This window comes from Psychrobacter sp. PP-21, from assembly GCF_033790785.1.
Classification (GTDB): Bacteria; Pseudomonadota; Gammaproteobacteria; order Pseudomonadales; family Moraxellaceae; genus Psychrobacter.
The window spans coordinates 1-57,671 of record NZ_JAMYEB010000012.1; the positions used below are offsets into that span (position 1 = coordinate 1).

The window sequence follows — 57,671 nt, forward strand, 5'->3', positions numbered from 1 at the left end:
AATACCGCACGCTTTATCATATCAGTATGGACTTTGGTATTCATGAGTCTTCTGCTAGCCGTATCATTCGTAAAGTAGAAGACACACTGATTGACTCTGGCAAGTTTGAATTGCCTAAAAAGCTGCCCAGTCGTGTCGATGAGGACATCAATTGGTCAGTCGTCATTGTCGACGCCACCGAAACCCCAATTGAGCGTCCAAAAAAAACCAAAGCGACTACTACAGCGGCAAGAAAAAACAACACACCTTAAAAGCGCAGGTTATCGTCCATTGGCAAACCGGCTTGATACTTGATGTGCAAACCTGTAAAGGGTCAATCCACGATTTTAAGCTGTATAAAGATACTTGTCCTGATTGGTTGCCTGAGAATACTAACTATCTAGCAGACAGTGGTTATCAAGGGTTAGCAAAGCTACATAACCAAACCTTCACCCCTTTTAAAAAGCCACGTGGTGGTCAGTTACTGGAGATATGCAAACAGGCCAATCACTATCTGGCAAAGTTCCGTATTGTGGTTGAGCACAAAATAGGCTTAATCAAGTTGTTTAAAATCGTGGCTTATAAATATCGCAACCGTCGTCAGCGCTATGATCTTAGAATGAAGCTGTTTGCTGGTATCATTAATTCCGAGCTTAACCTATGACTTTTGCAAGAGGTCTATTATAAAGACCATGACTTACTCACTAGATTTCCGCAAACAAGTACTAAAAAGCTTAGACGAGGGTATGACCTTTGCCGAGGCAGCTAAATTCTATAACCTCAGCCCAACCACCATACAAAACTGGAAGAGACGTGTTCATAGTAAAACAACCAGGCAAACCAAACCCTATAAAATACCAGATGACGTGCTACTCAATGATGTCAAAGAACATCCTGATGATTATCAGTACGAGCGAGCACGTCGTTTAAACTGTAGTAAAACAGGCATTTATCATGCCCTAAAGCGCCTAGGCATCAGTCAAAAAAAAGACCTTAGAACATCCAAAAGCTTGTCCGATCAAAAGAGCGGCGTATCAGGGAAAGCTTAATAGCTTTATGCAGCAAGGCTATCCTATTGTCTATATGGATGAAAGTGGCTTTGAGGCTGAAACCATTCGTTCTCATGGTTACGCGCCTATTGGTAAGCCTTGTATCGATAGCTACAACTGGCAAGGTAAAAAGCGAACCAACGTTATCGGTGCTCTATATGAAAAGATGCTGTTTGCCCTAGATTACTTTGAGACAAACATCAACAGCATCGTCTTCTATCACTGGTGCAAACACAAACTAATCCCAAGTCTTAAAACAAAATGCGTGATTGTGATGGATAACGCCAAATTTCATAAGAGCAAACGCATTCAAAAGCTACTAAACAGGCACGGGCATCGTATTCTTTGGTTGCCGCCGTACAGCCCAGACCTAAACCCTATCGAAAAGAAATGGGCTCAGGTGAAGTTTCTACGCCAAGGCTGGATGGAAAACGACTTATCCAAATTGTTTTATGATGTTTGTCCAAGCTATAACACTTTTACTTTGAACTGACTATACCATTCCCATCTTTCAGTACTTTTTTTGCTATTCACTGAAGAGGTACGTTTGCCACAGAACCTATTATAGTCAATCCCACCAAGAAATGTTACGATAATTCTAAATTCTAGCTCGCTAATCACCATGACATACCCCATTATCCTTCGTAAAAAGGTACTACAGTCTCTTGAACAAGGCATGAGCGTGCGCACTGCAGCAAAGCTTTATGATATGAGTCCCACCACCATTATTAACTGGAAAAAAGACATCAGTATCAAGCCCATCGTCAGAGCACCGCGCAAAATATCTACCGAAGCACTAAAACAAGACATTACTGACTATCCTGACGCTTACTACTATGAAAGAGCTGCTCGTTTGGGCTGTAGTAAATCTGGTGTAGAAGCCGCCATGAAGCGGCTGGGCTATACTCGCAAAAAAAAGTCTTAAACACCCAAAATCAAGTTGGCTTAAGCGTATTACCATATCTAACTAGATAAAGTGTTTCAGTCATCTTATACCCCTACACCTTTTTTACCGTGACAACGTGACAACCCTTACGTCCTATAGCATTCAGAGCAATAACTATCCGTGACAGTATTTTGATCATACAGGTCAAAAATTAGCTTATAGACCTTTCAATATATGACTTGTCGCTCTGTCACTTCGCTCAGATAAGTATCATCAGTAAATATCCTAAATATTTCAAAACCCCTGATGAGCTATAATACTCATTTGTCATCGCCAGATTCTTGTTAGACCGTCTTCGTTTTTTCTGAACTACTCTAACCTCGTAACCATGAAAATTCTTACGAGTACCGACACGTATTGCGCTATCTAATCCTAGCCCTTTTTTAATATCGCGTACTGCTTGCTCACTATGCGCCCTAATCTGCCAATGACTAGCGTCGATCAACTGACAACCTACTGTTACGAACAGATGTAGCATCTCAAGCTGACTCTTCTTAATCCCAAAATGGATTGATGAAGTACTAAAGTTCTGTTTAACTGCAAATATATCTATAAATAATTTTAGCTCATCAGGTGTATCAATTGACAGCTGATATACACGCTCAAGCATCTTAACTAAAATGGCTTGATTCTTATGCCCAGTAGGTGCTCCTAAAATCAATCTATCATCGGTAAATAGCTGGTAAGCATTATCGTAAACTTGTCTGGCATCACTGATAGCGATACCATGCCGAAGTGCGACCTCTGCCAACTGCCCTGCTCGTTTATCAACATTTACTGTCTGTAGTTCCTCTAATAACGCAATTACATCGTATATTTTTGGATGAATAAATATAGACTGTCGTACTTCTTCTGGTTTTGACTGTGGGGCTTGCTGGCAAGCTTCATTGTTCAATGTATCATTATCAATAAATAATGGTCTTTTACCAGCAACCTTATTGATTAAATAACCACGCATCTTATCAAGACGAACCTGTTTAGTGCTTGCATCATACGCCATGCCATCTTGTCTATTTATCGTTTGATAACCAATACCTGTCAGCATCTCAAATACAGTTATAGGCATACTAATTTTAGCTTGACTCATCTGCCAACCTGCCAGCAGATGCGCGGTATGAATATAATGCTCAAACGTAGTATCTGGCGTTAGATGCCCTGCAAGACTAGCCAGCCCAAACCAAATGCCCTGCTCTTTATTATTACCAAGTATTGCCTTAATGATATTGTCGCCATGCTTTTTATCATAGTCTGTCATCACCTGAGCCAGTGGCGAGCTACTCAACACCAATGTCAGCTGACTAAGTGCCGTATGCCGTAAGCTATGAAAGGTAAAGTCATGGGTAAGCAGCAGTCTATCCCATATTATTTTCATCATATTACTAAAAAATACAGACGGCAATGGCTGGTCGCCTGAGCCTTGTGAAAACAAGTATCGTCGCTTTAACCTGTACTGGTGATGATAATGCGCAATGAATTGCTTTAGCTCATCTGCTTTTAGTAGACTGTCTATCGGTATCACTCTTTTGGCGCTGGAACTCTTTAGTCTGCGATAGCGGTTAGGTTTGAGAATAATTTTAGGGTATTCAATCATCTGTCCATTAAGATTACCGATATCAGCAATTTCGGTAACTTTAATACCTATTATTTTGTTAATTCGCATACCAGTGCGATAAACAAGTGCTAAAACAATCAAACAAAGTTGCTTTTGCTCAACTTCTAACTTCGATGATTGGATGTATCTTTTCATTGCGCGATATACATGTGGTGACACCATTTCGGCTTTAACCACTTGTCGGTTGTTACCCCAAGGGAAGTATACGTAAGGTGCATCAAAGTGAGTACGTTGATGATCGTGAAAGGCTTTTAGACGTCCATAAGTAAATTTCTGACTGTCTTTTAAACGATCAAGATAAGATATCGGTTGGCCAGTAGCATTTTTATCATCATCTATATCACTAGACGTATCATCTTCAAACTCCGATGACTTACATAATATAGACGTCTTACGACCATCTTTAATTTTACTTTGAATAATCTGCTCATAGATATCCTCAAAGTCGTCGCCTTCCCACTGACCAATATTCTCATCCATCGTCAGCAGCAACCAATCGCGACCAATGCAGCCGATATATTTACTGATGGTATTTAATCTAATGCTATGATCATCCAGTAGCGATAACGCCCAGCTAAGTAAGCGTTGCGCGTTAGGCTGGCTAGCATCTGTCTTTAATGTTGTGATAGTAGAAGTAGCAGCGCTTCTGGTAAGTTTGAGCGTATCTTGCACTTCTTTAATTAGATTTTTGCTAAAGCTTGGATAAGCTATAGCATTTCGCTTGTTCTGTGATTTGTCTACCGCCTGATAACTGGCATCAAACAACTCAGACCATGTAAGCGGCTCAGGGTTTGGATTGATAACTTCTTGGTTATAGCGACTCAGCTTATCAGTCGGTAGCCCAGTGGTTTTAAGATCGCCTTGTTTAACAATAGAAAGCGCCCCATCAATTAAGCTACCTTCCATCTGCCGCCAGTGATAGTTGGCATGTTTAATAAGCATTGAGTGCTGCGGACGCTCAATATCTTTATTGGTGAGTTTAAGCGTCTTTGAGATATCATTAATGATAGTGTTAAATGGTTTTATTTTTGTCTTACTCAAGTCCTTGTCTTTTAGCGCATATAAAAAACACAAACTCATATCGTCGGGTACGTAGTCGATAAAGCGCTGCAAGTCGTCACTACTATCCAGTGCGCAGCCATAGTTATAATCAGGCACGCTAAGCGGTATTACGGCTAATTGCTCTGCTTTATTTTTACCATCAGTTGCTGGCAGACTAATCTGATAAGCACGGCGCTCACTAAACAGCCAATCATATAGCGCTCTTAATATGTCAATATCATTAACACCGCCATACATGATGCTGCAATAAATCAGACCCTCAACTAAATCGTTGATTGAGAATCGCCGTTTACGTTGCCAGATATCTATCATAGTTGCACTGCTATCTGCTACAGCGCGTCCATTCACAAACCAGTCATAGTTAGTAGTCAGGCGCTCACGAGTTGCCAGTATCGGCACCACAGGCTCATTGAGGTATAGCTGATGTGCTTTATTATAATCACGAACAAATTCTAAAAATCCGCGCCGCGCTAATTGAAAGTTTTGCGCAGTATCAAACTCCTTTTCTAATCGCTCGTTAATCGCCTCATAATGATGCTGCAGCTCACAAGGTGATTGCATGGGATTTTGATTAACATAGTCTGCAATCAGCACTTTAGCTGCGCGTTTAATGCTTTTTTTAGCGCCATCTCTGTTGAGCTGCCGCAGTTTGTGAGCACTAATGTTATCCATATAAGCGAACCTCAATTTGTTTTAGGCAAAGATCATTGGCAATCGCATCTAGATGAGGGCTGAGCTGGTGCAATTGATTAATAGAGCTTGATGACATGGGGTGCGTAAATTCTTGATCGGGATGCTCATGACCGTAAAGCGTACAAATTAGATAATCAGACACACGTCCTGTGAGCATGGATCGCAACTGATGACGCAGCCAATTATCCTGATGACTAAAAAAGTCTTGTAGCTCATATCGAACGCGGCTTGGCGTGATACCGATAAAGCCTTTTGGATTTTTTTGGTAAATTTGAATAAGCGATTGCTCTGATTGCAGAATAGCATCAAGGGGATAAGGTGTTTCGGGGCAAATTGGATTATAGATAGCGGCAAATTGCTTAATATAATCAATGTAGTTTTGTATAGCAGCGGCTAAAAACTGACTTAACGGAATGAGCCTGCCGTCAGACTGACCGTGACGCTCTTCTTTATCAGATACCCATAGTAGACGACGTTTAAAATCAAGCTGATTGAGTAATCCTGGCGCATGTTTAACCGGACGAATACCGGTTTGAATCATAATAGTGTGCCACAGCCAAACGCTATAGCTATTAAACTGCGCAATATAGCGCTCGATACTATGATTGAGCCGTTCATTATAGCTCTCAGCGCTCATAGCCAACTGTTCAAAGAACTGCTGGCACGTAGAGGTTTCAAGCACCATATCGCTGCCAACATGGCTTTTATGACCATTCATGGACACGCTGCACTCATCTATCAATGACGCCTTTTTCTCGTCATCACAGTATGCGCTTAGCAGTGCTACTGCTTTTATATAGGTTTGCTCTAGATCAGCAGTTTTGATGCTGGTGTAATACAGCGGCGAGCTGTGCCTTACATCAACGCCTGTGAGGATGTCAGCATGTAGTGGCTTACTAAGGCCATTTTTAATCACTACAAACAATCCAGACTCGATATATTGAGCACTCAAAGCTGGCAGGTTGAGCTGATTCTTAACCTCGTTGATAGCTAGTTTGACATCATCAAGTGAAACAGCGACTTTGTCCTCTAACATGATCTGTAGCACTTCAGGTAGTGCTCGCTTGAATACGCTACCATAGCTTTGCCTGTGAGCAAGTAAATGGCTTCTGGTATTGGTTGTCACATCAATCGTGATAGCAATATTACTGACTTTACGGGTACGGTCATAAACAAAATACTGACGCTGACTGCGATTGCATTGCCAATCAGTAATCACACTATCGATACTAATACCGCTTAATAGTGAAAGCAGCAGTACAGCATAACCAGTCTGATACTCTGTATTATCGCTAAGGAAGTGATGCCAAAGTACAGAGAATAGCATCTGGTAGCCAGTGATACTCAATTGGCGATGGTTGGTTGGGAAGTGAAACTGATTGCGGCTGGCATGCTGATAGCTGCTTTTGAGCTTCCATTGCTGTAGCTCAGAGGATTTGGCGATTTGTTTGATGGGTTTAAAATTATTGTCCAGCAGTGGCGGTGTGTTATCATCGGCAATATTCTCAGCAGTTGCCACGTTAGTTGACTTGCGTGATTGTTTCGTACTAAACAATTTTTTCTGTAACGGCTCACCATCAATAACCGTCGTAGTATTAACAACACTTTGAGCTTTTTTTAAACGTTTGGCGCTCTTATCATAAGTTTTACCGATAAAAGCTTTATTGTTTATGACTACCTCATAAGCCAGCCTGATTTGACCAACTTTACTGGCAAGATACTGATTAGCAGCTTTACCCGTTGCCTCTTCTTGTTTGACGCTTATCTCATACTTTCTGATAGAAGATAAGCATGAGGATAGGTTATCGCACTGATCATGAATTCTAATTAACTCGTTGAGGATATCGCGCTGTGGATCAGCAGGCCTTAATGCCATACGAATACGAACGCCTAGTTTATCAATTTTAGCAAAATGCTTATCTTGCCTAGCTGCAATCATAAACATGATTTTGAGATAGCCACTCATAAACTGCCATGCGTCACTACCATTATCAACCGCACCATACGCCTGATAAAATGCGATCAGCATGTATGTAACTGCCCACTCTTCAGTTTTACCCTTTCCTACAACCTGTAGGATTATTTCAGTACAATCGATGCACTGAAAATTAGTAGCAGCAGCACATGATATCGAACACAGTAGATCAATTTTATTATCTGGCACCAGACTGATAATATCAATAACCAATGCTTGCATTTGCACATAATGCGGCGAACCTACAGGAACGAGCTTATCTAATACTCGCCTATCAGTCACATCAACAAATGCTTTAGTATCAGCCATGTACACTACCCATCCAGTTCATATTTTTAGGTAGACCTAATAAAGTCTCATCACATGCTACCTTACACTGCTGATACTCATAGCTGCTTCGACTGATACCTGCAAACTGACAGTAATTGCTAACAGTTAATCGGTGCACGCCCATCAGCTCACACACAAGCTGCTTTGGCGCACTTTGATATATGGCTTGAAATAAGGCTGGATGGTTCACGCCAGCAAATCTAGATAGATTGAGAACCTCGCACCACGCCAACCGCTTAATATCATGACGACTTTCAAGCGCAATCAGACAAGGCTGACGCCAGCTATTTTCAAACCTCATTACCTCATCGATTCGTGCAAAGTTATTGAAGAACTGATAATTGTCTTTATCGAGCACACATAACCGTAATACTGGTCGATAATAATCATCTAAGCCTGCCAGCTGTGGTCGACGCAGAGGCAGTCTATGCTGCTGCCAAACCATAAAAGCAGTGTTTGCATCAGGGTGAATGGTGAGATTTTCTGAGCTCAAAGCTAACTTCTTTTGAGTTGAGCGAAGGGTCTTATTTTTCACTATATACTGCTCTAAGAATCATTATTTAATTAATAGTACGTTATAACATAACATTATGCAAGTGGATGATTTAATTATATTTATTAAAAAATATATTGGCTGTAAATGAGTGAAAAGTCATTAAAAAATCTCTCACAAATAATAGCTAAACCATTATCTATGAGAGCTATGAATACTTCTGATCGGGTAGTAATATCGTTATTTTTTAGAGTTTAGAATGAATATATAGATTCAACTACATTATTTATAAAACCTAATTTTTACTGTCTTCATCAGGTATGTATTTTAATATCTCACATGGTGTCACCTCTAATACTTCACACAATTTGCTTAGCGTATCGAACTCTATACGAGTCGTCTCATCGTTATAAATCCTATGAAGTGTTGATTTACTAATGTCTGTCATCCTTACTAGATCGGCCACCCGTAGTCGTCTTTCTGCTAAAAGTACAGGGAGATTACAAGAAATCACAATAAAATCCTTATTGGTAAGTAAAAAATACTTGCCAGTGACTACTTTTCTGCTAGAATAATACTCGTTGGCAATAACTAAGTTTCCGTCAAAAACTATTTTATGCTGACTAACGCTTTATTATGTCATATACCTATCTTGCTGCTCAATAGCTGGCTAATGATGATAGGTGTGACTGGTTCAATAGATATCATTACTATAAGACGGGTCTAATAGATATGATTATCATAAAAAGGTAATGCTAATCGTAAGTATCAGGTCATTAAAAAGGAGTACGTTGTGGGCATCAGCATTGAATGGAGTATGACACAAAACGCTTGGGACAAACGGGTCTGTGAGGATTATTGGGCCTATGATCATAAAATCAGCTATGTGGATTATGTTAGTTTACTTTGTCAAAAGTATAGCATTAGTACCCATACATTATTTGAAACCGTAAGCCAATGCTACGCTTGCTTAGATGATGTGTGTTGTGAATATTGCGGAAACGCCTGTCCTATTGAAGTACCTGCCGATATTGCTTATATGCGGGCAAAAGAGAGTTGGTTTTGTGCAGTATGTGAGCATGCTATGTGGCGCGGAGACTCTATTAGCAAATAGAACTAGCCTCAATCGATAGTAGCAGCCAAAGCCATACGTTTATTACGTGTGGCTTTGTTTTTCTTCAGCATAAACCGCCTTTAAACGAAAACAGTCAGGCTCTTCAGTCATACTTGAGCTGAGATAAGTAAATGCATTATCCTTAGACAACAACTCCTCAATAGCATCTGATATATAAGCAAAGGCTTCCAGTGGAAGACTTTGCACGCTCTGCGTCCCAATAAGCACCCCTTTAGTATTACGAGCGTTGGTAAGTAGACCAATCATCTTATATGTAGCTGTTTTTATCATATCTGATTCAGGCTCACCTGTGGCAATTGCTTGGACAAACTGAAATGAATAACCACGCTTGAACAAGCTTTCGATATCTATAACGTCTATACCGATAAGCGTACTGGCTGAATTAACATCAAGCAGTCTAATGACATCGTTTACTTCATCTAGCTGACATCTAATAACCCCTTCTATGATATCTAAGCGTTCATACTCATGATCATCTGTTTGTAAGCCTACTAAAATATCAGCCTCTGCTTTCTCTTTTAGCTTTAGCAATGCCAGCTCATTCCAACCATCACTGAGGATAAAACATGCGATAACAGATGGCGAATAATGGCCTTTATTTGGTCGATATAAAGCGATACATGGAATGTCATCTACTTTCGATTTATCGAGCTGATATTTCATCATTAGACCCTTTATTACTTTAAATATTATGACACTGCGACTATCACTCGTTTTTATTTTTATACTGATTTACGGCATGGTTAATGAATTTTTGCACTTCATTCATTAGCCTATCTACCTGTTGCAGATCTATCGAACTTTTACCATCAAATATATCTGTGTCTAATACAGCAAAGGTCATATGCCTACCTGAACCAAAGCGCTTTGGCTTAGTCACTTTTAAATCAAAATCAGAAGCTTCTATCTTAAATAGTTTATAGAACTCATTCCTAATCTTACTTCGTCTTTCCTTATCAGGAACAGACATTTTAAAGCAGATTTTCTCTTGCTCGATTTGCAAGTAAATATCTATATTATTCTCTACTCTATGACCCAGACCCCAAAAGCCCATAAAGCCGCCCGAAGGATTAGCAACATAACCCCAATTGCCTTCTCCTAGGTAAGACTGCAAATGTTGAAAAAAGCCAATCCAAGCCCGTTTTTTCCATTCGTTAACAGGTTTTGACTTAAAGCTTTGCACCGCTTCTTCAATAGACTGCAGATGGTTATGATAATCGCTATATATATCACTCTCTTGCAGTGCCGCATTTCGTTCACTATTAAAGAGGTCTAATAAATCTCGTCTAGTTACTGGATAAAAGCCGTCCTTTAGCACAGCTTTGTAGTTGCTTTGATCATGCGTTTGTAAATAAATAGGAATGATTTTATCCTCTGTAAAGGTTTGAGCGTGTCCATTGAGCATAAACTGCTTGTATCGAATCAATTGATCTGAATGCTGCAAACTGCCTACTTTATCTTCAATTAATACGCAGTAAGTGTCGTTTATGATACAAAGGACATCAATGTTATTCACTTGACGCTTCACTACTATTTTATCAATACGACTCGGTAGCGAGTTACCCGCTTTTTTAAAGAATAACGCCAATACACTGGTTGCTAATCTGTTTAGCGCTCTATGCTTATCGTTTCCTGTCTGATAGTCTTGGTCTGCCCAAGAAAGAAGCCAACAGATAAAAGCGTCTTGTGATAATTCAGAGGTGGCAAATTTAAATAAGTTAGGTGTGGTCATTCTAGCTCCTTGATTAAATTAAAAAATATATTTGTGTTTGAGTGATTTTGGTAAAACTCTTGATCAACTATTTTGTATATAACTTCATCCCACTTTCTAGACGCTTTAAAATAACCGCTTTTAACTGAGCAGGCTCAATCACCACTGCCAATTGCGACATGCTCACTAACCAATCTTGCAGACGAGTCGTATTAGCAACCGTAGCGCTGACTTGACGCCAAGTGTCATCGATAATCGTAATCTTCTGATCTATCGCTAGTGGACGCTCATAAAGATGCTGACAGGCATACCTTTGCACCTTTAAAATCAGTTTAATTTGGGTATCGTCGGTCGGCTCTAACCTACCCAGTTTATGCAAACTCTTTAACGAAAAAGCATCTCGCCCTACCCAGTCAGATATCGGCTTATCTATGACGACTGCCTCGGTAATACGATTGACCGAAAAATTGCGATGCGCTTTTAACAACTCCTTGTCGTCGATATGATCATCAGCAGCATTAAAGCCTGTAAGATAGATCATATTGTCAATAAAGATCAGTCCTTTAGGATAAATAGCGCGCTGTGTTGACTGATCATCCCACTTCTTTTGATAGCGTATTTGTAATTGACGATTCTGTAGCAAAGCCTGATGAATACTTCCAAACACCTCACTATCAAGCGTTGGTGCTTGTACGATACTAGGCAGGGTAATGAGATGATCTTGCCACTGCCCTAGCTTACTTTGATTGAAGCTGGTCTTATCTTGTCGGTGTAATTGACTAAGCTTATCGCTAATACTTTGCTTGAAAGACGTTGGTAAATAGTTTGCGGTATATTTATCAAGCATCTGCCAAAAGAACACCGTTTGCTCATTAATGACATCGATACTAAAACTTGGCTCAATATAAAACCTTGCCGTTTGTCCGCTAATATTCTGTCCCCAAGCTGGCAGACGCATTAAAGCATCGCTGTGAAAGATGTCATTAAATATTTGATTGAGACTACTCAAATCGTTCTCTAGATTTTTACGCTCGTTTGCGTAGTGTTCAGGATTATCGTCATAAACACTCATTAGCTCTGTGAGTGATATTGCCTTTTCTTTACTACGTGGCAAGCGCTGATATAGCATAAACAGACGTGCGGATTTGTTATAGCTGGCAATTGGGTGTGTGGGCATATTGGCTACTCTATAGATTATCGAATTTATCAAACTGTCATCTTAAAAGTGAACAGTCATAAAAGAAGTTAACCAAACCGCACTACAATCGCAGTACCATTGTCATAAGCATTGCCATCTGAGTCATACACTTGATTCCTAAGCGACTGTAGCCACTCCTGTAAATCCGTTTGATTATCGATACGCGCCCATTCATTACTTGGCACTAAGTCATGAACACCGTCAGTACAGACAATGAGACTATTGCCTGATTGTACCGTGATGTTTTGCCTTATACTTTTAGGTGGCTCGCTGCTTGGGTCATCACTATCTACTGCTAAAGCAAAGCATTCAGTAATGCTATATAAGCTGCCTGCCATACCTGTGCGATTGTACTCCGTAAACTCTACTTGGCGATCTTCATCTTTCGCTTGCTCATCTACCAGCTCGTTTAGCAAATTATGATCACGAGTTAAGCACTGCCATTCATTCATATCTTTGCCAAGCAAATATACACGGCTATCGCCGACATGAGTTATATCTATATTTATCGACTTATCATCGTTTAGCGTGCCGATGATCATTGCAAGGGTTGCCGCAGCGCCATAGCGTTTAGGCGTATGCTTAGTTTGACTTAATTGCGTATATATACGATCTGATGTCATATTATGGACGTTTACTTGATTATCATCCCATAGCGCTCTAATTGCTTTGACCAATGCCTTTGAGCAGTGCTGTGACTGGTTAGAGCTGGCAACGCCATCCGATACGGCAAGGCAAAATGGAGCAACAACTTGGGTCGCTGGCATCACTCCTAAATCCTCTTGATACCAGTGATCTAAGAAGAAAAATGCGTCTTGTTGTAGTCCGTTGCTGGCATTGCCTTTAAAGGTAATGGCGCAGGCATGGGCTATTGTTTCAATAAGAGGTTTATCCTCATCACTCAAAGTCGCTGTCATATTCATTCGCTCATTATTTATTATAATTAGGATAAGTATAATAGATTACCTAGTAATTTTTTTTCTAGGTTATACGATATTTTGAGTTGGTAGTAATGACGATTGACTGAAACCTTCTAAAGGTTTACCAATCCAAGTTTAAAAAGATTAGCGCTATTGCTAGTAGATCACAAAGGCAATATTTAAATCATATGAATCGTTATATTTTCCTTACTTATCAGGTGACTATTCTGTCCTTTTTTAGGGTATCGCATTATCAGTATTCATAGAATAGAGTGATATGCGCCTAGTGCGATTTAGCAGAAAAAACCCTGCTAGGCTATAACAGTAAACGCTCAGCAGGGTTTCGTCAGTTTTACAAAATTCTTAGGTGGCATGAGTAATATCGGGGTTTGCTTTCTCAAAAACCTGATAGCTATCATAAAGGTAATGATGATACCGTTTCAAAAAATTTATTTACTAAATGTCCTTAGCCAATCATCCAATCCCTCGATATCAAATGCTTGTGCGCCGTAACCCATATCAAGCAATTCATCAGGTAGATATTCATCAAACTTTTCGATCATTTTGTTAGGAACAGTTTTAGCAAGTTCAGTGGCAGTCGGTACTGGGCGCTGGGCGATCTTCTGTAAAAACGCATAGACTTGAGCAGAACTGGTTTTGAGTACGCAAATAACCCCAGCGTAACTCTCAACCGTAAATCCATGTTGTAACAGTAGCGCTACCAACGTATTAACCACGCTATCGCCGCGCCACATAAATATATAGCAACTGCCGTCTTTATTGACGAGTGATTGATGACTTAAGTCATATCTTTCAAACGTTTTGATACTGTCTAAAAACAACTGCTTTGCGACTGTATCGGCAAAGTCTATGTACTCACTACCAACTTGAATTCGGTAGTCTTTTTTGTTCAATATACCAATCATCTCTTGGCGAACTTTGTCATGTATGGACATACTGCTATCACCAAATGTTGGTGGCTTACCGCCGCCTTTGACTTTGATGACATCAACGATTTTTTTCTCAACATCAACGTCTTTGACCTGCCAGCGCTTACCGCCAAAAATAATATATTGGTCGGGCAATATCATGGTGTCAATGGGCAGTGTTCCCAGCGTCTTATTGCCAGCCACGATACGGTACTCTTCTGGAGTCTTAAACACGGCATAAAAAGTATAATGACTGACTATACGCTCACCCATCACGCCTAGTACGAGTTGATTGTTGCCCAATTGGGTCAGCAGTTGCGCTGCCCCCATTTGAATGAGCAACAATTTAAAGTGCGCAGGTTTCACCTTTTGAAAAGGACCTTGGTTGCACAGGAGCACGTATATTTGATCAGCACGAATGCCGCCCCATTGTCCAACTAGGGCAAGTACTTGATGCAATAATGTTGAAAAATGATATAAAGACGTGTTGGCAGGCTCAAACCACTTGTCGGTAATGAGTAGCCTTATCATCGCGAGAGATTGAATCAATTCAAGCCGCAAGTCATCGATTAGGCTACTGTCTTTATTGATTTCATGCTCGGTAATCAGCATTCTAAGTACCGCTGATCCGCCGCGTCTGCCTGAGCGTCCAAGTCGCTGGCGAAGGCTTGCAACCGAATGTGGGGCGGTGACTTGAATGACGGTGTCAACCTTACCAATATCAATACCAAGCTCTAAAGTCATGGTGCAAACGGCAGTGGTTGGCAGCGCCTCTTTTTGTAATCGACTCTCTAAGCTTTCTCTTAGCTCTTTTGAGAGCGAGCCGTGATGCGGAAAGAACTCATTAGGCACGGTGTGGTATTCACACAGATCACTCAGTCCTGCGGCAATCAGCTCGGTACGCGCGCGACTGTTAGCAAATACCAAATGATTGCCGCCGCGGCACAATCGATAGAGATCAGCGCAGACTTTTGTCTCAGCAGTGTCAAGAACATCGATACCTTCAAAGACGTGATATTCAGAATCCGCCTGTTCTTGATTCGTGTTAAGTGTTAATTGGCTGGGCTGAACATAGCCCTTTACCTGAACTTTGACACTAGCGCGGGCATTACTGTCTTCTATGATGGTGCAAGGCAGCGACTGGTTGGGTCTGAGTGACCGCGGTACGCTTTGCAGTTCTCCTAAGGTGGCACTCAATGCCACTCGTGGGATGGGCGAGGTGATACGATCGGTCACATGTTCAAGCCTTGTCAATAACGACAATAAGTGCTGACCGCGCGCGCCTCCCAAAAAAGCATGAAACTCATCAATCACAATATATTGTAAGTTGCTAAATGCTTGTTTGACCCAGTCCATATCACGCACAAGCAGCGACTCAAGCGATTCAGGCGTGATCAAAATAATACCGGATGGTGATTTTTTCTGTTGTCTCTTTTGACCTAAAGAGCTGTCACCATGCCAAGGCGTCACTTGCAAATCAAGCAGCTCAGCCAAGCTTTCAAGCCTGCGATACTGATCGTTAATTAATGCTTTGAGTGGGCTGATATATAAGATACCGACGCCATTATCGCGCTTATCTGAGCGCATAAGCGCACTACAGGCAGGCAAGAAAAACGCTTCCGTTTTGCCCGCTGCCGTTGCCGCACTGATCAATACATCTGTATCACCTGATAAAATGGGCACTATCGCTTGGGCTTGAACGTCACGTAACCCTTGCCAGCCTTGATTAAATATCCAGCGCTGTACCTGATGATCAAGCTGAAAATGCGCGTCTCTCAAAAGTTATTTCTCTTATTGTTATGAGTATTATCGAAAGCTTATAGTTTAAAATCAGCCAATTCATCCTCTGCATCCACCCCGCTCATATCGATATCCATATCAGACGGATGTTCTGGATCAATGGCGACCGCGCTTATGAGCTGATCCCAAGATACGTCTGGATTTTGATCAATGACGGCAAGCATATCCAAAAACGCCTTAATTGTATTGCGAGGTGTTCTGAAATAAGCGTCACCAATGGTTTGGCTACAATGCTGCAAAAAAGCTTGCAAGGACTCATCTGGTACTAAGTATTTGGTTTCATCGCCACCTGCATAAACGTGACGCAGATTTTTGAGCAAGATATATAACTCTTCTGGCGTAAGGCTCGCTAAGTGCAGCGCAGGGGACGTGTAATCAATCACGCCTGCCCGTTTGGCAAAGCTATTGTCTGCAAGCCGTGTTTGTAGCGCGTCATAGCTGTAGAGTCCTTTACGCGGATCAAGTAAAAATTCCGGCGTACCGCCCAGTAAAAAGCCCAAATGGGCGGCTGATCCTTGCAAGCAGTCGTTTAAAATACGTAGGATTTGCTCATAATTGGCTTGACGGGCTTGAGTGCTATTGAGTTTATATAAGTTGACCATCTCATCTAGATTGACTAATAAGCCTTGATAACCCGCTTGACGTACAAACAGACTCATAATCTTTAGCGCGTCATAAAATGAGGCGTCAGAGATGATCGTACGCACGCCCAGATCGCGTCTGGCATCGGTTTTGGTTGAGTACTCTGCCCGTAACCAACGAATGGCATTGGCTTTTAGCGCATCATCGCCTGATTCGTGACCTTGCCAATACGCTTCGATCACTTTAGCAAAGTCATAACCGCCCACCAGTTCTGTCAGCTCAGCCAACTTATCTTGAATCACCTCACCAATGGTTTCATCCGTGCTATCAGCGCGTTTGCGAGCTTCGGTAATAAAGCGCTCGACAACGCTTGCAAGCGCATTGCCGTCTGGTTTATTACGCGTCGATAGGTTACGCATGAGCTCAGAATATAAGTATCTTGCTTGCCCGCTTGATGCTTGAATGCGTCTTTCAGGTGATAAGTCAGCGTTTACTGTGACCAGCTTACGCTCAAGCGCAATCGCTCTTACCACACTCAAAAAAAAGGTTTTGCCTGACCCATACTCACCAATAACCAATCGAAAGGCGGAACCACCATCCGCCACGCGATCAATATCATCGATCAGCGCTTTGAGCTCATGAATACGCCCTACTTGAATATGCTGAATACCGACCTTTGGGGTCACCCCAGCCTTTAGCGATTGAATGATGGCATCGCGCTCTTTGGTTCTGATTTTTTTGCTTGTCATGGCTTATCCTTACGCTGTCATTACATTGTTATTATCGTTATTGTCAGAATTATCGTGACTGTCTGTCAGACCAGTGTTTTTAATTCATCGACGATTTCAAAATCAATTACAAGGTTATCATCATCGTCTAACACAGGCGCATCAACATTATCAAAAGCCCAGTCATTAATAGTCTCAATAGCCCCATTAATCATAAGGTTTAGTGACTCACACAAGACTTCAGCCTCTTCACGCTGCCAAACCTCTTTGCTAATAAGCTGCTGATAAAGCTGACTGTGCGTGGTATCTAACCCTTTTACTAAAGTATTATGAGCGGTGTCGTCATCTACAGGCGCATCTGACAATACACCACTGTCTTCATCTGCGTCATCTGCTATGTCCTCATCTGCAAATATGCTTGCCAGCATGGCTTTGGCATCCCCAGTATCGCTCTCATAAGCAGCTAATAATTCTTTATCAAAAACAAACGGCTGATGTGAGCTGTCTTTAACAGCTGTACTTATAGCGTCACCCATAATATCTGCTTTTTGATTCAGCGCAGTTGTGGTTTTTGATAAATTTCTATTACTGGTGATGTGATGAATGTCACTAATAACGGCTTGCTTATCAAGACCTAACGCCTGATATAGCTTTTCAATTTGCTTAACTTGGTTTGGTTTTACCTGACCATCTGCTAAGGCAACGCTAATAATAAAATGGCTGATAAAGCTGACGTGATCCTCACTTAAAGCGCTAAGTTTTGATTTTAATCCTGCCATATTGGATGGCGTGTTTAATCGCCATAGTAGGTATGCCTTTAATGATGACTTCTCAATGCTTGACAGTGACTGGTCCTGTTCAGTAATTGTCAATAGCGTATCTACTTCTTGCTTATCAACATGACCATCTATAGTGGCAACCATTGCTCCTAATCTGAGCGCTAAGCTGATTTGATAAAAAGCGGCGCTTGGCTCAAAGTCATGACCGTGACCGCCGCGAAATATAACGACATACCCATCCGACTTTAGCTTAGCCTGATAATAACGCGGATCAGGTACGACACCAAAGCCTACCCGCTCGGCTAAATTAATAATACGCTCATGATGTTTTTTGGTTAATGACCGAGGCAACGCATGGGATGATGCAGGCGCGTTGGATGACCGCTCATGAATACAACGCCACAATGCATCAACTGTCGTCAGTCCTTCATTGTTTAAAACAATAGACTCCGCCCATAGTTTAAAGTCTTTTATGGCAGGATATTTGTTTTGATAATCTGGTCGCTCAGTCAATACCTCTGGCAATAGCAATATGGCATCGATGTCCATTTTGTCGTTATTATCACGACCCAAATAGCGACTATAAGCATCTAACGCCTCGTTGCATTGCTCAGCAATAGCCGTCAATTTTTTAACCGGTGCTTTTAAAACACTGGCATCTTGCAAGTCATCAAGCGTTAGATCAACATAACCAATGGCACGACTGGCAGCATTATAGTTTAATTTTAATTTGGTTTTATTAGGGGCAACCATAAAACCTTTGGGATAGGCTTTTTGATATAAAACATCAAACAAGTCTTTGAACTCTGATGCGCAGCGCCTTGCAGGCGTTTTAAAATGATACTCATTAGAAAAAACCAGCCACTCCCACGCCAATGTCGTAGGAACAGGCTGTTTTAAAGTTACGATTTTTGCCAATTGCATTTTAAAGATGAGATTATGGCTGTTGGCAGGTGGCGGTGACACTTGGTTGGCTTGTAATCGGTCTTCGAATAGTGGTGAGCGCACCAGCGTCATAAACTCTAAAAGACGGGCGGAATAATTATAAAAAGAGGACTGCTCGCCATAAATCGTATGCAAACGATACACTTCATTATAGAGGCTAATGAACTCATCGTCAGAGACATTATCTTCACTGATACTTTCAATCACGCGGCGCTCAAGCCCGTTGAAGTAAATAAACACGTAACCGATGGGTATATTAGGATGGGTACGATCTGACGCCAACCAGTCTAAATAAATGCCGCGGCATGCGGGTGAAAGCTGCACGTAAGCTGGCCAGTATCCAAGCGATTCATCACTATAAATGGTGGTCATGCTATGTATGAATTTCGGCGGACTGACTGATAAGCGCTCATCTATTAATGAGGGCTCAATACCATAGCCGACCAATGTATCAAGCTGCGCACCCACATAAATAAATCCCCGTTCAATTGTGCGACCATGAATCGTTATGGACTCGTACTGAGTGACCCAGCGTCCTTTTTTGAGGTTTTGATTTGAGGGTATAATTTGGTCATTTTGACGGCTTGTTAAGTCGTCTGATGAGAGGACAAACGTCGCTAGGTTATCGATATCATCTGAGTCACTGTTATCGTATTGGCTCGTACGACTTGACTGTTTTATATCAGGCGGCAAATCGATAAAAGTGGACTTTGTATCATTGTCCTTGGCATCGTATTTTTCTTTAAACCGTGCCATGACGTTATCAATGAAGTTTTTCATTATCTATGAAGCCCATTATAAAAAACAAAGAATCAAACTATAGTTTTAGTATTTTAAGAAACTCATACTCTGTAATAATACTGATATCACTACCTTCTGCTATCAACGCCTCAGACTTGCGCTGTTTACTGCTTTTATCATGTCCATTTAGTACGGCTAAGTCGGGCGTTCCCACAACCAAGTAATCAAGCTTTTTGGACACACCTGCCTTAACATGGAATCCTTGCTTTGCAGCAATCTCAGTAATTTCGGCCCGCTTTATGGACAGCTCACCTGTAAAACAAATATTTAGTCCAAAAAACCGCCCCTCTTTATTGCCTGCTATCGCTCGATTTTGAGGGAATCGCGGCGGCGTATGTTTGTTTTTTGATTGAGATGAGGCGTCTTGTAACCACTCTGTAATGCAGGCGCTATTTTCTCTAAGAATCGTAGTTGTCACAAAACCGCATGCCTTAGCATCTTCTAAGGCGTCATGATGGTTAAAATCATATCGCCACTCGCGGCACACATTAGCAAGGTTATATCCTGAATCCTTAAAGCGCTGACAAGTATCACGTACCATGCGTGAGGCGTCCACCCATTGCCAAGAAGGTAGCGGTAAATTATGATCATCTAAGCATTTGGTTATCGCTCTTTGATCAAAATCGGTGTAACTGACCACCATATTGTTCCCAACAAACTGAATGATATTGCCATAAATATCAAACATAGACGGCGCGTCTTTAACTTGCATGGTATCGATACCGTGAATGCCTGTATTTACTCGACTAAAGCTAGACGCTGGTCTGATAAAATGACAGTAAGTATCTACCAGCTTACCCTTGATATATTTCGCCATTCCTATTTGGCAAATAGAGCCGACATCTGAGTTAGCAGTTTCCACATCAATAGTCACGAAATTCATCATCTATCCTTGCACAAATGGTATGTAATATATCTGAATCGCTAATAACAGTAAACTAAAATTGACATCCCAACCTATCTGACTGATAAATATGAATAGAGCTCTATTGAAACTCTGACGATAGCCTTGCGACATCTTCTTGCTTCACAAGCGCTATACTTTAAAGGGTTAAAACTATATTTTAATATTTTCCGCATGATTCATGACACTAAAGATGAGTGCTAGAGCAATATAATTTGCTGTCAACTTATTACTTATATACACCATCATTCATATTTGAGTCTTTAAATGCTATAATAGCACTTAAACATCCAATTATGAGCGATTAATATAATATGCGATTTGATTTTTATACGCCAAGTGAGATAGCTGTCATTTTGGGTGAGCGCCTAAAAACGCAGCGATTGGTACTCAATCTAACCCAAGCTACTCTAGCAGAAAAAGCAGGTGTTGGTGTCAGTACAGTGGCTCGCATTGAGTCGGGACAAGGTGGCACGCTAGATTATGTAATCCGGCTTGCCATTGCACTTGGTATGATTAATCATTTTGCCGAATTGTTTGACATCAAACCTAGCAGTATTGAAGACATTATCGCTAAACAAAACCCACGCCTGCGAGCATCAAATAAAGCTAGCGAGTAACGCTATGTACCAACCAATATCTGTTATTAATGTCTATTATAAAGGCTTTGGATCTAAACGTCTTATCGGTCAGCTCACAATGGACGGACGCCGCCCTGTATTTGGCTATGATGCGGCGTGGATTGCTGATGGTTTAGAGATATCGCCTATCGAGATGCCACTACGCAGTGCGCCTTATTATGGCAGTCATGCGTCCAGTCATTATCTTTGCGGTCTGTTGTCAGATAGCTTGCCTGATGGTTGGGGCATGCTGCTGATGGATAGGTTTTTTCGGAAGGTTATGGACAAACCTATACAGCAAATTAATGTTTTAGATCGCTTGGCTTATATTGGCGATTCAGCCATGGGCGCCCTGAGCTTTGAACCTGAGCATGATTTATCTGATGCTATTGATATGCCGGAGCTGACTTTAGCGAAGCTTGCGGCTGCCAATCAAACCATTCTATCGGGTCAAGACAGTGACATATTGGCTGAGCTTATCGTTATTGGCGGCTCCCCTCAGGGCGCTAGACCAAAAGCGTTGGTTTTATATGATGAGGCAAGTGATTTTATCACTACTGATTTAACCCGCGCAAACCCACCGGCAACACCTTGGCTTATCAAGTTCCCTGCTCAGTCTGAGCACAAAAGCGTCTGTCTATTAGAAGCGCTTTACGCTGATATGGCAAAACAAGCAGGTCTTAACATGCCAGCGCATCACTATTTTGATATTAATAACGACTATGCCGCGTTTGGGGTTGAACGTTTTGACCGAATAGGCGATCAGCGCGTGCATACTCATACGCTGGCAGGCTTATTAGACATTGATTTTCGCATCCCATCGCTAGATTATCTGCAGTATTTGCGCTGTGTGCGTATGTTAACTGGGTCACAAGCCGCGGTAGAAGACGGTTTTAGACATGCGGTATTTAATGTGATTTTTAATAATAAAGACGACCATAGCAAAAACTTCTCTTTTATGATGGACAAAGCTGGCAGGTGGTCATTAGCGCCCGTTTATGATCTTGCTTATAACTCAGGAATGAATGGTTATCATCAAATGGATGTGACAGGTGAAGCGAAGCACCCTACTCGATCTGACTTACTGAAACTGGCTAAAGCAGCTGATATTAAGAAAAATAAAGCTCAAGCAACGATTGATCAAGTAGCATCAGTCGCTGAAGCGTTTTTAACTATCATTGACAACTATGATATTGAAAAAGAGTTATCAAATCAGGTCATTCATGATATAAAAGCCAATATCAATCGGATGGCAAATCAATAGGCCTTAGGAAGTTGTTAAATTTGTTGTTAAAAATAAATAATCAAAATCCTAATTCCCTAATAATAAAGGATTACTCCAAGTTGGTCGTTGCGTGGTGGGCGCACCAATCATAGCACTTAGACATAATCTTATCTCAGCCTGTTTTATCCCGCTCATATTCCATGGTTCTCTTTGTTGACTGCCTATCACTACCCAACAGCACTAATGCCCACTCTTTTATCACCATTAATTTGGTAACGAATCACTAATATATCGTTTAATACCCGTACCACCCTCTTCCCTTCTCCATAACTTTATTAATAGTTTTTTGATATCGATAGTCATTAAAAATATCGTTACGATATCAATCACTACAAAAAAACAAGTCATAAAAATTACAATATTAAAGGTAAGCTGTTGAATTATTTGACAATACAAAAGTCAAGATAAGTTCGCATATCGGGTGCTTAACTAGTAATACTTTCGGTGCACTGATAAAAATTAAGGTTGAATAATCGCGCAAAACAATCTAATAATAGGCTCATAGGTTCTAGACATTTATCTAGCAACTTATATCCACTATTTTTAGGAAATGACTACAATGACGTATAAGAATGTAACTGTCGCAGGAAGCGGCGTCCTAGGCTACCAAATCGCCTTTCAAGCCGCGTTTCATGGTTTTAATGTCAGTGTTTATGACATCAATGACGAGGTATTAGAAAAGGCAAAATCAAAATTTCAATTGATGTGCAAGGCTTTTCGAAAAGACTTGAGGGCAACCCAGGAGCAGTTAGATAAAGCCTTTGACAATCTGAGCTATACTTCAGACTTAGCTGAAGCGGTCAAAGATGCTGATCTCATGATTGAAGCCATTCCAGAAATCCCCAAGATCAAAATCGAATTTTATGAAAATCTAGCCAAGCTCGCCCCAGAGAAAACCATATTTGCCACCAATACTTCAACCTTGCTTCCTAGCCATTTTGCAGAATCAACAGGGCGCCCTGCCCAGTTTTTAGCGCTTCATTTTGCCAATAAAATTTGGATGCACAATGTCGCTGAAATCATGGGACATCCTGGCACAGACCCTCAAGTATTTGATGATGTTGTTGCTTTTGCGACTGCCATTGGTATGGTGGCAACGCCGCTTGATAAAGAGCAGCCTGGCTACATCATGAATAGTTTATTAGCGCCTTTTATAGATGCAGCTCTGCAATTGGTGGCAAAAGAGGTTGCCGACCCGCATACGATAGATAAGACGTGGATGATAGTCACTGGCGCGCCCTCAGGTCCATTTGCCATATTGGACACTATCGGTATCAACACTGCCTATAACATCACCAAAATATCTGCTGAAGCCACTCAAAACCCGGTAAGATTCAAGGCTGCTAAGTATTTAAAAGAGCAATTAATTGATCAAAACAAACTAGGGTCTGCAACTGGTGAAGGATTCTATACTTATCCAAACCCTGCCTTTATGAATCCTGATTTTTTGAAATAATAAATGTTATAAAATCTATTAAATAAAGCGGTAACTTCACCAGTCATCACTTAGTAGCTTGATAGACAGTAAAGTCGCAATGATGACTATTTGAACATACAAAGAACCCTTGTAGATTAGATACTACAAGGGTTCTTTGTTGTCTATACCTTAAGTGGTAGCGTTTTCTTAAAGCATCGAAGCTCGCTGCTCTGTTTCATTAACTACTGATGATATCAACTACTCGATGTCATCAACTGCTGACCTATTCATAATTCTGGTTAAAGATAACAGACAGCTCACTGGCGGCCTCTTGCATCAACGGCAAATAGCTGAGTAACTCATCCATACTCTTTCTGACGGTTGGACCATGAGTAAATAGCGTAGCAAATGCTTGCTGCTCACCATTAGGAATCATGACCGAACAGGCGACCATCCCCGGAATAAACTCTTCGTTATCTATGCCCACCTTGGTCTCGCGTGTCTTTACAATTGTCTGCATGAGTTGCTTTTTATCCGTTTGGGTATGGGTTGTGAGTGCATGTATCGACATCTTTTCAATGATACGCTCACATTTGTCATCTGACAGCTGTGCCAGTAGTAACTTGCCACTGGCACTGGCCCACACGGGTACATGAGTACCGGACGGTAGAAATATCTGTAGTGGCCAGTCTGACATGACGCGATCAACATACACCACATCTAAGTCTTGCAAAATCGCAATACCAACTGTCTCTCCTATCTTCGCTGATAGCTCATTTAGTATTGCCAATCGCTCATTTTTAAAATCACTATTTTGCAACAAGTTCATAGCAAGCTTGTACGTGCGCTTTCCGCAAGTGACTTTCCCTGGCAGGTCTAGTTGTATAAACCCCAGACCCTGCAATTGATCCAGTAATCGATACATACTGGGTACCGGTACCTCCAAGGTTTCTGATAAATCACTGACACTCATTGGTCTTTGAGAGCTTGCCAGCACCTCTACAATCTGTAAAACACGTTCAACACTCGATCCTTTCTTCTTTTTAGCCTCACTCATTAATTACTCCAAAACTTGTAGCTGACGCTCAGCAAATAAATTTATTCATTATAACGATAAAATTTATGCTTTTGCGTCTTGTCATTACAAACATATTCTGTTACCTTTCACATAACGAGAAAATATTTATCGTTATGTGAAATTTAATTGTTAGGTATGATTGATTGTGCCGGTAATACGCATGATAAATAAGCGACCTAGCAAGCTGATAATGGAAGTCATTAATACAAGGATTAGTAATTATGTCGCACAGTATCCTTCTGCCAAGGACCATGGAGATTGGACGCGATGCTTGCCAAAAGCTACCGCAGATATTAAAGAGTTTGGGTATCAAAAAACCCCTGATTATCACTGACGATATGATGGTCAAACTTGGCTATGTCGATAATATCCAACACATTTTAGAAGAAGCGAAAATCAGTGCTGATGTGTTTTCGGACACCGTTCCAGAACCTACTGAGATGTCTATCAGCGCAGGTGTCTCACAAGTCAAAGCGCAAGACTATGATGGTCTTATTGCACTAGGCGGCGGTAGCCCTATCGATAGCGCCAAAGCTATCTCAATACTGGGTAAGTTTGGCGGGGTCATGCGTGACTATAAGTTTCCTCGTCAAGTCGATGAAACTGGTTTACCTATCATCGCTATCCCAACAACTGCTGGTACAGGTTCAGAAGTCACCCGCTTTACCATCATCACTGATGATGAGAACAACGAAAAACTGTTGTGCGTGGGTATGGGATTCATGCCTATAGCAGCGATTATCGACTATACCCTAACGCTTAGCGTACCGCCGCGCACTACTGCAGATACAGGCATTGACGCGATGACTCATGCCATCGAAGCGTATATCAGTCCCAAACGCAATGCCTATAGCGATCAGCAAGCATTGGCGGCGCTGCGCCTGATTGGACCCAATATCCAAACGGCCTATCATGACGGCAAAGATGATACGGCTCGCGAGACCATGATGCTCGGCTCTACCTTGGCTGGTATCGCTTTTTGCAACTCTTCAGTTGCGCTGGTACATGGTATGAGCCGTCCGATAGGCGCGTTTTTCCATGTGCCACATGGTCTATCAAACGCCATGCTACTGCCAACGATTACCGAATTTGGTATCTCAAGCGCGCCTGATCGTTATGCTGACTGCGCACGTGCATTAGGCGTCGCTGACTCTAATGATACAGATGATGACGCCAACACCCGTTTGATCGATTTTCTCAAAAACTTAAACAAAGAATTGCATGTGCCCACATTGGCAGAGTTTGGTGTGCAGCGAGCTGACTTTGACAAGCTCGTCAATACTATGTGCGAGCAAGCATTTGCATCGGGCTCACCCAATAACAATCCACGCATACCCAATTTAGAAGAAATGATTCAGCTTTACACCATGCTGTGGGATGACAGCAGCACGGATCACGCCTAGCACTCTGTGATGCCAACATTACTTCCATTTACTATAGACCACCCAATAACACACCTGTTTAAAGGACATAAACTATGCAAACTATCGGTCATTTCATTAACGGTAGCTTAGTCAATAATGACAGCCAAACTCAAGACGTCTACAACCCTTCGACGGGCGATGTCAGCAAAAAAGTTGCGTTAGGTGGTACAAAAACCATCGGCGAAGCAGTCGCTGCTGCCAAAGCTGCCTTTCCAGCGTGGAGCAAAACGTCGCCACTAAAACGTGCACGCGTAATGTTTAAGTTCAAAGCATTGCTCGAGCAAAATGCAGATGAGATTTGCCGCCTGATCGGTGAAGAGCATGGCAAAATCGTCCATGATGCGGCAGGTGAGCTACAGCGCGGTATTGAGAACGTCGAATATGCGTGCGGCGCACCTGAGTTATTAAAAGGAGAACACAGCCGTAATGTCAGTACAGATATAGACTCTTGGAGTGAATTTCACCCCTTAGGTGTTGTCGCTGGTATCACACCATTTAACTTCCCTGCGATGGTACCCCTGTGGATGTTCCCGATGGCGATCGTTTGTGGTAACACCTTTATCCTAAAACCCTCTGAGCGTGACCCAAGCTCAACGCTATTTATCGCGCAGCTATTGCATGAAGCAGGGCTTCCAGAAGGCGTTATCAACGTCGTCAATGGTGGCAAAGAAGCCGTCGATGCCATTTTGCATCATCCAGATGTCAAGGCTGTCAGCTTTGTCGGCTCTACCCCTATTGCTGAATATATCTATACGACCGCAGCGGCACAAGGCAAACGCTGCCAAGCATTAGGCGGTGCAAAAAACCACGCGATCGTGATGCCAGATGCTGATTTGGATAATGTTGTGACCTCTTTACTTGGCGCAGCTTTTGGTTCATCAGGTGAGCGCTGCATGGCGTTGTCTGTCGCTGTGGCTGTCGGTGATGAAACCGCGGATAAAATGATTGCCGCTCTGCAGCCAGCTATCGACGCACTCAAATTTGGGGTTCACTCAGAGAAGAATAACGACTTTGGTCCTGTCATTACCAAGGCACATAAATCTAAAGTCGTCGAGCATATCAAGAGTGCTGCCGATCAAGGTGCCACCTTAGTTGCAGATGGCTCTGATGTACAACCAGAAGGTTATGAAGCTGGGTTCTTCGTTGGTCCAACACTGATTGACCATGTCACAAAAGATATGGACAGCTACAAGTCTGAAATTTTTGGTCCAGTACTACAAGTCATGCGCGTACAAACCATGGCTGAGGCAGTACAGCTCATTAATGATCATGAATACGGCAATGGTACTTGCATCTATACCCGCGATGGTGAGGCGGCGCGTCACTTTATCGACAATATTGAAGTTGGCATGGTCGGTATCAATATCCCGCTACCCGTACCCGTGGCATCACAAAGTTTTGGTGGCTGGAAACGCTCATTATTTGGTGACTTAGCCATGTACGGACCCGACGGCGTGAGATTTTTCACTCGACGCAAGACCGTCACTCAGCGCTGGCCGAGCACGGCAGTGAGAGATGAGAAGCAATTCTCCATGCCCACTTAACCCTATTACCTCTTAAGAGCACCACCTCACCGTTGCTCTCAAAAACATTACATAGTATGTCAAAAACTGGTGCTTGCGTCTTACCCACATCACTCGTGGATAGATAGCGAGTACTCTGACTGTATCAGTTTGATGGTCTCTTATGTCAGTTTGATGACCTCTAGTGTATCGGCTATCAAACCCCATGACGTTCTGGCTTTTTGTAATAACACCATAATATTCTAAGGATAGATAACTATGCGAGAAACTTTTGAATTACCCCTCGTAGGTGTCAAAGTCATCGATTTTGGTCAATATATTGCAGGTCCTGCTGTTGGCATGATGCTTGGCGATCTAGGCGCTACCGTGGTTCATATAGACCCGCCATCAGGCCCAAAATGGCACAGTCCGGCTAATGCTGTATTGAACCGCAATAAATTAATGCTAAAAATCGATCTTAAGACTGCTGAGGGAGTAGCGCAGGCTGAAGCGTTGATCTTGGAAAGTGACATTGTGATTGAAGGTTTTCGCCCTGGAAAAATGGCAGAGATGGGACTCGATCTGGTAGCACTGCGCAAAAAACGTCCACAGCTGATTGCCTTATCGATTCCTGGATTTGCCTCAAACGATGAAAACCGCCGTGAGCTTCGTGCCTATGAGAGCATCATTTCAGCAAGCTCAGGGGTGTTTGCTGACATGGGGCTTAATCGCGTACTCATGGGTATCAACTCGTCATTTTCTCCGCTACCGCTGCCTTCTGCTTATGGTGCCATGCTGGCAGGTTCTGCCGTTGTTTTTGCTCTACAAGCTCGTGAAAATACGAGGCTTGGCGATGCTATAGAGGTTCCGCTTGCAGCGCTGTTATGGAAAGTCTTTGTTACAATTCGATAGAAATCGAGGACTTACCTGAGCGTTATTTGACTCAGCGTGAGGTTGAGATTCAGCGCCGCCGTGTCGAAGGTATTCCAATGAACATGGGCTATGAAGAGCTACAAGAATTGCTAGATCCTTTTTATCGCAGCTATATGTACAAAGATGGGCGCATGTTTTACGTGGTATGCCCTAGCCACAAACATCATGCAAAGCGTTGCCTAGAGGTTTTAGGGTTGTACGATGAGTTAATTGAGGAAGGATTAACTGAAGAGGAGGATACTTATATACCTTCTAGTCAGTGGCAGTCTGATACCTCGCTTGGTGTTTATCCGATGCCAAAATACTGGGCAGATCATATTGCTGAAAAAATGAAAGGCGCATTCTTGAAACGCACCTCAAAAGAGTGGCAAAAGATCTTTGGGAAACGCGGTATACCTGGCGCGCCCCAACGTTGGCTACAAGAGTGGATCCATGATGATCATGCCGAAACAACAGGACTGATGATCGAGGTCGAGGACCCCACTTATGGCAAGATGATTCAACCAGGTCCAATTGTGTGGCTTGAAGAGTGCGGCGAACAAATGCTGCAACCCAAACCACCGAAGCTTGTAGATTTTGATGAGGCCTTTAAAAAACTAAAGAGCATTAAGACAAAACTGCCTTCAGTAAAGGAGACTGATGAGACCTATGGCTGGCTAGACGGTATCAAAGTGCTCGATCTATGCAATGTAATTGCTGGACCGCATTCAGCAGCTTACTTGGCACGGTTTGGTGCAGAAGTCATCAAGCTCGATCCTGCGTCACCACTATACGACAGTTGGAATACCGTCATTTACGGCATGTCTCAAATGGTAGGCAAGCAGTCGATACTTGCTGATATTCGTTATGGACAAGGACGGGAAGTATTCGAACAACTGGTTCGTTCAGCTGACGTCATTGTTTGGAATGCGACAGACACGCAAATTAAAAAAATGGGATTAGATACTGAGGGTCTAAAAGCATTAAACCCTGAGGCTATCTTCTGCAAGCTAGATTGTTTCAGTGGCGTTCGCAAAGGCCCATGCAGTGACTTCATTGGTTATGACGATGTCGTTCAGGCGTCTACTGGCATCATGTTACGCTGCGGCGGCGCTATGGATACGCCTGAAGAACATGCGCATGTCGGTACCATCGATGTTATGTGCGGTTTTGGCGGTGCAATGAGCATTGGGGTTGCGCTCTATCAGAAGTATCGCACAGGTCAAATTGGGCGTGGTCGTACCTCGTTAGTCGCAAACAGCGCGTTGTTGCAAATCCCATACTGCTATGACTTTGAAAAACGGGGGTTGTTCGAAGAACCCTCAGGCAGAGAGACCAACGGTCACGATGAATTGACGCGTTTTTACTACACCTCTTCAGGGAATTATTTGCTACTGAATGCTTATGAAGGCGACGTCAAAAACTTTGAGAAAGTCGAAGGTTTGGAAGGCTTTAGTCAGCTCGACAAAGACGACCGCGCGGCCTTCTTATCTAATGTTTTCCAAAAAGCACCCGCTCATGACTGGATAGAACGCTTGCAAGCGGCTGATATTGCAGCGGTCATTTGTGCAGATATCAATGCGTTGCGTGCCGAATACAGCCACCCTGCAAACAACACGCCAGGCACTGATCGTGGCAGTTACTCTTTCTCAATTTACGAAGACCATCCAAGTGGTCATAGAGTCACGCAGCTTGACCCCTATGCCATTCGCCCATCTGACAGCAAGATATATGCGCTTTCTAGACCTGAAAAGTTCGGAAAATCAACCCGTCAAATCATGCTAGATCTTGGCTATAGTGAATCGGACATTGAGACGGGTATCGCCAGTGGCAGTTTGAGTGACAGTTGGGGTGATGAATTTTTACCAAGTTAAATCAAAATTTAGCCCAAAAAAAAGCACCAAGTGACCAAAAGGATTGTGGAACTTGGTGTTCACTTAAGCAAAGAGATATTATCTAAAGGATTAGTCATGAGATATAAAAACAAACCTCCTTTGACTAAACTGCCAATAAAGGTCGCAACCAAAGGCTTTTATGAAGGGTTTAACAAAGACGTTACCATCACCGCTAAAATATTACTTGGCCTACTCATTGTTTGGGCTGTCATATCACCTGAAAACTCGATGACCGTATTAGGTTCGATCAATAGTTTTTTACTCAATCACTTCTCGACGTGGTACATCCTAGCCGTCGCTTTTTTCTTGATTTTAGCGATGCTTTTGGCATTTATTCCACGCTATGGCAAGCTGATTTTGGGAGATTCAGATGACACGCCTGAGTTCTCTAATTTTTCATGGTTTTCTATGATCTTCGGCGCAGGCATTGGCGTGGGTATGTTGACCTTTGCGACCGCAGAGCCCATGTATCACTTTGCCAATAATCCTGAAGTCATCAAAGGCATGGCAACTGGTTATGATGCTGATAATGTGCGATACGCCTACAAGTGGGCTTTTCTACATTGGGGCTTTAGTGCTTGGATTTGCTATTCCTTAGTCGGTCTGTCGATGGCGTACTTTTCTTTTCGGCGCAAATTACCGCTTACTATCCGTTCAGGACTTGCGCCGTTATTTGGCAAAAAACTCTCCGGCAGGCTTGGTGATGCAATCGATATTGTCGCCGTTATTGCGACTATTTTGGGCGTGGCTCAGACACTAGGATTTGGGGTTGAGCAGTTTGTGTCTAGTATGCACCGTGTCGGTATGGGTGAATGGTTAATCAACACTGATGGAAAGTCGTCAGCAGCAGCGATTATCGTTGCGCTGGTTGTTATCGTTGGCGTTGCCACGCTCTCAGCACTTTCTGGTCTCGGCAAAGGGGTTAAATGGTTATCCAACCTCAACATGGGTTTAAGTGTTATTCTCTTTGCATTTTTCTTGATTTTTGGTTCAACATTCTTTGGCTTACAGTCCTTTTTCGTCGGTTTGTTTGACTATGTTGTCGCGTTGCCAGAATTGCTCGTGACTGTTTGGCAGCCAGATGGTACCCCTGTTGGTGAAACACTTGCTACGTGGCAAAAGGACTGGTCAGTTTTTTATTGGGCATGGTGGATTGCTTTTGGTCCCTTTGTTGGTGTGTTCTTTGCCCGTATCTCACGGGGTCGCAGTATTCGCGCTTATCTACTTGGTACGGTCGTTCTCCCCGCGCTCATGTGTTTTATTTGGTTTTCAATTGTGGGCGGTACCGCGATTGACTTAACGCTAGGTGGTACAGATGCCATATCAAGCGTAGGACAGGAGTCTCAATTACTAGCGATGCTCGATGTCATGCTCTCGCCAACTGCTGCTTGGGCAATGGCTTTGTTGGTTTTAGTGTTACTCCTAACCTATCTAGTGACCACGTTAGATTCAGCCATTTTGGTCATCAATACGATCAACTCAGGCGGTAACGAAGGTCCAAAAGGTCGTCCACATATCATTTTTTGGGGCGTCATATTGGCATTGGTTGTTGGCGTGCTCCTGATCAGTGGCGGCTTAGGGGCGATCAAAACCGCAATGGTTATTGGTGCCCTGCCCTTTAGTTTCGTTATGGTGCTGATGGGCATAGCGCTTATAAAAGCCATTCTCTACGACACCAGTCACGATAACGTGGACAACATAAAGTCAGTCGATGAATAATCATGCTAAAGCGCATCGTGCGATACTGCAAGTCGCCTCAATGTTTCTATCTTGAGGCAACTTGATTGATCGTTCAACAAATCAATAACGGTTGACGTACAAACCCATAACGGCGAAGGTCATAATATTTTTAGCATTAATGTATTATGGATTTCGTCGGGTTGGTTTGTCTTACGTCAACAAGGTAGCTCTTTATAAAATCACGCTGTCCTATATTTTTGCCACCTCACGCTCTTGTTATTTCAGCAATATTACTGTTTGGCAAGACTGATGGGTTTGTTGTTCTATTGAGATGGAACAGTTGATCGAGCATAGAGAATGATAGTGAGATAAAACCATACACTTCCTGAATAACTACTTTATAAAACCACGATTACTGATATTCATCTTTAGGAGAATGGTATGAGCACTAATATGACAAGAAACAGTACATATATTGATGGGCATGAAATTTCATTTTTAGAGCAAGGGTCTGGTAGTCCAGTTATCTTGTTACATGGTATTCCAACCAACAGCCTTATGTGGCGCAATATCATTCCACAGCTTGCCAAAACACATCGTGTCATCGCCCCTGACCTTCTCAATTACGGCAAATCTGCGAAGCCAAAAAATGCAGATGTGTCTATCAATGCTCAAAGTAGTATGATTGTAAAGCTCATGGATGCGCTAGGTGCGCGTCAAGCCGATGTTATTGGACATGATATTGGTGGAGGGGTTGCTCAACTGATAGCAGTCAATTATCCAGAAAAAGTTCGCAAGCTTGTATTGATCGATAGTATTTGTTTTGATTCATGGCCTATCCCAGATTTTGAGCCGCTACAAGAGCCTGGCGCTGAATCAGACATGAGTCTTGAGGACTTTGTTAGCATGATGCAAGGTTTTATGCCAAAAGGCGTAGAAGATAAAAGTATTATGACTGATGAGCTAATTGAGACTTATATCCAGCCTTGGTCAACTGAGGACGGTAAGCAGGCGTTTTTCCGCAATTTGAGACGGTTAAACAAAGAATATACTCAGGCCATCACTGACGAGCTGCGCAATCTACCTCATCAGAACTTGATACTGTGGGGTGATCGAGACCCTTTCCAAAAACCAAAATATGCGCCAAAATTAGAAGAGGCCATTCCAAATGCTCAGCTCATCTGGATCAATGACGTTGGTCATTGGCTGATTGATGAAAAACCAACTGAGATTGGTGAGCACATTATTCAATTCCTTGGCTAACGCATGAGCGGTAAAGAAATATAATACCCTATCCTACCCGGCAGAGCGCTGTACCAAATAGTGATGACATTATGCTATCTGGTACAGCGCTCTATTATATGGCTCACTTTTTCCGATATGGCTATTTTCGGCATTGCTTTTTATCGTTAGCAAACCGTTATCAATACGGTCTTTTACTGATATTACCTATTACTGATATTGTCTGTTTTATAGGCTGCTCACCATAGTATCAGGCGATAAAATAGCGGCTAACGCCTCATCACTGAGTAGTTTTTCTTGTTTGACCAGTTCTGCTACACCTGAGCCACTCAGCAATGCATGTCCTGCAATACGACTGGCATTTTCATAGCCAATATGCGGCACTAGTGCAGTGACAATACCGATACTGTTTTCGACATGCTGTGCGCAGCGCGTTTCATTTGCTGTAATCCCTTGAATACAGCGCTCATCCAACATACGAATCGATTTTTCCAATATACGTGTGTTGTTTAGGAGGTTATAAACAATTAGCGGCTCCATTGCATTTAACTGCAACTGACCTGCTTCTGCGGCCATAGTGATCGTCGTATCTGTCCCCATAACCTGAAATGCCGCTTGGTTCATGGCCTCAGGGATCACAGGATTAACTTTACCTGGCATAATGGATGAGCCAGGCTGCATGGCTGGTAGATTAATCTCTCCAAATCCTGTACGCGGTCCACTCGATAGCAATCGCAAATCATTGCTCAACTTAGACAACTTGATAGACAAGCGTTTAAGTGTGCCAGAAAACGCCACAAACGCACCCATATCCGCACTCGCTGCAATGAGGTCTTCAGCTGTCTTTACAGGTAGATCGCTGATCGTAACCAACTCATCAATCGCTACCGCAGCATAACCCTTTGGTGCATTGATACCCGTTCCAATAGCGGTGCCTCCTAAATTCAGCTCACACAGCTGCAGGCAAGCCTGTTCGATTTGTGCGATTTCGCTACCGATATCACTGGCAAAGGCACGGAACTCTTGACCCAATGTCATCGGCACAGCATCTTGCAATTGCGTACGCCCCATCTTTAGAACACCACTGAACGCTTCTGCCTTATCTATTAAACTGCCCTGTAGATTAATGATCGTCTCCTTTAGAGGCGCTGCTGCAAATACAATAGCCAAACGCGCGGCACTAGGATAGACGTCATTAGTAGACTGCGAGCGATTGACATCATTATTGGGATGTAGGTACTCATATTGACCGTACTTCAGCCCCATTTTTGCAAGTCCAATGTTAGCAATCACTTCGTTGGCATTCATGTTTGTGGACGTGCCTGCCCCGCCTTGTATCAAATCAACAATAAACTGCTCATGATACTCACCATTGATGATGTCTGTGCATGCATCGGTGATAGCGCTAAGCTTAGCATCACTGAGCAAGTCATAACGGTGATTGGCTTTGGCAGCCGCTGACTTAACCATAGCCAGCGCTCTAATCAACTCAGGAAAATGACTGATTGACACTCCTGTGATATTAAAGTTCTGATACGCTCGCTGCGTTTGAATACCATACAAGGCAGTCGCTGGCACAGCTTGCTTGCCAAGTAGGTCTTTTTCAATACGGGTGGGTGTTTGGTCGTTACTTAGACGTTCAGTATGGTTCATATATTCGTTCTTCTTATAAATTAATCAAATAGAAAAGGTGGCAATATGATTGTTATATGCTGATCATTTGACAGCTAATTGATACCAGTTGCTAAGCATAAAGGACTAGACGAACATGAGTATGCTCAGCACCGTGTGCTATAGCCGTTAGATCTATAACCAATCAACAAATGCTCTCAATCACATAAAACAGAGCCATCCTAACGGAGAAGATGTAACAAGAAAAACGTAAACATTCTGCTCTCAGCCCCAAAATTTTTGGTGCTCATTGACATAGGTAGCAAATAAGATTGTCCTACAAAGAGAACAATGTTATTTACAGCTGCTTTAAGAGATTTCCTGGAAGAATAAAGCGTAGAAAATACGAGGCACACAATAAATAGGAAAAGAGTTTTTAGACGCTCTTACTTATAACAATAAACGTTTTATGATTTGAGCATAGCGGATAAAGAAACGCTGTAGGGAGAATGACCATACAGACAACGACTGGCACGAGACTAGATATAAAAAACTGGTTATCACAGACCCAATACTTGCTTTAAGGCAATAATTTGTGGCTGCTGACGGTCTACGTAACGGTAGGCAAGCATCACCTCTCGAGCCAGACTATTATCACCCAAATGATGAATCTGGACTGGTGCCGCACTCCTAATCCATAGACCAGCATACGGAATCAGCGCCACGCCCAAACCAGACTCAACCATTCTGACAATGGCATCAAGATCATTGATCTCCATAATAGTGTTTACTTTGATATCTTGCTGCTTAAAAAACTTACTCAATTTTGCCCCAGAAGAAGACTGCAAACTGTAATGAATAAAAGGGTGTTGCTCAAACGTTTGCTTTAAGCTATGAAAAGGCCATTTTTTTGGTGTGATCAGTACATAAGGCTCAGTCATAATAGACTGAGTAACGATGTCTTTGGGTAAGGTAAAAGCCGGCTGTATCGTAATGGCAGCGTCGATACTCCCTACTGCCAGTTTTTCAAACAACTCTATAGAACGTCCTGGGATGATCTCTGTCTGCATCAGCGGCGCCAATATCGTAATGGCTTTTAGTGCCTCTGGTAAAATACCAACTTGAACTGAGTTGATCGCACCAATTCTAAGCTGACCATAATAGCTGGCAATATCTGTGTCTGAAGGCGACTGCATGGTTGCATAGAGCTGCAATATCTCTTTAGCGATTGGTAGTACCCGTGCCCCTTGCGGATTAAGCGTGACAGCACGAGCAGAGCGAGTAAAGAGCGCCAAACCCAGCGTATCCTCCAGACTTTTTATCTGCGCACTCACAGCGGACTGGGTAAGATTGATGTGCCGAGCAGCCGCTGCAAAACTGTCCAATTCGCAAACTGCAACAAAGGTTTTAAGCTCTCTTATCATTGGTGTCACCGCATGTAGTGTTGATATTTGCTTCAGACTTTTTTTAGGCTCTACCGCTATCCTTATCTCTGTACAAAGGCAATAGCAAAAGGCAATAGCAATTGAAGTTAGCGTATAAATGAATACTTCGTTAAGTAGTATAAGCTAACGCTTCATTAACATCTAACAAATTGACAGCAAGGGTTGGCTTATACTACCATTGAAAACTCACTTTATTAATCTTACCTATCACATGTAAGATCGTTTCGGAGTAACCTCATGCAGTGGACTAAACCAGCTTTTCAAGACATCCGTATCGGTTTCGAAATCACTATGTATTTTGAAGCACGCTAAAAACTCATAAACCTGAATACATTAAAAGCCCTAGATGATTAGGGCTTTTACTTTTTTAGCAATTTGGAAATATTGATCTATGTATATTCACGTTTTAGGCTCAGCAGCAGGCGGCGGCTTTCCGCAGTGGAACTGTAACTGCGAAAACTGCCACGGTGTACGCCAAGGCACCATCGACGCACATACCCGTACCCAGTCTTCGATCGCCATCTCAGAAAATGGTACCGATTGGATTTTATTTAACGCATCCCCTGATATTCGCCAGCAGCTATTTGACTTTAAAGCCGCTCAGCCAGCCCGTCAATTACGAGACACAGGCATCACCGACGTGGTGTTGATGGACAGTCAGCTTGACCATACCACAGGGCTTTTGACCCTACGTGAAGGCTGTCCCGTCTCTGTTTGGTGTACGGATATGGTGCATGAAGACCTCAGCACAGGGTTTCCGCTGTTTAACATGTTAAAGCATTGGAACGGCGGTCTCCAATACAATCAAATTGACCCAAAACAAAGCTTTCAGATTGACGGTTACAGCAATTTAGAACTAACGCCTTTAGTCATTAGGAGTTCAGCGCCGCCGTATTCGCCGCATCGTAACGACCCTCATGATGGCGATAACATTGCACTGATTGTGAAAGATTTGAAAACACAAAAGCAGCTGTTCTACGCGCCAGGTCTAGGCAAAATCGATGATGACGTGATGCAAATCATGAAGGCGTCTGATTGCGTGATGATTGACGGTACGCTATGGACAGACAACGAGATGCAAGAACGCGGCGTTGGTACGAAAACGGGCCAAGATATGGGTCATTTGCATATTAGCGGTGATGACGGCTCGCTGCATTATTTAGATCAGCTCGACAATGCTCGTAAGGTTCTCATTCATATCAACAATACCAACCCGATATTAAATGAGCAATCTGAACAAGCGGCGACATTAAAACAGCATGGTGTTGAAGTGGCCTTTGATGGTATGCAGATAGAGCTTTAAGACAAACGGTAAGACAAAGACAGCAATCGCAAGGTAAAAATAATGCAAGAACAAACCGCAGCACTCAGCCCAGAAGCGTTTGAACAAGCGATTATGGCAAAAGGTCAGTATTATCATATCCACCATCCTTTTCATATCATGATGCATGAAGGGCGCGCGACGCAGCAGCAAATCCAAGCGTGGGTTGCCAATCGATTTTATTACCAAATCAATATCCCGCTAAAAGACGCGGCGATTATGGCAAACTGTCCCGATCAGCGTGTGCGTCAAGAGTGGATCCAGCGCATGATTGATCAAGATGGCGTTTATCCTGATGGTGGCGGGCGTGAAGCGTGGCTCGGTCTGGCAGAAGCAGTTGGACTAACGCGTGAGCAGGTGATTTCGGAAGAATTGGTTTTGCCCGGTGTACGTTTCGCGGTTGATGCTTATGTGAATTTTGCCCGCCGTACGTCATGGCGTGAGGCGGCAAGTAGTTCATTGACCGAGCTGTTTGCGCCGCAGATTCATCAGTCGCGCTTAGAGTCTTGGCCCAAGCATTACCCGTGGATCAAAGAAGAAGGCTATACCTATTTTCGCTCGCGCCTCAGCCAAGCGCGCCGCGATGTTGAGCATGGTCTGACCATTACCCTTGACTCATTCAAGACGGCAGAGCAGCAAGAACGCATGCTTGAGATATTACAATTTAAACTCGATATTTTGTGGACGATATTGGATGCCTTAAGTCTCGCTTATGTGCATGACCAAGCCCCTTATCAAAGCGTCACCACTGACCATGTCTGGCATAAAGGATTGTTCAAATGAGTATACCTGCTAGTTTACCTGAGCTGGATCAATCGCTGGTTCCCACATGGCGTCATGGCTATCGCTTCCAGTTTGAGCCAGCGCAAGACGCGTATGTCCTGCTCTACCCTGAGGGTATGATCACACTCAACGATAGCGCCAGTATTATCGGACAGCATATTGATGGTCAGGCATCGGTTGCTGATATTATTAAAAAGGTGAAAGCCATGTTTGGTGACGTGCCTGAAATCGAGCAAGACATTATCGAATATATGCTGGTCGCCCAGCGTGAACATTGGATTGACTTAGTATGACTGCACCCGTCGGACTGCCGCTATGGTTACTCGCTGAGTTGACCTATCGCTGCCCCTTACAATGCCCGTATTGCTCCAATCCCATTGATTATGCTCAGTATAAAGAAGAGCTGACGACAGCAGAATGGTTTGATGTGTTTGATCAAGCGCGGCAAATGGGCGCGGTACAGCTTGGGTTTTCGGGCGGTGAACCATTGGTGCGCCAAGACCTAGAAGCACTGGTCGCTTATGCGCACAAGCAGGGCTTTTATACCAACCTCATCACCTCAGGTATGGGACTGACGGAAGCACGCATTGCCAGTTTAAAAGACGCAGGATTGCAGCATATCCAGATTAGCTTCCAGGCCAGTGACCCCATCGTGAATAATCTCTTGGCGGGTTCAAAACATGCTTTTGAGCAAAAGTATGAGATGTCACGTCTGGTCAAGCAGTACGACTATCCGATGGTGCTTAACTTTGTGATTCATCGGCAAAACATCGATCAGATCGACCAGATTATTGATCTCTGCTTAGAGCTAGAAGCCGACACGGTTGAGCTGGCTATCTGCCAGTTTTACGGCTGGGCGTTTGAAAACATCGAAGGCCTATTGCCGACCAAGGAACAAGTGGTCAGAGCCGAACGCATTACCAATGAGTATCGACAAAAAATCGAAGCACGTGGTATCAAATGCAAACTGATTTTTGTGGTGCCTGATTACTACGAAGAGCGGCCAAAACCTTGTATGGATGGCTGGGGTAAGATTTTCTTGACCGTGGCACCTGATGGTACTGCCCTACCGTGTCATGCTGCCAGACAGCTGCCTATAGAGTTTCCTAATGTGCGTCAAAAACCACTCAAAGAAATCTGGTATGACTCAGACAGCTTCAATCACTTTCGCGGTGATGAATGGATGCCTGATATGTGCCAAAGCTGCCCCGATAAAGAGCGCGATTATGGCGGCTGCCGTTGCCAAGCGTTTATGCTGACGGGCGATGCCAAAAACGCCGATCCTGTGTGCGGCAAATCACCTTATCACTACCTGATCGAGGAAGCACGTGTTAATAGCGAGACGCCCGTACCTTTTGAGGAATTACGCTTTCGCAACCCTAAAAACTCTAAGCAGCTAAGTGGCAAAAAAGCCAATGAAACACAAACGAGTCAAGAGCAACTGATTCCCACGCGTACGGTCACAGATTAATGATGAATAACCAGCCTATAATTTTTGATGGTCATAATGATCTGTTAACCCGCCTTTGGTTAAGCTCGGCTGACGACCCGGTGCATGATTTTATTTATGGCACACTACCGGGACATTTAGATTTAAAGCGCTGCCAACAAGCAAAATGGATGGGCGGATTATTTTCTGTCTTTTTGCCGCCCTACGCTTATGTAAAAAACAACCATCCTGATAAGTTATCCAACCCATCAAACTCAGACTTCACTCCGCAAGAAGTCGTTGATATTTGCTGCGCGCAATTGGCGCTTGCTCAGCAATTACAGGCGCGATCAGATGGTCAGATTCAGATCTGTACGTCTGTTGCACAAATCCAAGCCTGTCAGCAGAACCAACAACTGGCTATCGTTTTGCATCTTGAAGGCGCTGAGTTTTTAGCTATTGAACCTGACTTGCTGGATGTGTTTTATGAAGCAGGACTCAGAAGTATTGGCCCATTGTGGAATAGAAAAAGTCTGTTTGGTGACGGTTTAAATGCGTCTTTTCCGCATTCGCCAGATACAGGCTTTGGTCTAACCCACGAGGGCAAAGACCTGATTTTAACTTGCTGTGATAAGCATATGCTGATTGACGTGTCCCATATGAATGAGCGCGCGTTTTGGGGTACGCTAGAAATTGCAGATCAACCCATTGTCGCAACCCACTCCAATGCACACGCCTTATGTCCGCAAGCAAGAAACCTAACTGATCGACAGTTGGCTGCCATTAAACAAAATGGTGGTCTAGTTGGAGTGAATTTTGATGTGGCATTTCTGCGTTCAGATGGGCAGCGAGATACGCAGACCTCACTTGATGTGATCGTCGATCATCTTGCTTATCTGATTGACCATCTAGGCGAAGATCACGTTGGCTTTGGCTCTGATTTTGATGGTTGCCTATTGCCTGATGAATTATCTGATATCAGTCAGATATCCAAACTGATTGAGCGGATGCAAGAACGGCACTTCTCTGATACGCTTATTGAAAAGGTTACTTCAAAGAATTGGTTTAGTGTGCTAGGTGAGATATGGCGGTAATAAGCCATATAAGGAATCCATAAGAGTGGCTGGCACATTATAAATTCATATACAATTCTATACTTCCTAAATAGTTTATTAAAATCATAACCAACCATAACTTCCTAGGTCAATTACATGACTCCCATATATACCGCATTGGCTATACTAGTTACTTTTATTTGGGGCGTAAACTTTACCTTTATTGCATGGGGGCTTGAGAGCTTTCCACCATTGATGCTCACTGCACTTCGTTTTTTCTTTACTGCTGTGCCATTGGTTTTATTTCTAAAACCACCTAAATTTAACCGTACTTTATTAATATACGCCATCGGTACATTTGTTATGCAGTACGCTTTTGTATTTACTGCCATGCATTTGGGCTCATCACCGGGACTAACGGCACTATTACTCCAGATTCAGATTTTTATCACTGTATTATTGGCTTACTTTATATTGGGCGAGGCAGTAAGTCGAGTGCAAATCATTGGTATGTTGGTTGGTGTACTTGGACTCAGTGTGATTGCGCTAAACCTTGGTGGTGATATGCCTTTAGCTGGATTTATCTGTATTTTGATTGCAGCAATAGGTTGGAGCTTTGGCAATATCGCATCAAAGCAAGCGTCAGTACAATCCGCTTTGAAAACCGCGCAACAGGGGTCAGGAAACACTCTCGTCTCGCTTAATACTAGCAAAAATAAAGCATCTGCATTATCTGCTCTAGCATTGGTAGTCTGGGGTGGTCTCATTGCTTGCGTGATATTGACTCTATCTTCTCTTATCTTTGAGCCCGATGCCTGGCAAGTAGCAACGTTTACCGAAGCCTCACTAAAATCTTGGCTATCACTTGCGTTTATTGTCTATATCTCAACACTCATTGGCTTTGGACTATGGGCGCATTTGCTCAGTCAAAATACTGCGTCCAAGGTTATGCCTTTTGCCCTACTAGTGCCCTTATTTGGTATGGTGACCTCTGTGCTGCTAACAGGAGAAGTCATAACGTGGTGGAAGATGCTTGCAATGATACTGATTTTGTCAGGGCTATTGCTGGCAAATGTGAAGCTAAAGTTGCAAAGAAAGCATCAATCAATATGACGTTAGCTGCTTTATTTAAGTAAAGTAAAAAAAACGATAAAAAATATGGTCTCATTACCCATAAAAAAACCACCCTAGCCATTCAAGCTGGGGTGGTTTTCTATTCTGGTTTTGAATTCATCTCTTCTAAAGCTATAAGCCCTACGCAGACCAACCTTCTAATACAATCTTGCCATGTGCTTGCTGGTTTTCTAGCATTTGATGCGCGTGACGTACATGCTCAGCTGTGATAGTGCCAAGATGATGGGCAACGGTGGTTTTGATCTCGCCTGCATCAATCATGTTTGCCACGTCCGTCAATAAACGATGCTGTTCAATCATGTCTGGTGTCTGGAACATAGAGCGCGTAAACATAAACTCCCAATGTAGGCTCAGACATTTAGTTTTAAGCGCCTTAATGTCTAATGATTCAGGATCATCGATAAGCCCTAATTTACCTTGTGGCTTTAAGCATTTGATAATCTCTGCATAATGCTCATCAGTGTTGTTTAGACTGATGACATAATCTACTTCTCTGATACCTGTCTTCTGTAGCTCATCAAACAATGGGTTACGATGATTGATCACATGATCTGCGCCTAGACCCTTTAACCACTGTACACTCTCCTCTCGTGATGCCGTACCGATGACTGTGGCAGAGGTCCGTGTTTTTAATAGCTGCGTTAAAATAGAACCAACCCCGCCCGCTGCACCAATGACCAATACTGAAACGTCATTAGCACGCTCATCACTACCGTTTTTATCTGCCGAGCTATTAGTAACAGGCACTTGCAGACGCTCAAACAACATCTCCCAAGCCGTGATTGTGGTGAGTGGTAATGCCGCTGCCTCAGCAAATGTTAGCGATGCTGGCATACGCCCAACGATGCGCTCATCAACCAGTTGATACTCAGCGTTGCTCCCTGAGCGGGTCAGATCCCCCGCGTAATACACCTTGTCCCCGACTGAGAATAAGCTGACTTCTTCGCCAACCGCTGTCACGATGCCCGCCGCATCCCAACCAATCACTGCATACTCACCCTCTGGTGCAGGACGCGATTGACGGATCTTATAATCCACTGGATTTACGGATATGGCTTTGACCTCTACCAGAATGTCGTGGCCTGTCGCAGTTGGCTTATCAAGCGTAATGTCTTGTAGCGCTCTTTCGTTATCGATGGCCAGATTGTCTTGATAGCCAATGGCTTTGATGGTGGTCATAATGCTGTATCCTATTTTTAATAAAAGTGATTTTGATGGTTTAACAGTTAACTTCTAGCAGTTAACTGATGACATAAGTTATAAGCCCTATAAAATATACGTGCTAGGCAAAAATGGACTGCAATACAGTTTGCGTTTGCTGCTCAAGCTCGGCAATAGTGTCTTTATTTAAAGCATTGGCATGCGGTTGTCCAAATTCGCCTCTGGCATCGCCATGCACGCCATCTTTGATATCGTTATCAAAGTATTTGCCCGTGTCGTCCGCGAACTCATCCGAGACCGCTAATGCTGTTAGGATATTTGCGCCTTTGTCCGCTGGTGACCAATACTGACCATACGCTTCATCGACCATTTTGGTATTCAATAGCGACCCTGGGTTGACCGCAATCACGTTAATATTATCGCTAGCAACCCTATTCGCTAAGTGCATACTCCACATCGTTAATGCCAGCTTGCTTTGCGCATAGGCGGCTTTGTCATCGAGACGCTCTTGTCCCATAAATGCCTTATATGATATTGGAACTTGAGCAGCCGAGCTTAGATTCACAATACGCGCTTTACTAGACTGCTTGAGTAAAGGTAGTAGCGCATTAGTCAACTCATAAGGCGCTAGGTAATTGACCACAAAGCGTACATCTAGACCCTCTGTAGTCATCGCTGATGACGTGGTATAAATTCCTGCGTTATTTATCAATACATCCAGTGTTGGTAGCTTTTCGTTAATGTCTGCGGCCATCTTCAATACAGCGGTGAGGTCGGAGAAATCAGCGACAAACCCATCAATATGATCTACCGCATCGCCTGTTGCCACAGCTTGAACTTCTGCAATGACACTGGCAAGCTTGTCAGCATCGCGGCCATGCAGGTAAACGTGATGCCCAGCTTCTGCCAAATGTAAAGCAGCCAGCTTACCAATGCCGTCCGTGCTACCAGTGATTAAAATAGTTTTAGTTTTGCTCATGATTGCAACCATCCTTATTATTTGATTATTTAACTTATGGTTATCTTATTAGGTACACGCTACATTTTATCCGCCGTCATGATATCCATTGTTATGAAAGTGTTGTACTTCATACAGCTACTATTGATCATTTTTCAGTGTTATTATTAAAAATAACGAACGCTTTATCTGATTGTTTACTGTATGAAAATCATAAAGATATGATGGACAAAAAAACGCTAGTAAGTGAGTACTTACTAGCGTTTAAATAATAGCTTAAGTGCCTTTTATGAGTTGTCTGTCCAAATTTTCAGTTAGCGTCAATTATCGTAAATCATCAACGACAGCCAGCATAGCAATGAGCGAAGCCTCCCCTAGCTGCATAGAACGCTCCGGTGACCACCCTTTCTCTTCATCAGGTAGATTATCATTGTCCTTGAACGGCATCTCTAACGTATTGGCCAGACAATCAAAACGCTCAGCGACCCAGTTGGTTGCCAGTGTCATATTTGCCTTACCTGGCGCATCAACGTCATAGCCAACCTCCGTCTGAAAATCCGCACTGGCGAGTGTCAATACCTCTGAAAATCTATCACGAAGATGTGCCAGACGCTCATTATAGCTTGGCGTGCCTTGAGAGCCAGCAAGAAACGCGTATGGCAGTGCCTCGTCACCATGCACATCATAAAACAGATCAACACCCGTCTCTTCCATTTTATTGATCACATGAAAGACTTCAGGGCTTTTGTCCAAACTTGGATTTGTCCATTCGCGATTGAGATTGGTTCCGGCAGCATTCGTACGTAGATGCCCGCGCACACTACCATCGGGATTCATATTGGGTACGATATAGAAATTGGCTTTGTCCAATAACTGTCTGCCTGTTGCATTATCGCTATCTAACAAGCTATATAGCAATCCCTCAACCAACCATTCAGCCATCGTTTCACCCGGATGTTGACGCGCCGTGATCCAGATGTTGCGTTTATTAGCATCACCGTCACCGATTTTTACCAGAGTCAAATCACGCTTGTCGAGGGTGTCACCTAAATGCTCTAGAGTAACTAACGGGTGCGTCTGGACGGCGGCTAATAAGTCTTGATGACGCTCATAGCTATAAGGGGCAAAATAAGCAATTTGAATGGTTTCGCACTCTAATGCTGCTACAATGGTCAATGTGCCATCTTTATAAGAAGTCGGCAGACGAAACCAATGCTGACGATCATAAGACGCTACTGCTTGGTAACCCTCCCACCCTTCTACATAAGATGCCTCTCCTGCATTGACAATATTGAGAACATACTCTTCTCCAACCTCACCTGAGAGGCGAAAGTTAAACCACTGAAAAAATACTTCGCCAACGTCCGGACGAATCGCCAGTTGAATGTTTTTGTTATCATCTACAGTGATAACCTCAATGTTACCGGCGTCGAAATTGTCCGTAATATGCATAATGGCTCCTTATCTCATTATTATGATCGTACTCTATCGGTTTGTTATAAGCTGATGGTTTTACCTCAACACTTATTTTGCTAGCGTCTATAACCGTTACACTTAATTGGTCATGGTACAATTCTTTTCAAGTCAAAAGCTTGCTAAGCTGACGGTACTAGCGCCCTATGTCTAAAAACACTAGGATATTACACCCACTATTGCTCAGTCAGATTGCTTCTCATACCATCAAACATTTATATCCCCACAACAAAATAACGGCCTTACATTAGCAAGGCCGTCATCAGCTATACAATCCATTTAGAAAGAGTAATCGGTCCATAACATTCTGACGTCGCGCTCAGGGTCATTAACCGCTTCAGAGTCTACATCGAATCTCATGGTTGTTCGATCTGTAAGCTTATAGTTATCCCAGCTCACCTGCCCAGTACGAGCAAACTCAATCCAGTTTTGGTGTATGGTATTGGCAAGTTTTTGCGGTGGCTCATCGCCAACGAAATTTTTGGCTTGCTCGCTACCGAGCGCGTTAAAGGTAAAAGGCACATCCACAAAGTGTGCCGCGCCTAGCCGTCCATCGAATGCTGGTGACAACCACGAAAAGTTATAATGCCATACTTTATTACCGTTTTTGATTAAATGCTCAGCAAAGCTATCGCCAACAGACTTGTCGCTATTGGTAGGTGCATATACCTTAAGTGGCTTACCATTCAATGATAAGTCATTTAGCAATTGAGATCTTTGTGTAGAGGTAATCTTATCAATAGCACCTCCTGGTACAGAGTAAAGCCTTGCCTCTTGATCGGTACTACCGACAATCACTGGATTGACATACTCCCACACTTTCGAGAAGCTCAAGTGGGGGATTCTAAAAGCAAATGCTCTTAGGCGACTTTCTCACGAAGGTCACTTGTTTTCTGTTTCAACGGGCGACCTTTACCGCATCCTCCCTCCGCAGACAACACGGCATGTCCTGCCGCTAATATATTACGAGCCGCATTAAAATCAGCGTTCGCAACATACCTACATTTGACGCACTCAAATTTAGACTGAGTTTGTCTGTTTTCCTTGGCGATATGCTTGCATTTAAAACAGGTCTGACTGGTGTAGCGTGGATTTACCTTAATCAGTAAGCCGCCTTGCCATTGCTGCTTGTACTCAAGCATATTGACCATCATGCCCCAGCCTTGATCTAGGATGGATTTATTCAATCCTGACTTGGCTTTAACCTGACGACCTTTATTCTCCACCGTACCGCTAGCTGATTTCGACATATTGGCTACTTTTAAATCTTCACAAGCAATTGGCGCTTTTAGAGGGGTGGCGAGGGTTCTCAGTCAATTCACGTTCTGTGCCAAACGACACGTACCAGTGCCCCGATTTCTTGCTGATGGTGATGTTTTTAATCGTGCCAGTAATGTCTTGCGATTTTCTAAACCTCACCAGACCAATGCCATTAGGCAGTTTTACTCGATTGCCCTCAATACGGCAGTATTTATCAAACTGCACCAAGCGAATTGAGTCGCAGCCATCGGATTTGCGCTTAAATTGTGGCATCAATGGTCGTCGTTGAATCTCTGTGCCATCAGCCAGTTTAAAAAACTTGGGTTTGCGAGGTTTCTTTTTATTTTCTTTTAATCTGTCATGTGCTTTAGGATCAAAGAAACGTGACCAAGCCGATGCCAGATCACGTACTTTTTGTTGTAAAGACACCGCGTTTGAGCTGCTTTTTAAGAACTCGAAATCAGGGTTGTTCTTTAAACCTATAATTTTGTTAACAAGGTTGGTGGCATTGATAAACTCATCTTTAGCAAACATCTCAAATGAGATCGCTAGCATTTGATTCCAAACAAAACGTGCAGAGCCGACAAGATTATTTAAAATAATCTCCTGCTCTGCATTAGGCTCAAGCCTAAATTTGTACGCTTTGTTGATTTTCATAAATGCTTTCTTTATTAATGAGTGTGTGTTTGGTCGCGTTCCTATTTTACAAGCGCTTGTGGTGATACGCCATTAGATATTATTAAACAGTATATTCAGAATCAGCGATGCTAGCCAGTGATGCGAAATTCACTTCCACCTTAGTGTCGGGTGGAGGTGAATTTCGCTTTTTTGGTAGATGCATCTGCATATTTTATCAGGTCTTTCATTGGTGATTCTTTGATGATATCACCATCGTTCACAGGCAAAAACGCCGTACCACCCCAAGACATCATGCCCCACTCGTCTCTATCTTTTACCGTATTGCCGATATTAATCACTTCAGAGACCAAATCGTCAAGTGGTACTTGAGAGATATCGGTCGTCGTAGGTGCCACTCCAAGCGCTTCAGCAAAGAGCGTACTGACTCGACTCGGTAGTTTACCGTGACAACAATCGTGTCGTTTTTTGCAAAGCTAGTACCGTTATAGGCTTCCTCGCCTGCATCTGCTCGTATAAAGGCACCACCGGGTAGCCAAACCATGACAGGTAATTGCTTATCTGTTTTTAGGGCATTTTTGGGTGCCCATATATTTAATATCAAGTCACCCACAGCGCCCACAAGTTGAACTTTTTTCTCTCGTCCTGGCTGCGGTACTGGTGCTGTTTTGGCAGTAGCATCTAGCACGCCTTCCCACTTCTCGTAAGACTGCGGTGCCTTAAACCTAAGCGCTTTTGTAAAAGGGTTATGTGCATAAGGAATACCGTAAAAGGTAGTAACGCCATTATCTGCTTTGCCTTTTAACTCACCTTGAGAAACGGTAATGTTCATTTTTTCCCCTTCATTATTTGCAGCAAATGCAGAAACCATACTGACACTCAACAGTACAATGACCACCTTTCGACACGCCCTACTCACCTTGTTAATCATCATGGCTGCTACTCCTTTTTTATTTTTTGTCGATTGCCTACCTGCTATCTTCTTAATAGCCATCAAAACAGTGACTTTCCTCTAGGGCGTGTCTTTATTTTAAAAATGGTAATAAAAATGAGATAAATTGCCGTCAAACAAGGAAAATAGCTGGTTAATATCGAGATATTAACCAGCTATTTGACGCGGTTTGGCAAAATTTAGCCATTTTTAGTCCATTTAGATGACCATCGATTGAATTGAAGACACGCCCTAGAATAATACTGTTTTCTTGTGCAGATTGTTATGAGACAAACGTAAGGGTTTTATCGTTTGCAGGCCCGTTCTGATAAGACGATAAGAGTCATACTTGCAAATTTTGAGAGACCACTACTCTACATTACTAAGAAAACGAGAACTGTTGTATCAGCATTTAGCCAAACTGAAAAGCCGATAACTGCGTTTTAAGTACTTGCTCGGAGTAAATTTTGGTGCCTTTATCATTACCTGCTGCACCTGCTATTACCATCAGCGGCAGTAAATGCTCCTCTGCACCTAAGGGATGTGAGTCAAGCGCGTGAGGCGCCATCGACCAGTCTCTAAGCGCTGCATCTCGCTGCTCTGAGTCAGATTCAATCGTTTGGGTCAACCAGTCATCGAAAATCTCTGATGGCGCTGTAAAATGCGCATCGCCATAGCCCCTCATATTATGAAAGCTCATACCGCTTCCGATGATTAATACACCTTCTTGACGTAATGCCTGCAGTGCTTGACCTGCCGTCAGATGCGCTGTTGGGTCTAGATCATTACGCAGTGACAGTTGTACTACTGGAATATCTGCTTTAGGAAAAATCACCTTTAGCGGTATAAACACCCCATGATCAAAACCGCGTGACGCATCTTGCGTATTTGGGATGCCTGCCGCTGTCAGCAAATTACTAACTCGTTTAGACGACGCTGGCTCACCTGATGCTGGATAAGTCAGCTGATACGTATGATCAGGAAAACCATAGTAATCATAAATGAGATCAGGCGCTATGCTCGTAGTAATTGTAAACTCAGGCATCTGCCAGTGCGCGCTAATGATTAAGATAGCCTTTGGACGCTCCGGAAGTCGAGTATGAATACCTGTCAAAAAGTTTGCCATACTATCCCATGTGTTCGTAGGCTGCCAGTCCATAAAAAAACAGGGTCCGGCACCATGCGGTATAAATAGGACAGGCTGAGTAACTGTCTGGCCAGATGAATGTGCTGTCATAATTCTCTCCTTGTCCTATTCATCAAAGGTGACTGTTAATAGTAGGTCGTTTTATATTTACTGGCTTTGGTTTTTACTGACTTTTATCTGTACTGATTACGATTACAGGTAAGCTCTTAAACATAACTGTCAAAAGGTGATCTCTAAAGCCAACTATGACGCGCGTCCTAGCTTTGCTGCTAATGCTTTGTCTATACTAAAAGAGCCACCACCTTGTACGACCAAAGACAGTAAAGCAACCATCAAGGTCAATGCATACTCGTAGCCACCGTTAGCAGAAAACAACCCATTGCTGATATGGACAGAAAAGATAGCCACTAGCATCGTGAATGCAGCGACCAATGCAGCAGGTCGTGTGAGTAACCCGAGTACCAGAGCGAGTCCACCGAAAAACTCAGCGCCGCCAGCTAATATAGCCATCAGCAACCCAGGTTCCATGCCCATACTGCTCAGCCACTGTGCCGTTCCTGCCAGCCCATTGCCATCAAACCAGCCAAAGAGCTTTTGGGCACCGTGCGCCATCAAGATTAGGCCGACAGGTACACGAAGAATTAGGGCGGCAACCCCAGCTTTAGAGGTCAACATTTTATTTAGTAGCGATGATTTCATTGGTACTTACTCCATAACGTATTAGTGCGATAAGTGATTTAATATTGGTATAAACATACTTTACTATCGTCGCTATAAAAGAGTAAGCCCACTTATATTGAATGATTATCAACACAGTGTTTATAGTTGGTTTGGTATTAGGGGGTATAAAAAACATGGAGGAGGACATTGATATAATGTGTATACGTGTAGTGATGCTTAGAAGATATCTGGCGTGGTTAAAACTGGTGGTTTAAGGCTTTAAACCTGTATGTCACAAATCATCGCTCAATATCGCGAAGCACTGACAAGCTATCACCGCACTACTTAAACGCTCAAGGCAACAAAAGCAATGAAGACAAAAAGAACAACCATACTGATATAGGAGCACCTGAATTAGGTGTTATCTGCGAGTACCATGATGGGCTGTCCGTACTCAACACCTTGCCCGCTTTCAACCAAGATTGCCGTGACAATACCACTCTTATCACTTACAACTGGTAGCAAACGGGTCAGCTCATCAATAAAGCAAACGGTTTGACCTTTTTGAATATGATCGCCTTCTTTAATAAGATCATCTGTTGTAGCGTCTTCGCTTAAATAGACCTGCCCCACATAGGTCGCACAGACTTGCCTTATTTTACTGTTTGGTTTGTTGGGCTTAACAGTAGCGCTAGTAACATCGTTATTAGCATCGTTAATAGCTATATGACTTGGCTTACTTGGCACTTTTAGAGTATTGACCACTTTAATGGACTGATCACCATCAGCAATAGTGACTTCATGCAATTGACTATTTTCAACCAATGTGACCACACGCGCTATTTGCTCTATATCCATAATAGATTCCTTAACTTAATGTTTAACTGAGACCGAAATATTTAGTAGGCAGATATCGTGATACCTTTGAGCTCTAGTTGTTTCTTGATTTCTTGGGCAAATAAAATGGCGTGTTCACTATCCCCATGTAGGCAGATGCTTTGTGCTTCTACGGGTACGGTCTGACCACAGGTGCTAGTGACTGTCCCTTCAGTGACCATTTGCAAGACATGCTTAACAGCCTCATCTGTATCGGTGATTAAGGCGTTGTCTTTACTACGAGAGACCAGTGAACCGTCTTTTTCGTAGTTCCTGTCAGCAAACACTTCTGATATTGCTTCTAAACCGTGTTTCTTAGCTGATTTAACCAAATAGCCACCTGACAAACCCATAACCTTTAGGTTTGGATCAAATCGCTTGATCTCACTGACCAAAATATCTGATAAGTCTTCGTCGATAGCGGCTTGGTTGTACAGCGCACCATGCGGTTTGACGTAGTCTAAAGACACGCCTACCAAATCGCAGAGCGCTTTAGTCGCGCCCAGCTGATACACCAATAACGCGCGGTATTCTGCTTCACTTAACGGCTGATGGATACGGCCAAAGTTTTCTCTGTCATTGAGACCAGGATGCGCGCCCACGCTTACGTTGTTTTCTTTTGCCAACTGCAACGTTGCCAGCATCTCGCTATAAGAGCCCGCATGTAGGCCGCAGCAGACATTGGCTGAGCTGACTATTTTCAATAACTTATCATCTTGTCCGCAGCCTTCAGCTATATCAGCGTTTAAATCAATTTTCATGGGCATATTCCTTAATTTGATCAATATAATATTGTCTTTTATGTTGTTCATTTAACGCTTGCTCTAATGACACAACGACGAACTGACAGGTTTTGCCAAATTTAATCTGTGCCATCAGACCTATGTCTGCGCGGATGACAGTCGCGATTTTGGGATAGCCGCCAGTCGTTTGACCGTCTGCCATTAGCACAATAGGTTGGCCTTGTGGCGGCACTTGAATCATTCCAATATCAACACCGTGTGAGCTCATCTCTATGGGCTTACTACATTCAAGCGCTGTTGCTCCCTCAAGGCGGTAACCCATACGGTTGCTACTGGTTTGTAGTTTCCAAAGTTGTGTTTCCAAAGCTTGTTGAGACGACTCAGTGAAGCAATCATACTCACTGCTTTTCATCACTCGAATAACCTCGGTTGGGGCAAGCCGAGCCACCCCAATGACAGGCAGGTTTGATTCGGTTTTTACCGTTAAGGTGTCATCGGCTTTTATATATCTGCCCTCAAATCCGCCGAACCCTGCTTTGAGATTGGTGCTAACCGACTGCAACACTGGCTCAATATCAAAGCCACCATGCACACATAGGTAGGTATACATGCCTTGTAGCGGGCGCAACAGCTTGAGCGTTTGCCCTGCTGTCGCATTAATACGCCAGTAGCAAGGAACGCGTTTGTCATCTAGATAGGCTTCGTATAAAGCACCCGTTAAGCAAAAGCTGACGCTTTCTTCAAACTGTATGGTCAGCGCGCCAAGCGCTATTTCAATAGCAGGTTCGTTTGCCTCATTTTTCATCAAAGCGTTGCCAGCTTGTAGCGCCCAACTGTCCATTGCGCCGTTTCTACCCACGCCCATGCTTCGGTAACCTACTCGACCCGAATCTTGAATGCTGGCAAGGGCACTCGCCGTTAAAATTTTCATCGATACCACCTGTCTATATATCTTTTGAATTTATGTGGCTTTTATTTACCGCTTATTGATGAATATCAATCGCGGTAAATGTCAAGGTATCACCAGCGTTCAGCAACGTTGGCACAGACTTGGTCAAGTCAAATAAAGCAGTATCCGTCTGACCTAGTAACTGCCAACCCCCTGGGGAAGCAAAAGGATAAACCCCTGTTTGCTCGCCGCCTATACCCACTGAGCCTGCTGGCACTTGGGTCCTAGGTATGGCATGTCTTGGGAAATACAGCGACTCAGATAAGCCGCCAAGATAAGGAAAACCTGGCTGAAAACCGATAAAATAAACGGTATAAGTGGCTTTGGTGTGTATCTCAACAACAGCTTCAACCGAGAGATCTAGACTATCTGCCATGGCTGCCAGATCGGGGCCGTATTTACCGCCGTAATGCACTGGTATCTCGACATGCTTACCATCAATAGTTTTGGAAGGAATGTCATCAAGTAGCGCTGATAGCTTGTCTTTAAAACAATCCAGCTCAGCCCATGTCAGTGCCACAGTAAATACACTGAGCGTATTCATCCCAATCACTACTTCGACGACTTCTGGCATTTTTTGGATGCTGTCTGATAGCGCCCAGCATTTTTGTTGTTTTTCTAAGGTGGTTGGTTTTGGGAAAAACAATGCTAGGTTAGTCTCGCTGCATATTTTCCATTGTAGTTCCATTAGCATGTGCTCCATTATTTTTCATCTGCTATAGCCAAATCACCTATAAATTGGATACGGTGTCAGGCTCGGTTAGTCTACGACTTGTGGTGCTTTCACTCGCCTTCCTTGTATCCAAATGATATTGAACCGACTATATCTTGGTTCTGACGCTTCTGACGCTTCTGACGCTAATGTCAGATTTGGTTTTCATTTTTGCGGGCAATACCTGATTTTATATATTGTCTTGTATCCACTGTTCTAAATAATGAATGCTCATTTGACCCTGACAAAACACCTCATCTTCAAACAGACGTTGATGCAAACCAATGTTGGTATCAATACCCGTGATTTGCGCCTCCCATAATGCTGCACGCATTTTTTCTATCGCTTTTTCTCTTGAACGATCTTGTACACATATCTTGGCAATCAGACTGTCATAAGATGGCGGCACGGTATAGTTCGATTCAGCATGACTGTCTACTCTGATACCAAACCCTGCTGGCATGTGGCAGTAGTCTATGCGTCCAGCATTTGGCAAAAATGTCTGCGCGTTTTCAGCATTGATACGGCACTCAAAAGCGTGTCCGGTAATGGCGATATCACTTTGCTTGTATGCCAGTGGCAGTCCTGCCGCTACTCTGATTTGCTCTTGCACAATATCGACGCCCGTCACCATCTCAGTAATGGTGTGCTCAACTTGCACACGAGTATTCATCTCGATAAAGAAGAACTCACCGTTTTCGTATAAAAACTCAAACGTGCCTGCGCCTCTATACTGCATTTGCTCGCAAGCTGTGACACAGGCTTGGCCTATTTTCTGACGTTGCTCTTCGGTAATGCCGGGTGCTGGCGCTTCTTCAATGACTTTTTGATGTCGACGCTGCATAGAGCAATCACGCTCGCCTAAATAAATCGCATTGCCGTGGGTATCGGACATGACTTGCACTTCGATATGACGCGGTGCTTGTAGGTATTTTTCGAGATAAACGATAGCGCTACCAAAATTGGCTTTGGCTTCTGTTTGCGTCATAGAAATCGCAGAGAGTAAGTCGGCTTCTTTTTCGACCACGCGCATACCACGCCCGCCGCCGCCGCTTGCTGCTTTGATAATGACTGGATAACCAACGTTACGGGCAATCTTGATAACTTGCTCTGAATCAGCAGGCAATGCGCCATTCGATCCAGGTACACAAGGCACGCCAGCCATGGTCATTTGCTTTTTGGCTTCGACCTTGTCGCCCATGTTTCTGATATTGTCAGCCGTTGGACCAATAAACGTGAGACCCGAGTCTTCAACTAAGGCCGCAAAGTCTGCGTTTTCAGATAAAAAACCATAGCCTGGATGGATAGCTTGCGCATTGGTAAGCTTTGCAGCAGAAACCAGCGCTCGTTGGTTAAGATAGCTGTGTGTGGCATTGGCAGGCCCGATGCAGATTTTTTCATCGGCTAGGCGCACGGGTAACGAGTCTTTGTCTGATTCAGAATGCGCAATGACTGACTGAATACCCAGCTGCTTACAAGCTCGGATAATACGTAGCGCAATCTCGCCACGATTGGCAATTAAGATTTTTGTGAACATGTTTATTCCCTTAAAAATATAGTATCACATGCAGTGTTTGTGCAGCGTCTATACAATGTGGAGCAACTATTGAGTGACTTTAACTGTCTGGCACTATAATAAATAAGGGCTGTGCATATTCTACGACCTCACCTTCCTCGATTAGAATCTCTTGAATCGTACCGTTAACTTCTGCCTTTACCTCATGCATCATTTTCATGGCTTCAATGATACATAGTGTCTGCCCTACTGCTACCTGATCACCTTCCTCAAAGAACGCCTCAGCGGTCGGCTCAGAGCGAAGATAAAAAGTACCGAGCATAGGCGCTATTACTTGAGAATGAGTGTCTGCCACCGCTGTAACGCCAGCCTTATGATCACCCTCTACATCGGTATCAATTTGCGGCTTTAGATGTGCTGTTTTGGAATGGCTATTATTGATGTGATTTGAGCTGTCTTCACTGTGATCAGATTGACAAACGATAGAGATACGCGCATCACCATCACTCACTTCTAAGGATTGTATATCGGCACTTTCTGCCAGCTCGATGAGTCTTTCTAGATCTGCAAAATTGATATTCATATGGTTGGGCATTCCATCAGAGTGAAGTAAAAATTGTTATTCTAAGTTTTAACAGTACTATTTGAGTGACTCCCTCAACAACCTGAGCTTAATTTGAGGGACGTCAGATAAGAACAATAATGAAAAACAGTAATCCGGCTAAAACCATAACGCACCCTATCCTTTCAAACAACTATTGGGCCTAAAAAAGTAATTTTCTCAAAACGCTACTCAGTAAAATCACCACTTGTTTAAATAACGACACCCTGTAAAGAAAATTAGACAGCAACGATCACAAGCTCTGTTACAGTGTCTGCTGTTTGGTTATGCTGGGACTGCCTAATGCATGACCTATACTTTCAATTCTCGAATTTATTCAGTCGCCATAGTAATCATGACCATAAGCACACGGTTCGGTACTTGGATACCGAACCATTATGATAAAAGGAATAAGTCTATCCATGATCCAATTTATTGAACGACATCCTCAGCTAATTAGCTTGGGCATGGTACTTATTTTTATTATGGCACTATTATGGCTGGTACAGCACTTATTGATTCGTTATGGCAAGCGTGCATTGGCATTGGTCTCTCGCGCTGATCTTTGGCTACGCGAACATCTGGCACGCCTGCCAATGATGGTACGACTACAGCGTAGATACCCAGCGCTATTTGGCTTTATCACAGAGCGCTTTGCACGTGGTCACTTTTCTGGATTGATACTCACTGTATCAACGCTGTTGAATATCTATATTTTGGCGCTGTTTGCAGGGTTGGTTGAGGATGTGGTGAGTGCTGACTCTATCGTGACCACCGATCTGTTTGTGTCGCAGCATATGAGTGTACTGCGCGAATCTGGCATTATAGATTTTTTTATTTTAATTACCAGTTCAGGCTCTACTCCCGTCACCTGTTTGATCATCTTACTGACTGCTATTTTATGTATGATGTTGCGTCAGCCTTATATCATCATAGGCTTACTGATCTCGACTATTGGCAGCACTGCTTTTACTTTTATAAATAAGATGGTCTTTCAGCGCGCTCGCCCGATTGATATTTTGCTGCAAGAGCATACCTATTCGTTTCCAAGTGGTCATGCCACCATCAGCATTGCACTGTATGGGTTTCTTGCGTACATGATGATTCGTTTTAGCCAAAGTTTTGTTCGACAAGTACGTATCTTGTCACTTGCTCTGTTGCTATTTTTGCTTATAGGACTGAGTCGAATCGTCCTCAATGAGCATTATCTTAGCGATGTGATTGGTGGGTTTTTGGTTGGGTCATTGTGGCTAATCATCGCTATTAGCATAATGGAGTGGCTGACCGCGCGGAGCAAGATTAATTGGCATGTGTCATGGTCAGCGCATCAGCGCTATATGGTGTGGTTCAGTGTCGTCGCTGTGCTGATTGCTATTTTCGTTTATGCCAATATTTATCAGTTTCCGCTGCTCACGTAGCACTATAGGCTAGGATGGTGAAAGCTGCATATTCAATATTATCATCCAACCTCTCCACAGCAAGCGCTTGATCCAATACCTCAAAATATGTGGATCGGTCGCTCGGACAACATTAAAGCACATAAAATGTTCCGTGATTTGCGACTGATTAAATATATTAAAACAAATTTAAGTACCATCAGTTGGCACCCTTCCAAAAATTGCAGAAACTTTACCTCGTTATCAA

At 43.1% G+C, this 57,671-nt stretch carries 52 protein-coding genes and 2 pseudogenes; 24 read left to right on the top strand and 30 right to left on the bottom strand.

The genetic code is table 11. From position 1 onward, the window contains the following. The 5 genes and pseudogenes from NJD71_RS09830 to NJD71_RS09850 form a co-directional block, all read left to right on the top strand. Window positions 1-251 (top strand): helix-turn-helix domain-containing protein (locus NJD71_RS09830; protein WP_319051793.1); only part of this gene is annotated, 251 nt, incomplete at its 5' end. Window positions 252-259: 8 nt separating this feature from the next. Continuing rightward, window positions 260-643 (top strand): annotated as a pseudogene (locus NJD71_RS09835) (transposase family protein); the annotation flags it as partial. A gap of 28 nt (window positions 644-671) precedes the next feature. Continuing rightward, window positions 672-1,028, top strand: a complete 357-nt coding sequence (locus NJD71_RS09840) for an IS630 transposase-related protein (protein WP_319051794.1) — start codon at window positions 672-674, stop codon at window positions 1,026-1,028. Beyond that, entirely contained in the window at window positions 997-1,521 is a 525-nt protein-coding gene (locus NJD71_RS09845; protein ID WP_319051862.1) for an IS630 family transposase, read from the top strand. The genes NJD71_RS09840 and NJD71_RS09845 overlap by 32 nt, the downstream gene beginning before the upstream one ends. Before the next feature lie 129 nt (window positions 1,522-1,650). Beyond that, a complete protein-coding gene (locus NJD71_RS09850; RefSeq protein ID WP_289048027.1) occupies window positions 1,651-1,953 on the top strand; it encodes an IS630 transposase-related protein in 303 nt (100 codons plus the stop codon). A 220-nt stretch (window positions 1,954-2,173) separates the two neighbouring features. Here NJD71_RS09850 and NJD71_RS09855 read toward each other — a convergent pair whose 3' ends face one another. The 4 genes from NJD71_RS09855 to NJD71_RS09870 form a co-directional block, all read right to left on the bottom strand. Further along, entirely contained in the window at window positions 2,174-5,320 is a 3,147-nt protein-coding gene (locus NJD71_RS09855) for a tyrosine-type recombinase/integrase (protein WP_319051796.1), read from the bottom strand. Further along, window positions 5,313-7,625, bottom strand: a complete 2,313-nt coding sequence (locus NJD71_RS09860) for a hypothetical protein (RefSeq protein ID WP_319051797.1) — start codon at window positions 7,623-7,625, stop codon at window positions 5,313-5,315. Before NJD71_RS09860 ends, NJD71_RS09855 begins: the two co-directional genes overlap by 8 nt. Beyond that, window positions 7,618-8,139, bottom strand: a complete 522-nt coding sequence (locus tag NJD71_RS09865; RefSeq protein WP_289115789.1) for a hypothetical protein — start codon at window positions 8,137-8,139, stop codon at window positions 7,618-7,620. The genes NJD71_RS09860 and NJD71_RS09865 overlap by 8 nt, the downstream gene beginning before the upstream one ends. Window positions 8,140-8,434: 295 nt before the next feature. Further along, the gene (locus NJD71_RS09870) at window positions 8,435-8,653 is read right to left on the bottom strand and encodes a helix-turn-helix domain-containing protein (protein WP_093071416.1); all 219 of its coding nucleotides are present in this window, start codon (window positions 8,651-8,653) and stop codon (window positions 8,435-8,437) included. Between the two features lie 279 nt (window positions 8,654-8,932). Here NJD71_RS09870 and NJD71_RS09875 point away from each other — a divergent pair, with 279 nt between their 5' ends. Beyond that, window positions 8,933-9,253, top strand: coding sequence for a hypothetical protein (locus NJD71_RS09875; protein ID WP_319051798.1), 321 nt, complete (start codon window positions 8,933-8,935; stop codon window positions 9,251-9,253). A gap of 42 nt (window positions 9,254-9,295) precedes the next feature. On the opposite strand, the gene NJD71_RS09880 is transcribed toward NJD71_RS09875, so the two are convergent. The 8 genes from NJD71_RS09880 to NJD71_RS09915 form a co-directional block, all read right to left on the bottom strand. Continuing rightward, window positions 9,296-9,937, bottom strand: coding sequence for a hypothetical protein (locus tag NJD71_RS09880; protein WP_319051799.1), 642 nt, complete (start codon window positions 9,935-9,937; stop codon window positions 9,296-9,298). 43 nt (window positions 9,938-9,980) lie between these two features. Then, on the bottom strand, window positions 9,981-11,006 hold the full coding sequence (locus tag NJD71_RS09885; protein ID WP_319051800.1) for a PD-(D/E)XK nuclease family protein: 1,026 nt from the start codon (window positions 11,004-11,006) through the stop codon (window positions 9,981-9,983). A gap of 67 nt (window positions 11,007-11,073) precedes the next feature. Beyond that, on the bottom strand, window positions 11,074-12,162 hold the full coding sequence (locus NJD71_RS09890; RefSeq protein ID WP_319051801.1) for a helix-turn-helix transcriptional regulator: 1,089 nt from the start codon (window positions 12,160-12,162) through the stop codon (window positions 11,074-11,076). A gap of 68 nt (window positions 12,163-12,230) precedes the next feature. Further along, window positions 12,231-13,100 (bottom strand): PP2C family protein-serine/threonine phosphatase, encoded by an 870-nt coding sequence (locus NJD71_RS09895; protein WP_319051802.1) that lies wholly within the window; start codon window positions 13,098-13,100, stop codon window positions 12,231-12,233. A gap of 452 nt (window positions 13,101-13,552) precedes the next feature. Next, on the bottom strand, window positions 13,553-15,811 hold the full coding sequence (locus tag NJD71_RS09900) for a DEAD/DEAH box helicase (protein WP_319051803.1): 2,259 nt from the start codon (window positions 15,809-15,811) through the stop codon (window positions 13,553-13,555). 38 nt (window positions 15,812-15,849) lie between these two features. After that, a complete protein-coding gene (locus tag NJD71_RS09905; RefSeq protein WP_319051804.1) occupies window positions 15,850-17,163 on the bottom strand; it encodes an ATP-binding protein in 1,314 nt (437 codons plus the stop codon). A gap of 65 nt (window positions 17,164-17,228) precedes the next feature. Further along, window positions 17,229-19,646 carry a tellurite resistance TerB family protein gene (locus tag NJD71_RS09910; RefSeq protein ID WP_201610839.1) on the bottom strand — a complete coding sequence of 806 codons (2,418 nt, stop codon included), beginning with the start codon at window positions 19,644-19,646 and terminating at the stop codon, window positions 17,229-17,231. A 37-nt stretch (window positions 19,647-19,683) separates the two neighbouring features. Continuing rightward, window positions 19,684-20,550, bottom strand: a complete 867-nt coding sequence (locus tag NJD71_RS09915) for an exonuclease domain-containing protein (RefSeq protein WP_192992414.1) — start codon at window positions 20,548-20,550, stop codon at window positions 19,684-19,686. A gap of 335 nt (window positions 20,551-20,885) precedes the next feature. On the opposite strand from NJD71_RS09915, the gene NJD71_RS09920 reads away from it, so the two are divergent. The 3 genes from NJD71_RS09920 (at window position 20,886) to NJD71_RS09930 (ending at window position 23,932) form a co-directional block, all read left to right on the top strand. Then, entirely contained in the window at window positions 20,886-21,191 is a 306-nt protein-coding gene (locus NJD71_RS09920; RefSeq protein WP_319051806.1) for a helix-turn-helix domain-containing protein, read from the top strand. Window positions 21,192-21,195: 4 nt separating this feature from the next. Continuing rightward, a complete protein-coding gene (locus tag NJD71_RS09925; protein WP_319051807.1) occupies window positions 21,196-22,455 on the top strand; it encodes a type II toxin-antitoxin system HipA family toxin in 1,260 nt (419 codons plus the stop codon). 580 nt (window positions 22,456-23,035) lie between these two features. After that, entirely contained in the window at window positions 23,036-23,932 is an 897-nt protein-coding gene (locus tag NJD71_RS09930) for a 3-hydroxyacyl-CoA dehydrogenase (protein ID WP_319051809.1), read from the top strand. A 244-nt stretch (window positions 23,933-24,176) separates the two neighbouring features. On the opposite strand, the gene NJD71_RS09935 is transcribed toward NJD71_RS09930, so the two are convergent. Next, window positions 24,177-24,950: an IclR family transcriptional regulator gene (locus NJD71_RS09935; RefSeq protein WP_319051810.1), complete on the bottom strand. Its 774-nt coding sequence runs from the start codon at window positions 24,948-24,950 to the stop codon at window positions 24,177-24,179. A 242-nt stretch (window positions 24,951-25,192) separates the two neighbouring features. On the opposite strand from NJD71_RS09935, the gene NJD71_RS09940 reads away from it, so the two are divergent. From NJD71_RS09940 to NJD71_RS09965, 6 genes are all read left to right on the top strand, one after another. Continuing rightward, complete coding sequence (locus tag NJD71_RS09940; protein ID WP_319051811.1) at window positions 25,193-26,374, top strand: iron-containing alcohol dehydrogenase; 1,182 nt, start codon at window positions 25,193-25,195, stop codon at window positions 26,372-26,374. 74 nt (window positions 26,375-26,448) lie between these two features. After that, window positions 26,449-27,939: a CoA-acylating methylmalonate-semialdehyde dehydrogenase gene (locus tag NJD71_RS09945; RefSeq protein WP_319051812.1), complete on the top strand. Its 1,491-nt coding sequence runs from the start codon at window positions 26,449-26,451 to the stop codon at window positions 27,937-27,939. Window positions 27,940-28,176: 237 nt separating this feature from the next. Beyond that, a complete protein-coding gene (locus NJD71_RS09950) occupies window positions 28,177-28,809 on the top strand; it encodes a CoA transferase (RefSeq protein ID WP_319051813.1) in 633 nt (210 codons plus the stop codon). Then, window positions 28,782-30,683, top strand: coding sequence for a CoA transferase (locus NJD71_RS09955; protein ID WP_319051814.1), 1,902 nt, complete (start codon window positions 28,782-28,784; stop codon window positions 30,681-30,683). The genes NJD71_RS09950 and NJD71_RS09955 overlap by 28 nt, the downstream gene beginning before the upstream one ends. A gap of 96 nt (window positions 30,684-30,779) precedes the next feature. After that, on the top strand, window positions 30,780-32,423 hold the full coding sequence (locus tag NJD71_RS09960) for a BCCT family transporter (protein WP_319051815.1): 1,644 nt from the start codon (window positions 30,780-30,782) through the stop codon (window positions 32,421-32,423). Window positions 32,424-32,825: 402 nt separating this feature from the next. Continuing rightward, window positions 32,826-33,647, top strand: a complete 822-nt coding sequence (locus tag NJD71_RS09965; protein WP_319051816.1) for an alpha/beta fold hydrolase — start codon at window positions 32,826-32,828, stop codon at window positions 33,645-33,647. Between the two features lie 207 nt (window positions 33,648-33,854). Here NJD71_RS09965 and NJD71_RS09970 read toward each other — a convergent pair whose 3' ends face one another. Continuing rightward, a complete protein-coding gene (locus tag NJD71_RS09970) occupies window positions 33,855-35,279 on the bottom strand; it encodes an aspartate ammonia-lyase (protein ID WP_319051817.1) in 1,425 nt (474 codons plus the stop codon). A 518-nt stretch (window positions 35,280-35,797) separates the two neighbouring features. Then, a complete protein-coding gene (locus NJD71_RS09975) occupies window positions 35,798-36,661 on the bottom strand; it encodes a LysR substrate-binding domain-containing protein (protein ID WP_319051818.1) in 864 nt (287 codons plus the stop codon). A 258-nt stretch (window positions 36,662-36,919) separates the two neighbouring features. Here NJD71_RS09975 and pqqA point away from each other — a divergent pair, with 258 nt between their 5' ends. The 7 genes from pqqA (at window position 36,920) to NJD71_RS10010 (ending at window position 42,383) form a co-directional block, all read left to right on the top strand. After that, window positions 36,920-36,994: a pyrroloquinoline quinone precursor peptide PqqA gene (gene pqqA, locus NJD71_RS09980; protein ID WP_075107140.1), complete on the top strand. Its 75-nt coding sequence runs from the start codon at window positions 36,920-36,922 to the stop codon at window positions 36,992-36,994. A gap of 79 nt (window positions 36,995-37,073) precedes the next feature. Further along, a complete protein-coding gene (pqqB, locus tag NJD71_RS09985; RefSeq protein ID WP_319051820.1) occupies window positions 37,074-37,985 on the top strand; it encodes a pyrroloquinoline quinone biosynthesis protein PqqB in 912 nt (303 codons plus the stop codon). 42 nt (window positions 37,986-38,027) lie between these two features. Continuing rightward, on the top strand, window positions 38,028-38,786 hold the full coding sequence (pqqC, locus tag NJD71_RS09990) for a pyrroloquinoline-quinone synthase PqqC (RefSeq protein ID WP_319051821.1): 759 nt from the start codon (window positions 38,028-38,030) through the stop codon (window positions 38,784-38,786). After that, window positions 38,783-39,079 (top strand): pyrroloquinoline quinone biosynthesis peptide chaperone PqqD, encoded by a 297-nt coding sequence (gene pqqD, locus NJD71_RS09995; RefSeq protein WP_319051822.1) that lies wholly within the window; start codon window positions 38,783-38,785, stop codon window positions 39,077-39,079. The genes pqqC and pqqD overlap by 4 nt, the downstream gene beginning before the upstream one ends. Then, window positions 39,076-40,257, top strand: a complete 1,182-nt coding sequence (gene pqqE / locus NJD71_RS10000) for a pyrroloquinoline quinone biosynthesis protein PqqE (RefSeq protein ID WP_319051823.1) — start codon at window positions 39,076-39,078, stop codon at window positions 40,255-40,257. Before pqqD ends, pqqE begins: the two co-directional genes overlap by 4 nt. After that, entirely contained in the window at window positions 40,257-41,309 is a 1,053-nt protein-coding gene (locus NJD71_RS10005; protein ID WP_442967671.1) for a dipeptidase, read from the top strand. The genes pqqE and NJD71_RS10005 overlap by 1 nt, the downstream gene beginning before the upstream one ends. Window positions 41,310-41,426: 117 nt before the next feature. Continuing rightward, entirely contained in the window at window positions 41,427-42,383 is a 957-nt protein-coding gene (locus NJD71_RS10010) for an EamA family transporter (protein ID WP_319051824.1), read from the top strand. A gap of 141 nt (window positions 42,384-42,524) precedes the next feature. On the opposite strand, the gene NJD71_RS10015 is transcribed toward NJD71_RS10010, so the two are convergent. From NJD71_RS10015 to NJD71_RS10035, 5 genes and pseudogenes are all read right to left on the bottom strand, one after another. Continuing rightward, window positions 42,525-43,574, bottom strand: coding sequence for a zinc-binding alcohol dehydrogenase family protein (locus tag NJD71_RS10015; RefSeq protein ID WP_319051864.1), 1,050 nt, complete (start codon window positions 43,572-43,574; stop codon window positions 42,525-42,527). Window positions 43,575-43,686: 112 nt separating this feature from the next. Further along, complete coding sequence (locus NJD71_RS10020) at window positions 43,687-44,544, bottom strand: SDR family NAD(P)-dependent oxidoreductase (protein WP_319051825.1); 858 nt, start codon at window positions 44,542-44,544, stop codon at window positions 43,687-43,689. Window positions 44,545-44,847: 303 nt separating this feature from the next. Beyond that, window positions 44,848-45,975 (bottom strand): M14 family metallopeptidase, encoded by a 1,128-nt coding sequence (locus NJD71_RS10025; protein WP_319051826.1) that lies wholly within the window; start codon window positions 45,973-45,975, stop codon window positions 44,848-44,850. Between the two features lie 300 nt (window positions 45,976-46,275). Beyond that, on the bottom strand, window positions 46,276-46,830 hold the full coding sequence (locus NJD71_RS10030) for a hypothetical protein (protein ID WP_319051827.1): 555 nt from the start codon (window positions 46,828-46,830) through the stop codon (window positions 46,276-46,278). A 26-nt stretch (window positions 46,831-46,856) separates the two neighbouring features. After that, a pseudogene (locus tag NJD71_RS10035) lies at window positions 46,857-47,913 on the bottom strand (RNA-guided endonuclease InsQ/TnpB family protein). 21 nt (window positions 47,914-47,934) lie between these two features. Between NJD71_RS10035 and NJD71_RS14000 the strand changes: the two are divergent. Further along, the gene (locus tag NJD71_RS14000) at window positions 47,935-48,027 is read left to right on the top strand and encodes a transposase (protein WP_442967672.1); all 93 of its coding nucleotides are present in this window, start codon (window positions 47,935-47,937) and stop codon (window positions 48,025-48,027) included. A gap of 26 nt (window positions 48,028-48,053) precedes the next feature. Here the strand turns inward: NJD71_RS14000 and NJD71_RS10040 are convergent, their stop codons facing one another. The 10 genes from NJD71_RS10040 to accB all read right to left on the bottom strand — a co-directional run bounded on the left by NJD71_RS10040 (window position 48,054) and on the right by accB (window position 56,009). Further along, the gene (locus tag NJD71_RS10040; protein ID WP_319051828.1) at window positions 48,054-48,290 is read right to left on the bottom strand and encodes a hypothetical protein; all 237 of its coding nucleotides are present in this window, start codon (window positions 48,288-48,290) and stop codon (window positions 48,054-48,056) included. Then, the gene (locus NJD71_RS10045; protein WP_319051829.1) at window positions 48,230-48,826 is read right to left on the bottom strand and encodes a carboxylesterase family protein; all 597 of its coding nucleotides are present in this window, start codon (window positions 48,824-48,826) and stop codon (window positions 48,230-48,232) included. The genes NJD71_RS10040 and NJD71_RS10045 overlap by 61 nt, the downstream gene beginning before the upstream one ends. 409 nt (window positions 48,827-49,235) lie before the next feature. Then, complete coding sequence (locus tag NJD71_RS10050) at window positions 49,236-50,060, bottom strand: DODA-type extradiol aromatic ring-opening family dioxygenase (protein ID WP_319051830.1); 825 nt, start codon at window positions 50,058-50,060, stop codon at window positions 49,236-49,238. A 153-nt stretch (window positions 50,061-50,213) separates the two neighbouring features. Further along, window positions 50,214-50,669 carry a DoxX family protein gene (locus tag NJD71_RS10055; protein ID WP_319051831.1) on the bottom strand — a complete coding sequence of 152 codons (456 nt, stop codon included), beginning with the start codon at window positions 50,667-50,669 and terminating at the stop codon, window positions 50,214-50,216. Between the two features lie 375 nt (window positions 50,670-51,044). Next, on the bottom strand, window positions 51,045-51,488 hold the full coding sequence (locus tag NJD71_RS10060; protein WP_319051832.1) for an acetyl-CoA carboxylase biotin carboxyl carrier protein: 444 nt from the start codon (window positions 51,486-51,488) through the stop codon (window positions 51,045-51,047). A 41-nt stretch (window positions 51,489-51,529) separates the two neighbouring features. Continuing rightward, window positions 51,530-52,267 (bottom strand): 5-oxoprolinase subunit PxpA, encoded by a 738-nt coding sequence (gene pxpA / locus NJD71_RS10065; RefSeq protein ID WP_319051833.1) that lies wholly within the window; start codon window positions 52,265-52,267, stop codon window positions 51,530-51,532. Further along, window positions 52,257-53,180 (bottom strand): biotin-dependent carboxyltransferase family protein, encoded by a 924-nt coding sequence (locus NJD71_RS10070; RefSeq protein WP_319051834.1) that lies wholly within the window; start codon window positions 53,178-53,180, stop codon window positions 52,257-52,259. The genes pxpA and NJD71_RS10070 overlap by 11 nt, the downstream gene beginning before the upstream one ends. Window positions 53,181-53,232: 52 nt before the next feature. Then, complete coding sequence (pxpB, locus tag NJD71_RS10075; RefSeq protein WP_319051835.1) at window positions 53,233-53,886, bottom strand: 5-oxoprolinase subunit PxpB; 654 nt, start codon at window positions 53,884-53,886, stop codon at window positions 53,233-53,235. A gap of 214 nt (window positions 53,887-54,100) precedes the next feature. Beyond that, entirely contained in the window at window positions 54,101-55,447 is a 1,347-nt protein-coding gene (gene accC, locus NJD71_RS10080; protein ID WP_319051836.1) for an acetyl-CoA carboxylase biotin carboxylase subunit, read from the bottom strand. A gap of 79 nt (window positions 55,448-55,526) precedes the next feature. Further along, the gene (gene accB, locus NJD71_RS10085; protein ID WP_319051837.1) at window positions 55,527-56,009 is read right to left on the bottom strand and encodes an acetyl-CoA carboxylase biotin carboxyl carrier protein; all 483 of its coding nucleotides are present in this window, start codon (window positions 56,007-56,009) and stop codon (window positions 55,527-55,529) included. A 440-nt stretch (window positions 56,010-56,449) separates the two neighbouring features. On the opposite strand from accB, the gene NJD71_RS10090 reads away from it, so the two are divergent. Next, window positions 56,450-57,445 (top strand): phosphatase PAP2 family protein, encoded by a 996-nt coding sequence (locus NJD71_RS10090; RefSeq protein WP_319051838.1) that lies wholly within the window; start codon window positions 56,450-56,452, stop codon window positions 57,443-57,445. Window positions 57,446-57,671 lie beyond the last annotated feature (226 nt).

Coding starts and splice junctions, on each gene's coding strand:
- NJD71_RS09840 (WP_319051794.1), top strand. CDS start 672: ATGACTTACTCACTAGATTTCCGCAAACAAGTACTAAAAAGCTTAGAC.
- NJD71_RS09850 (WP_289048027.1), top strand. CDS start 1,651: ATGACATACCCCATTATCCTTCGTAAAAAGGTACTACAGTCTCTTGAA.
- NJD71_RS09855 (WP_319051796.1), bottom strand. CDS start 5,320: ATGGATAACATTAGTGCTCACAAACTGCGGCAGCTCAACAGAGATGGC.
- NJD71_RS09860 (WP_319051797.1), bottom strand. CDS start 7,625: ATGGCTGATACTAAAGCATTTGTTGATGTGACTGATAGGCGAGTATTA.
- NJD71_RS09880 (WP_319051799.1), bottom strand. CDS start 9,937: ATGAAATATCAGCTCGATAAATCGAAAGTAGATGACATTCCATGTATC.
- NJD71_RS09885 (WP_319051800.1), bottom strand. CDS start 11,006: ATGACCACACCTAACTTATTTAAATTTGCCACCTCTGAATTATCACAA.
- NJD71_RS09890 (WP_319051801.1), bottom strand. CDS start 12,162: ATGCCCACACACCCAATTGCCAGCTATAACAAATCCGCACGTCTGTTT.
- NJD71_RS09895 (WP_319051802.1), bottom strand. CDS start 13,100: ATGACAGCGACTTTGAGTGATGAGGATAAACCTCTTATTGAAACAATA.
- NJD71_RS09905 (WP_319051804.1), bottom strand. CDS start 17,163: ATGACAAGCAAAAAAATCAGAACCAAAGAGCGCGATGCCATCATTCAA.
- NJD71_RS09910 (WP_201610839.1), bottom strand. CDS start 19,646: ATGAAAAACTTCATTGATAACGTCATGGCACGGTTTAAAGAAAAATAC.
- NJD71_RS09915 (WP_192992414.1), bottom strand. CDS start 20,550: ATGAATTTCGTGACTATTGATGTGGAAACTGCTAACTCAGATGTCGGC.
- NJD71_RS09920 (WP_319051806.1), top strand. CDS start 20,886: ATGCGATTTGATTTTTATACGCCAAGTGAGATAGCTGTCATTTTGGGT.
- NJD71_RS09925 (WP_319051807.1), top strand. CDS start 21,196: ATGTACCAACCAATATCTGTTATTAATGTCTATTATAAAGGCTTTGGA.
- NJD71_RS09930 (WP_319051809.1), top strand. CDS start 23,036: ATGACGTATAAGAATGTAACTGTCGCAGGAAGCGGCGTCCTAGGCTAC.
- NJD71_RS09935 (WP_319051810.1), bottom strand. CDS start 24,950: ATGAGTGAGGCTAAAAAGAAGAAAGGATCGAGTGTTGAACGTGTTTTA.
- NJD71_RS09940 (WP_319051811.1), top strand. CDS start 25,193: ATGTCGCACAGTATCCTTCTGCCAAGGACCATGGAGATTGGACGCGAT.
- NJD71_RS09945 (WP_319051812.1), top strand. CDS start 26,449: ATGCAAACTATCGGTCATTTCATTAACGGTAGCTTAGTCAATAATGAC.
- NJD71_RS09950 (WP_319051813.1), top strand. CDS start 28,177: ATGCGAGAAACTTTTGAATTACCCCTCGTAGGTGTCAAAGTCATCGAT.
- NJD71_RS09955 (WP_319051814.1), top strand. CDS start 28,782: ATGGAAAGTCTTTGTTACAATTCGATAGAAATCGAGGACTTACCTGAG.
- NJD71_RS09960 (WP_319051815.1), top strand. CDS start 30,780: ATGAGATATAAAAACAAACCTCCTTTGACTAAACTGCCAATAAAGGTC.
- NJD71_RS09965 (WP_319051816.1), top strand. CDS start 32,826: ATGAGCACTAATATGACAAGAAACAGTACATATATTGATGGGCATGAA.
- NJD71_RS09970 (WP_319051817.1), bottom strand. CDS start 35,279: ATGAACCATACTGAACGTCTAAGTAACGACCAAACACCCACCCGTATT.
- NJD71_RS09975 (WP_319051818.1), bottom strand. CDS start 36,661: ATGATAAGAGAGCTTAAAACCTTTGTTGCAGTTTGCGAATTGGACAGT.
- pqqB (WP_319051820.1), top strand. CDS start 37,074: ATGTATATTCACGTTTTAGGCTCAGCAGCAGGCGGCGGCTTTCCGCAG.
- pqqC (WP_319051821.1), top strand. CDS start 38,028: ATGCAAGAACAAACCGCAGCACTCAGCCCAGAAGCGTTTGAACAAGCG.
- pqqD (WP_319051822.1), top strand. CDS start 38,783: ATGAGTATACCTGCTAGTTTACCTGAGCTGGATCAATCGCTGGTTCCC.
- pqqE (WP_319051823.1), top strand. CDS start 39,076: ATGACTGCACCCGTCGGACTGCCGCTATGGTTACTCGCTGAGTTGACC.
- NJD71_RS10005 (WP_442967671.1), top strand. CDS start 40,257: ATGATGAATAACCAGCCTATAATTTTTGATGGTCATAATGATCTGTTA.
- NJD71_RS10010 (WP_319051824.1), top strand. CDS start 41,427: ATGACTCCCATATATACCGCATTGGCTATACTAGTTACTTTTATTTGG.
- NJD71_RS10020 (WP_319051825.1), bottom strand. CDS start 44,544: ATGAGCAAAACTAAAACTATTTTAATCACTGGTAGCACGGACGGCATT.
- NJD71_RS10025 (WP_319051826.1), bottom strand. CDS start 45,975: ATGCATATTACGGACAATTTCGACGCCGGTAACATTGAGGTTATCACT.
- NJD71_RS10045 (WP_319051829.1), bottom strand. CDS start 48,826: ATGATGATTAACAAGGTGAGTAGGGCGTGTCGAAAGGTGGTCATTGTA.
- NJD71_RS10050 (WP_319051830.1), bottom strand. CDS start 50,060: ATGACAGCACATTCATCTGGCCAGACAGTTACTCAGCCTGTCCTATTT.
- NJD71_RS10055 (WP_319051831.1), bottom strand. CDS start 50,669: ATGAAATCATCGCTACTAAATAAAATGTTGACCTCTAAAGCTGGGGTT.
- NJD71_RS10060 (WP_319051832.1), bottom strand. CDS start 51,488: ATGGATATAGAGCAAATAGCGCGTGTGGTCACATTGGTTGAAAATAGT.
- pxpA (WP_319051833.1), bottom strand. CDS start 52,267: ATGAAAATTGATTTAAACGCTGATATAGCTGAAGGCTGCGGACAAGAT.
- NJD71_RS10070 (WP_319051834.1), bottom strand. CDS start 53,180: ATGAAAATTTTAACGGCGAGTGCCCTTGCCAGCATTCAAGATTCGGGT.
- pxpB (WP_319051835.1), bottom strand. CDS start 53,886: ATGGAACTACAATGGAAAATATGCAGCGAGACTAACCTAGCATTGTTT.
- accC (WP_319051836.1), bottom strand. CDS start 55,447: ATGTTCACAAAAATCTTAATTGCCAATCGTGGCGAGATTGCGCTACGT.
- accB (WP_319051837.1), bottom strand. CDS start 56,009: ATGAATATCAATTTTGCAGATCTAGAAAGACTCATCGAGCTGGCAGAA.
- NJD71_RS10090 (WP_319051838.1), top strand. CDS start 56,450: ATGATCCAATTTATTGAACGACATCCTCAGCTAATTAGCTTGGGCATG.